This is a genomic window from Trichocoleus sp. AS-A1, from assembly GCF_039962015.1.
Lineage (GTDB): Bacteria > Cyanobacteriota > Cyanobacteriia > Cyanobacteriales > FACHB-T130 > FACHB-T130.
The window spans coordinates 1-57,671 of record NZ_JAMPKG010000024.1 but is presented as its reverse complement, the minus strand read 5'-3'; the positions used below and the strand labels follow the sequence as shown (position 1 = coordinate 57,671).

Here is a 57,671-nt window from a genome sequence, read left to right as displayed (position 1 = left end):
CCTACAATTGTTCCCACCGCTTCTCCCGTAACGGCGCGGTGGATATTGCCCCGCACCGAGAGGTCGAACACAACGATGGGGATGTTGTTGTCTTTGCACAGGGCGATCGCGGTACTATCCATCACCCGCAGATCGTGAGTGAGGACGTGTCCGTAGGTCAGGCTCTGATAGCGACGCGCCCCTGGGTTGAGATGGGGATCTGAATCATAGATCCCGTCTACTTTGGTTGCTTTAAAAATTACATTCGCATCAATTTCCGCCGCTCGCAAGGCAGCGGTCGTATCAGTGGTGAAGAAGGGGTTTCCCGATCCAGCCCCAAAAATTACGACCCGTCCTTTTTCTAAGTGGCGAATGGCGCGACGCCGGATGTAAGGCTCCGCTACTTCCTGCATGGCGATCGCTGTTTGGACTCGTGTCGGTACTCCGATTTGCTCCAAGGAGTCTTGCAAGGTCATCGCATTCATCACCGTTGCAATCATCCCGATGTAGTCGGCTGTCGCCCGATCCATGCCAGCCGAAGCTGCCTTGACACCGCGAAAGATATTGCCGCCACCGACGACAATTGCCATCTGAATGCCACTTGCCACGACATCTGCGACTTCCTGCGCGATTTCCTGAACCACCATTGGATCGATTCCATAGCCCAGGTTGCCCATTAAAGCTTCACCGCTCAGCTTTAGTAAAACCCGCCGATAAGTTATCTCCATGCCCAGACTATTGTCTCACTCAAAATACCTCCACCATAAGATAACAGTAGAGGAGTAAGTTTTGTGATATTATCCGCAAATTCAGTTACTAAAGTGTGGAAAGCCTTGAGACTACGTGTTAAGGACGCCAGTTTATCGGGGTGCCTACCGCCTCAGTTGAGGCGGTTGTAATCGCCGTTTTTCCTTGCAGTAAAGAAGCGATCGCATCCCGTAAATAATGCACCTTCACCGCTGCTGGATCTTGGGAATTATCATCAATTCGTCCCCTGTAGCGGAGTATCCCAGAATTATCTAATAAGAAAACCTCTGGCGTTGTCTGTCCCCCAAAGCAACGAGCGACATCCTGTGTGGTATCTCTCAGATAAGGAAAATTTAGACCGTGAGTTGCTACCAAATTTTGCATATTCTCGAAGCTGTCTTCAGGCGACTGAACCGCATCATTGGCGTTGATGCCAATCAGGGTAAATCCCTGGCTTTGGAACTCGCTTTGAATCTGGATTAGCCGACCCATATAGGACTGCACGTATGGGCAATGATTGCACATAAAAACAACGCCCACAGCTCGATACTTTTCTAAATACCGAGCCAGGTGGTGGACTTGATTATCGATTCCCGGTAATTCAAAATCTGGAGCATAACTACCAATAGGAGTGCCGGTCTTTTCCATTACACTCATTTACTTATCCCTGGGTAATTACAACAAAGTACGAGGGGGCTACAGTCGTAAAGAACAAAGCAATTACGGTCTCTATTTGCCTTGGGAGAACGCCTGATAACCGATTAGTTTGTAGACTAATTTTGCAGCAGTAAATTCTGATACTACGGAATCTACAATCGGTGCCAATTCCATAACATCACAACCAATCACTTCGTGATTTTGAAACACTTGCCGCAAAAAAGAGAGTAGGGAGTACCAATTTAATCCACCGGGTTCTGGGGTGCCGACGCCAGGTATCAGGGTGGGGTCAATCCCGTCGAGGTCAATGGTGAGGAAAACGCGTCTGGTGGGGATACTTGCGATCGCCCTTTCCATCCAATCCGGTTGCGTCGCAATTTCTCTCGCCCGGAACACCGTCAAATTTTTCTCTTTGATCAAGTCAGCTTCTTCTTTGCAAATGGCGCGGATGCCGATTTGCACAGTTGGCAATCCCATTTCCACAATCCGCCGCATCACGCAAGCATGGTTGTGAATCGAGCCTTCGTACTCATAGCGCAAATCGCCGTGAGCATCTATTTGCACGACCGTAAAGGGTTCATCGGGGTAGGCTTTTCGGTATGCCTCTACAAGACCAGTTGTAATGCTGTGTTCGCCACCCAGACCAATAACAAACTTGCCGTCAGCTATCATCTGAGATACCGTTTCGCGGGTAACTTGCAGCATTTCCTCGGATGAAACTGAACGACCGTTGCGGGTGTCTGCAATCGATTCAGCCGTATAAATTCCAATGTCTTTGCCAGTTTCCCAATCTAGCTCCTCATCATAATATTCCACCTGCCCAGAGGCTTCTAGAATCGCATCTGGCCCATTTTCGCAGCCATTTCGATACGTTGTCGTCGCCTCATAAGGAATCGGCAAAATCACCACTCGCGCGGCATCGTAGGTAGAAGCTAAATCAGGACCAAGGAATGGCAGAACAGAAGTAGGAGTTTGCACCGTAGTCATCACCAACTAAATTTCATGAGGGAGTCACCAATCTAGATACTGACATACTCCCCGCTTTGAGTGCTACGCACAGATGAAAAACTAAGGTTTTGAAATTGGAAATTGAAAATTGGAATTCTCCGTGTCACTTTCCGCTTCTTGTGAGAGTCTTCACCTGTGTACCAGGCTTATCTACACTTGGCATCAGAGTTTTTACGGGATTTTCGATTCAGTTGCTCAAAATTATTGGAATTAGTGTTTTCCAGAGTTGAAGAATTGTAAAATTAGGAAAGCATAAGTCTACCCGTGGCGTTGAGAGCGCATTCAAGGTGCGACGGGATAGAAATCAAAGAGATGCGATCGCTATCTATCCCATGACTCCATCTTCCTCCACCACTCCAACTGCACCTACGGCTGCCCATATCGTCACGAAAACTTGGACTTGGCAAGGTTTTCCCATCTGCTACCAGACTCAGGGAACTCAAGGGCCAGCGGTTGTTCTGGTACATGGATTTGGGGCATCTTGGGGACACTGGCGCAAAAACATTCCAGTTCTGGCTCAAAATTGCCGTGTCTATGCCATTGACTTAATTGGCTTTGGTGGTTCCGCGAAACCCACGCCAGGGGGCAAGATTTCCTACACCTTTGAAACTTGGGGACAGCAACTCGCTGATTTTTGCCGCGAGGTGGTAGGAAGCTCGGTTTTTTTAGTCGGAAATTCCATCGGCTGTATTGTGGCAATGCAAGCAGCAGTCGATCATCCAGATATTGTCTTGGGAACTGCCCTCATTAACTGTTCTCTGCGGCTGCTGCACGACCGCAAACGCGCCCAGTTGCCCTGGTATCGCAGTTTTGGCGCACCTATCGTTCAACGACTGCTGGCAGTTAAATGGATTGGCAAATTCTTCTTTAGCCAACTTGCCAAGCCGAAGGTGGTACGGAAGGTTCTCCTGCAAGCCTACAAGCATCCTGAAGCGGTGACAGACGAACTGGTGGATATGCTCATGGCACCGGCTTTTGATGAGGGAGCTGTGGACGTTTTTGTCGCCTTTACCCGCTATTCTCAAGGGCCGCTGCCGGAAGACCTGCTGCCCCTTTTGCCCTGCCCGACCATCATTCTCTGGGGAACGGAAGATCCTTGGGAACCGATAGAACTGGGGCGAGAGTTTGCCAATTACCCCAAAATTGAGAAGTTTATTCCCATCGAAGGTGTCGGGCATTGTCCCCAGGATGAAGCGCCTGAGTTAGTTAACCCAATTTTGCAGGATTGGATATTGCAGCATTCAGCCACATTAGCCACAGAATTGACTTCTCTTAAGGAGACTTGACAGAGAAAGACCAGCGATATGATTTCGTTTTGCCATCTAGAGTCCGAAAACGAACTTCAGCGTGATGAGTCCCTGACTCAGAGAAATTGGGAGTGTAACCTATTTCGAGGTGGCTAATAGGCCAGTCGCGGGTGTTGCCAATCCGAGACTGGCTTGTAACATCTACCCCATCAACAAACAACTGCACCGATCTAGGATCGGCCTGTTCCCCTAATTTAAAGCTCAATGCAGCGGCGACATACTGTACATAAGTCTGTGTTGACTCTTCGGGGGGAAACACCTGCAACAGCTGGGCAGGTCGAGGCGCTGAAGATGCCATCAACAGAAGACTCAATAAGGTTCCTGAAAGCTGATTCATCAGAAAACTACCTGGAACGACACAAGTCGAGGATGGCACAAAACTCTAAAAGTAGCCTTGTAAAAAGGGGCTGAAAAATTTACCGACCCGCAGACTCTAGAATCATCTGAAAATACTTAGAAGTGCTGGAATTGTGGCATCAGTGCTGCACCTTTATCAACTTAATAGTGCGCCCATATTTTTCGCAATGGACATCCCAGTGTTTGCTCTAGCAAGTGAAGCTGGCTCTTGTCAAGGTCAGTGTTAGGGTGGCGTGCTTCTAAGATAAAACGAGCGAAACCAGCGGGACACTCATACCGCAAGTCATTTAACGAACAGACAATACCGCAACAAGGCACGATAACCATCAGATCGTTGAATCTTGTGCCGTATGCGGTGTCCATAGCTTGTTGCCACCAGAGAGTTTCCAGGTGGGATAAACAGACAGGACATAAGATTTGTTCCAAGTTGCTGCCTGGGTCAACAAATTCCACGTCATCTGTGACTCTGAGATACACCCGATCTGCTTGCGGGACAAAAGACTTGAGCAATTGCAAGGTCATTTGTTGCGCTGCGGTATTGGGTACAAGCTGTGGAGCCGTTGGAATCAATCTCAGGAAGTCAACAGACATCTAAGCGATCGCCCTCGGCACTTCTAAGCAGCCACTAAATACTACAAAAATCCCCTGTTTGGGAATTGGTAGCTGAGAAAAAGTTTTAAGTTTTGAATTTTAAATTAAAGAACTCTCTTCAACTCAAAACTCAAAACTCTCATTACCAATCACCCATTTAAAAAGAGTCCCGACTAGCACTCCGCTTAAGCCAGTCCTGACCCAGCTGAATCGTCACATCCGAAACCAGGTTGCCAGTGCTTTCAACCCGCACTTCCCCGAATCCTAGCGAACGGTAGATGGCTTTGGCACTATTTCCATCTCCCTGTTGAGCCACTACGTGCGTTACCCGCAACGGTTCGGGCCACGGGTCGTCAACGTAGACATTCCGGTAGCCAGCATTCCTTAGCGTGTTGATTAAAGATTGGACAGCCTTCATATCACCTGTACTATCTTGAATCGCTACCCGGATATACGCTGGGTCAGTTGCTTCACCACCGTCCAATCCCTGGTCAAAATGCTGCGCCATCATCGTCTGGATGCGGCGGCGATTTGGCACCCAGTAACTCACCTCATGATGCCCACTGCCACTAAAGTCACCCGGTACCATTAACATTTGCACTTGGGAACGGTCGGTCTTGACACCATAGCCAACCAGGGCTAACAACTCCTCAACCGTCAAGTTGGTGTCAATATGCGACTGAATAACCGAAAGAATCTTCGGCATTCTCGCTAAAGTGGTTGGATTCAGTGCTTGCTCCATCAGTGCCCGCATTACCATTTGCTGCCGCTGAATCCGACCGATGTCGCCATACTTGTCATAGCGGAAGCGCAGCAATTGCAGCACTTGATTACCATTGAGATGTTGTTTTCCTGCTTTCAGGTTGATGTACAGGTGCTGGCTCTCATCTCGATATTTCATATCCCTGGGGACATAGACGGTAACGCCACCCAAGGCGTCCACCAGCTTTTCTACCCCCTGAACGTTTATTCGGATGTAGCGATCGATTCCCACGCCGCTGAGGAGTTCGCTGGTTGCCTTAGCACTGAGGGCTGGTCCCCCCTCAAGATTCGCTGCATTAATCTTGGTAACGCCGACGCCCTCAACAAAGGTGCGGGTATCCCGTGGGATTGATAAAGCCGCGATTTTTTGCGCCTCCGGGTCAAACCGCAGCAAGAGCATGGTATCTGATAGACCCTCGAAGGAGTTTACCAGCGCGTGGTATCCCAGATTTTTCGTTTCAGGAGGAGGGTTATCCAGGTCGGAGGAGATGACCTTGATTCCCATGACTAAGATATTTACCGGGCGGGTCAGTTCTGGCAATCGCATACTGGTGCGGGAAATGCGATCGCCATCAAACACCGCAGCTTCTTCCGGACTTAGCTGGCTTTGCAGCAACGGCGTACTGGAAAAAGACACGGCTAACAAAGCTCCCGCAGTTGCTGACAGCATTGCCACCCCAGTCAAGCCCAACCCAAGCCAAAGCCAGTTCACCTGGTTTCGTTTTTGAACAGGCCTTTTCTTGATGGGTTGATTGGATGTTTGCCCCCACGGGCGTTTTTCAGGAATTTTTCGGGCTGACACTGGCTTCCTCACACACGCAAAAAAGATAACACGAATTTGTGTTCAAGGTAGGGGCGCGGAATCTGGCAATCTGGAGCTGGGACGTTTATTTCTAACAAAATCCGTCCTTAAGAAGGATTGCACTAGAACACTCATAGCAGTTTTTCTACCGATTTACTGCAAAATCAGGCAAACACTGGCAAGAGTTTAACCTCATTTCGATAGAGATGCGTAGGCTAGAGGGAGAACCAGCTATCAAGTGCATAGGCTGAATCTTCATTCGACCTTCCCCATTCCTTACTTTTGTTCAAGGAAAGCATCCGGATACAAATGGGTTGCGCTCGTAACTCCGGTTGCTTTCTTTGAAAAAATACTGTGCGCCTACAACCTTTCTTGCCTCGTCCCAAGCTGAGGCGAACTAATACACGCTCGTTTAGGACAAGTGTTTGCGAACGGCTCCCTCCGCAAGCCCGCTAACACCCGGAATACGTACAGACTTCCGTTGCCACAGACGCACCATCAACCATAAGCTGACCAAAAAATAACCCGATGTCAATAGACCATTGATAAATAACAAACGCAAGGTTAAAGTTTCTGAAGCTTGTGCAACTCCAGCCCCCAATAAACCGTATGCCAACAGCCAACCGAGCGCCAGCGTTACCGATAGCCTACTCACAGTTTGTTGTTGCCGGTCGCTATCACGTCGGTATAACGTCCAGAGGGCTGGGAAAAAGCCAACTACAGGAATCAAATAGATAAACAGTTGGTAAAGTGGGGTTTCCAACCCGTCCCTCTTGATGTCTTGATTTTCAAACGGGTCAATGTCTTTCATTTTGGTTCCACAATAGACCCCATAAATAGAACGGTTCCAGTTTGATTATCTCGAATACAAGCGAAAAACGGGCGGTTAACAATCATCTCGAAGGGTTCCTCTGGGATCGGTGCAGATGTTGTCATTACTCCGACGGCAGTGACTGCGGCTGCTTCGGTTCCTGCTTCGTTCACTTCCACAAAGGTTTTGTGCTTGACTTGATTGAGCTGGAGTGGGATAGAACTCATCTGAGTAAAATTAGCATTTGAGTCGAAAGCTACTTCCATACCCAGCGCTTTGAGAGCGTCGTTGAGTTCTATGTCGTAGTCCATTTTGAAGCGAGGCATCTGGATGAATCCCGGTTTCGTTTTGAATTGAGTCATCCATTCCTCCCAGTTTTCAGTATTTAGCTGCTGGTAAAAATTTGTAAGTTTAAAATTTTCTTTTGGCAGAAAAACATATAAGCTAAGTTTTCCTTTTCCGTAGGGTAAGCTAATAGCTTGAAACTGGTCGTTTTCGTAGTATTTATATTTATCCCTTTGAGACATCATTGGGTGTTGTTTTTGAGTTCCATCGGAAAGATAAAATGGTTCAGTTGTTGTTTGCTTCTGGTCAAATTTCTTTTTCCAAGTTCCTTTGAAGTAAAGAGCGTTGATTAGAAATAACACTTGATCGGGTGGAATTTCGTTGACAATTGAATTGATTTTACCGCGAGTATTTTGTTTTACCCAATTATTGATTTCAGATGGAGCGTTTGGGTTTGTAAAGTCTAAATCTGCAATTTTCGCCTGATAAAATTGCCTATTTTTTTGAAGAAAATCTGGGTTAAAAGAGACGCCTTTCTTTGCCCAAAGAGAGTTGGCAATGGTGAGTTGCACTTGGGGGTCTGGATTTTCTAAGAGCGTTTTCAAGGCGTCATTGGATTGATTGACTTCCTGTAGATTTAATCCTTGCAATTCCAGGGTTTTTGCCATTGCTTGTTGAGTATCGCCGCTAGCACCGTTGTAGGTCATCGAGAGTGCGATCGCTACACTAGAAGGCGAGACAAAAATATTCTTGCCGCTGTCCTTTTTTAAAATTTCCTGGAATAGTTTGAACCCAAATTTTGTATTCGCCGCAACCAGTCTCGAATCCACGGTTTTCTTCTGGCGCTGACTGATGGTAGGAGAGGTTCCAGGCTGCCTGGGTTCGCCCATTGCAGCCTGCGGATTTTTGACCATCGACCATCCCAGTAAACCGAATAGGATGATACTGACTGATGCGATCGCTACCATTAAACTGAACATTGGTCGCTTCATATAGCTGTTTATATTGCCGTAACATTTCTTTTCTAGAATGACGGCTAACAGCCAGGGACGTTCCACTGGTTACGGTTTTGGCAACTGATACCAATTTACTATTTTGATGTCACATTTGCGATCGCCCCAACTCCCCTTCAAAAGGGGGGTAATAGACGTATTTGTGGCAGACATAAAGTGAAATGGTATGAACCGGATTGAAGAAGGTTTAAGGAGCGTGTCTATAGAAGGCGCGCTCTTTTGTTAAACGCACCTCTATATTCTTCAATCTCAAATCGCGATTCTATGTTTAATTTTTCCCTTTGAGTAGCTCTTTCGCCGGTACCGTCCACCAAGCTAAGGCATAAGCTTGAGTATTTTCATTGAATTTCTGACGATATTGAACGCGAATTTTGTAGCGACCCGTGGCAGGAATTTCCTGAAAAATGTGTTCTACACTATCAACATCGCTTTCCGAAGACCAGATACTCTTGCTGATATCATTATCTTCAGCTCGCATCAGGTAGATATCGAGATTGTTTAAGCCGCGATCGCTAAAACTTTCCCCGACATCAAACTGCTTGTTGTTATTTTGATCTTGTAACTCCACGCGCCTATCCCAGGCGAGCGTAATCGAGGCAAAACTCCCTTGCTGCAATGGTTGGTTCAAGACATAATCCTGAAATGCAGACTCCTTCACTGTGCGGTAATCCCAACCGACCAACGGCACCGGCTTTTCAGAATTCCACTGACCGGGACTAAATTGCTGGTAAGCCCGAAAAGTATTCATCTGTCCGGTACCCATTTGGAAGTCTAATGGGATTTTTCGGTCTTTGTAAGCATCGGAGGCTAACCAGTCGCGGTTATCTTTGGTCAAAATTGTGCGACTCATCGCTTGGCGCAGTCCATCACCAGTGTCTTTGATTTTTTCTGCGGAGTTCAGCAGCACAGCTTTCATAACTTCATGACGACGGGCGTCTGGAGTCCAGTTGGGCTGTTGTGTTCGCAGCTGGCGATCGCTATATTCTTGTAATAACGCGACAGATGCGGTGACATGGGGAGCCGCAAAACTCGTTCCCGTAACCCGACTTTCCTTACCCTTAATATCTAATACCTCGATCTGGCTACCGGGTGCTACTAAACTAATCGAGCGACGGGGGCCAACATTAATTTCCCGGTCAAGCAGACGCTTCGCAATGCCGATAGGCGCAGCGCTCAAGTTGGCAAAATCTACTTTCGTAAAAATTCCCTCGCGGCGCGTTGTATAAGCAACATTGACGCCATTATAGTTATCGGTGGGAATCGGAATCCCGCCAGTCCCTTGATTCCCCGCTACTACATAAAGCGAGTCGTGGACGCGAGCAGACCAGTCAATACACTGGGTTAACAGAGCGTTGCCATCCAGAATCGGGTTCGGTCGAGAATCTCGCTCCAGAGACTCTCCAAAACTAAAGTTAATTGCCCGAACATCGCCCCCATTTTGCATTGCCACATACTGCGTGGATAAGCACTCTTCCGGTTGACCTGTTTTTTGCGGTGCGCCAACCGCTGAAGCATAAAGTCGTGCCTGCGGTGCCACTCCGGGGAAACCTTTATCCGAGCTAATCATCACGCTTGCTACCATTGCTGCGTGCCCATCAACATTACTATCAGCTTTGGCTGGGGCATCTCGATAAAAGACTCGGATCAAGGAGAAGGCTCGATTTCGGGAAACCGCTTTATCCAAACCAAATTGTCCCGGTCTTCCAATCTCCACTTGACCGATAGCAATCTTACGACCCAATAAGTTATAAGGAGCAGCGTGTAGCCTTTGGGCATCAATGCCCGCTTCTCCCAGTGATGAGGTTTCGTTAGCCAGAGAGGAAGGAGCGGTTAACGCGGTAATTCCCAGCCCCCAAACAAGCCATGTTAGTTTTTTAAAAATCTGCTGGTGAGCCACGCAAGCTTCTCCACTGAAGTTTTGAAGGTTGAAGGTTGAAGGTTGAAAATCTTAGTTTCAAGGTTGAAGGTTAGAGATTGAAGGTTAAATTCACACTTCATCGTTCATACTTCATACTTTTTTAAGGCTTGCCACGTCTTTTGTTAAACTGAATACCAGACGAGGACGCAAGAGAGTATAAATAACCATGACCCAAACGCCATCCCAGAAGCCGATTGTTATCGCTCCATCAATCCTATCAGCTGACTTCAGTCGATTGGGAGAGGAAATTCAGGCGGTGGATGCCGCCGGTGCAGATTGGATTCACGTTGATGTGATGGATGGTCGCTTTGTTCCGAATATTACAATTGGTCCGCTGATTGTAGAAGCGATTCGTCCTGTTACCCAAAAGCCGCTGGATGTCCACTTGATGATTGTGGAACCAGAAAAGTATGTGGCAGATTTTGCGAAGGCGGGGGCAGATCATATCTACGTTCATGCGGAACACAATGCTTCACCGCATCTGCACCGGACTCTAGGACAAATCAAGGAACTGGGTAAAAAGGCGGGTGTTGTTCTCAATCCTTCTACTCCTTTGGATTTGATTGAGTATGTGCTGGAGATTTGCGATCTGGTATTAATTATGAGCGTTAACCCCGGTTTCGGCGGTCAAAGTTTTATCCCAGAGATGGTGCCGAAAATCCGGAAGTTGCGTCAAATGTGCGATGAACGCGGTCTTGACCCTTGGATTGAAGTGGATGGCGGACTAAAAGTAGATAATACCTGGCAGGTTTTGGAAGCAGGAGCGAATGCAATTGTTGCTGGTTCTGCTGTGTTTAAGGCGAAGGATTATGCACAGGCAATTGAAGGGATTCGCAATAGTAAGCGTCCTTCACCAGAATTAGCGACTGTGTAGAAAGAATTTAATAATTTGCCTGTAGAGACGCGATGAATCGCATCTCTACTAAATGAAAAAAGCCTGCGATCGCAGGCTTTTTTGTTGTTAGATGCACAAGGCGATCGCATTCTCTCCCTGTATGCCAAAAGGTATCTTGTAAGTTAAGACAGAGGTGATGACAATCAATCCCTGCTCATCGTAATTTTAGGTGAAGCTAATGCCACGCAGTGAAGACGAATTACCGGATTTCAAGGCTGCGGTCGAGAACCTTACACAACAGATTACTAATCCCCAAAGCTTTGTAGTTTCGTTACAGAGGGACAGTGCCGACATCAGCGAGTTCCACACCAAAATGGCTCATGTGGCTGATGCGCTTGAGAGTCGGTTGGGTAAGATGGAAATCAACATTCTAGGTGCAGCCCGTGACGAAATGGGTAATTGGGCTGATAGGCTTGAGAGTCGGCTGGATAATATGGAAAAAAATATCATCCGCGAGGTCGGCGATCTGCGTACCACAGTAACGGAAGTCAATAACAAACTTGATGAACTAATTGCCAAGTTAGACAAATGGCTGGAGCCGCCTAAAACTTGGCAATGCGTACAAATGCTCAGTCATTCCAATTCTGTTAATTTCGTCGCCTTTAGCCCGGACGGACAGATACTCGCTAGTACTAGTTGGGACTACGACAATCACACTATCAAACTGTGGCATCCAGGTACAGGGGAAGAAATCCGCACTCTCACAGCTCATTCCAGGCGGGTTCATCCCATCGCCTTTAGCCCGGATGGGCAGATACTTGCTAGTGGCAGTTGGGACAACACTATCAAAATTTGGCAACCGGGTACGGGCGAACAAATCTGTACTCTCACAGGTCATTCCAACGCGGTTAGTTCCGTCGCCTTTAGCCCGGATGGGCAGATTCTCGCTAGTGGCAGTGGGGACAACACTATCAAACTGTAGCAACTTAGTACGGGCAAAGAAATTTGCACCCTTACTAGTCATTCCATCGGGGTTAGTTCCGTCGCCTTTAGCCCGGATGGGCAGATTCTCGCTAGTGGCAATTGGGACAACACTATCAAAATTTGGCAACCGGGTACAGGGGAAGAAATTCGCACTCTTACAGCTCATTCCAAGGGTGTTAATTCCGTCGCCTTTAGCCCGGATGGGCAGATTCTCGCTAGTGGCAGTGAGGACAACACTATCAAACTGTGGCAACCTAGTACGGGCAAAGAAATTTGCACCCTCACTAGTCATTCCAACGGGGTTAGTTCCGTCGCCTTTAGCCCGGATGGGCAGATTCTCGCTAGTGGCAGTTGGGACAAAACTATCAAAATTTGGCAACCGGGTACGGGCAAACAAATCTCTACTCTCACAGGTCATTCCAACGGGGTTAGTTCCGTCGCCTTTAGCCCGGATGGGCAGCTACTTGCTAGTGGCAGTGGGGACAACACTATCAAAATTTGGCGGTTATCTTCTTAAAAAGGACAATTTAATTTATAGAATCTCAAGGAATTAACAAAAGTGAGCGTTAAGCTACATCCCCACGCTTAGGCAACATTAATTGAGCGCGGTGCAACAAAGGCAGAATTTATTGCCATTGTTGAAAGTGGTGCAACCTTTCCTGCCTAATAGGAGCGCACAGGATTTAGGCGTAACTTTCCCTTTAATGCTGAGTGGCGGGAAAAATTTTATATGAATGTAAAAGTCTAAGAATTGACCGTCCAGCTAACATCTAGTCAAAACCTTGAATTGCTTAAAGTGCTAAGTTTTCAAACTGAAAAAAGCGCTCCAATCAACTTGGAGCGCTTTTTTTCAAGTACCTCTTACTGTCTAACAGTAACGGGTTTTAGTGCCTGCGACCGCCGAGCCACTTAGCTGCCATGATGCCAAATACAGCGGCAACCACTGGATTGCTCAGAAACTTCATGATAGCTGGTTTGTCAGCTAATACATCTTGGAAGATGTCAGGATGAGTGTGATAGGTAAAGGTAGCCAGTTTGCTGACATCATCTGCACTCATGCGGCTGGGGTGATGCGTGGAGAGACTTAATTGTTGCTCCAACTGGCGGTCATTGAGTCCTCTTTCCTTTAACCGCTTGAAGAACTCCCGCGCCACATCATCCCGTTCGCTGGGTTGAATTTGCGCGATCGCTTTTTGGAGTTCTGGCTCCATCTGGCTGACGGGAATACTGTCTGGATGTAGAGACTTCCCAAACAGTTGACGGCGTTCGTCTCTAGAAGAACGTTGAGCAAAGTCATCAAAATTTTGATAATCGCTGCTAGGATCGCTTGGAGCGTCCTGCATCATTTCGGAGTCACCACCAGCCAAATCATTCATGATTTGACGCTTATATTGTTCGCTGCTGGTCATTTTCTTATCTCCTGATTCAAAAGCTGAAAGAAAAGATCGTAAATTCTGGGTAGAGACGGGATTCACCCTATCTCTACAAATACACCTTCTAAAGTAGTTAAAGCTAGATGAGCTGCCCCAGCTTTCACCGATTTCCTCTTAGTTAAACTAAGCGCCCTGATATTGAATTTGTTTTGACTGCTCATCATATTTGGCTGTCAAAATCAGTTTTTTATCTGGCGCGTACATCAAAATGGTTAAATCTTGGTTGGGGAAATTCTTGTGAAATCCTTGGGCTAAAGAGCTTGCTAAACTTTTGACTTCATTAGGACGGACTTGCGGCGTAATGACAACTCCCAATTTGTTGTTATCACGGACGTAGGCATCCTTGACTAATCCTTTCGCTGTCTGGACTACCCAGTTACCAAATTCTTGACCGGCGGCAGTGCTACCCCGTTCCAACTGTTGATATGCGACAATGCTGTTAGCACCGCTACTCGCACCCGGTAGAGCTTTCGGTTGAGTTGCTTGGCTGGCTCCACTACAAGCTGTAGCTGTAGAGAGGAACAGAACCAAGACTAAAGCCGTAAAAATTTTCCGAAATTGCTGAAGAAAATTCACCTCAGTCTCCTATTAAACTTGTCTTTACAAGACAGAATCAGGGTGTTGCCTGTCTGTGGTATTGGCTGCATTAAATAAGGGAGAAGGTCTAGATGAATCTTTTCAGTAGCTAGACCTCCAAAGTCAAGTATTAGGCGTTATCAACCAAATCTTTTGCCTTATCTTTCACATCTTCTTTGGTGTGACTTACTTGGGCTTCAGCTTGCTTGGCTTTTCCTTCAGCTTTATCTTCTGGATCGCCAGTTATATTGCCGAGCGCTTCTTGGGCTTTGCCTTCGATATTTTTGCCGGTTGCTTTAGCTCTATCTTCAACGCTCATTTTTTTCTCCTAATCTTTCAAACAGTTTTTATTTTAGAAGATGCGTTAAATTTGCTTTATTGCCGCAGTCTTCTTTTGCTTCTATGTATTCAATGTATCTAGTTTTGTTTACATAGCCTTCTGCCCCCAGACAGAAAAAATGGGGATCGCTATTATTACTCTTTACCTATGCTCAAAGAATGAGCATTTCCTACGGCTAAAGGTAGATGATAATTTAAAAAACTTCTTAATTTTTACAATAGGAAATCTTGTCACGGCTAAAAACGTGGGATTATTATCCCATTCATAAGTTCCCTTCAACAGCTCTCTCGAACCTTTGCAGTAAAAGCGCCCCTGCGCTAGAAACAAGCGGCTTCCCAAAGTTGCAGAGGGAGTGCTAATCAAGTAAATGGGGAGAAGTAATTTAGTCCCAAGTGCAACTAAAATGCGATCGCTAAAAACTTGGATGACACAATCTCATTTGCAAGCAATGTTGAAGCCGATAAACGAATCAGCGATCGCTTTACCGCTTGAATACAAAAAATAAGAATTGTCAATATTTATTAAAATAATTATGCTGTTGGCGATGAACGTGCATGGCAGTGACAAGTTAGGATTTATTTCTGGCGATCGCTTAGATGAGCAAGGCATAGAAGAGGGCAAATGGCTAGGATGAGAGAGAAGAGAGATGTGGTAATCTGCCGACCAAGCTCCAGGCACGAAAAACAATTTTCTTAAAGCTTCTTAAAACTGTATGACGCAATTTTGTCTGCAAGCTCCCTTTCAACCGACGGGCGATCAGCCGAATGCGATCGCGCAACTCACGAAAGGCGTAAAAAAAGGCGATCGCTTTCAAACCCTACTGGGAGCGACGGGAACGGGCAAGACATTCTCAGTAGCAGCCGTTATTGAGAATGTCGGCAGACCCACGCTGGTATTGGCGCACAACAAAACGCTCGCTGCTCAATTGTGTAACGAATTGCGGGAGTTCTTTCCCCCAAATGCGGTGGAGTATTTCGTCAGTTACTACGACTACTATCAGCCAGAAGCGTATATTCCCGTCACCGACACATATATCGAGAAAAGTGCTGCAATTAACGACGAAATTGATATGTTGCGACACTCCGCCACGCGATCGCTTTTTGAGCGGCGCGATGTCATTGTCGTGGCTTCCATTAGCTGTATTTATGGTTTGGGAATTCCCTCGGAATATCTCAAAGCCGCGATTCCCTTAAAGATGGGGCGAGAAGTGAATCAACGCGAGTTGCTACGAGATTTAGCTTCCGTGCAGTATAGCCGCAACGATGTAGAAATGGGGCGGGGAAAGTTCCGAGTTCGGGGCGATGTGCTGGAAATTGGCCCTGCTTATGAAGATCGGATTATTCGCGTAGAATTTTTTGGAGATGAAATTGACGCTATTCGTTACGTTGACCCCGTAACCGGCGAAATTCTTCAGAGTATGGACGCCGTAAATGTGTACCCAGCGCGTCACTTTGTCACCCCAGAAGATAGGCTAGAAGCAGCTTGCAACGACATTGAACAGGAACTCAAAGATCGGCTCGAAGAATTAGAAAAAGCCGGGAAATTACTAGAGGCGCAACGACTCGATCAGCGCACTCGCTACGATTTGGAAATGTTGCGGGAAGTCGGATATTGCAACGGCGTTGAGAACTACTCCCGACATCTAGCAGGACGGCGTGCGGGAGAACCTCCAGAGTCCCTGATTGATTATTTTCCTAAAGATTGGCTATTGGTGGTGGATGAATCTCACGTTAGCGTCCCGCAAATTCGGGGGATGTACAATGGCGACCAAGCACGAAAAAAAGTGCTGATCGAGCATGGTTTTCGCCTCCCCAGTGCTGCTGATAACCGTCCTCTGAAGTCAGAGGAGTTCTGGGAGAAGGTGAATCAGTGTATTTTTGTTTCTGCAACTCCCGGTAACTGGGAGATAGAACAGTCAGAGGAGCGAATTGTACAACAGGTGATCCGTCCGACTGGCGTACTCGATCCAGAAATTTTTGTACGTCCCACGGAAGGACAAATTGACGACTTGTTAGGTGAGATTAAAGACAGGATTGACAAGCGAGAACGGGTGCTAGTTACTACCTTAACTAAGCGCATGGCGGAGGATTTGACAGAATATTTACAAGAACGAGGAATTCGAGTCCGCTATCTGCACTCAGAGATTAACTCGATTGAGCGAATTGAAATCTTGCAAGAGTTGCGCGAGGGCAATTTCGATGTGCTAATTGGGGTTAACTTGCTGCGAGAAGGGTTGGATTTGCCGGAAGTTTCTCTGGTGGCGATTTTAGATGCAGATAAAGAGGGTTTCTTACGCGCAGAGCGATCGCTCATTCAAACCATTGGCCGCGCCGCTCGTCACATCCGGGGACAAGCGATCCTCTATGCTGATAATCTCACCGATAGCATGATCAAAGCGATTGACGAAACCGACCGGCGGCGGGGTATTCAGATGGCATATAACAAAATGCACAACATTACACCCCAGCCGATTATCAAAAAAGTCAATAACTCAATTTTGGCTTACCTAGATGTTTCGCGGCGGCTGAATTCTCAACAGTTGGAAGAAATTTACGAACAGGCGGACGATTTGCCTTTAGAGAATATTCCAGAGTTGATTACCCAACTGGAAGCGCAAATGAAGGAAGCAGCAAAGAATTTGCAGTTTGAAGAGGCTGCAAAATACCGCGATCGCATTAAGCATCTACGAGACAAATTACTCGGTCATTAAAAACGCTTAAGCGCCTCTCTTTTCTTACTTTGCGTCCTTCGCGTCTAAGCGCTTCGCGCAGGCTTCGCCAACGCGGTTCAAAAATTCAACAGCGATCGCACTTTGACTGGAAAAACAGGGTGAAGAGCGATCGCATCCATACACCAATCAGCCATCTGAAAGCCAAGTTGAGCAATCTTCATAATTGAGTTCACCGACTCAGGCATCACCCGTGCAGCCATCCTAAGCCATCACCAACGGCGTTGGCTTAGGATGGCTGATTGATCCCAAGACGAAGCAGATAGAAATTTACCGTTTAGGGCAAGATGTAGAGGTGTTGGAGTTTCCTTTAACTCTATCTGGCGAGGATGTGCTACCTGGATTTGAGTTGGATTTGAATGAGGTATGGTGAAAGCTGATTTTTGGTAAGCGATCGCATCCAACCCGAATGGGATTCACTGCTAGAACATTGCTACACAGATGCCAATTCTCGGTACGAGCGGCACCACCTCATTAGTTCCGCATATTCCGGAAGGGCGCTAGATAAGGCATACCAAGGATTTCTGGAAAATTTAGCAAGCGCAATTTTTTGTCATCCCAGCTAATCCCCTCATCCAGAAATCATGCTCTCAAGGAAAATAAACCTTACCCTAAATTTCTACCTTTTGATTGTGGTGAATGGTACTGGCGATATCCGTACAATGTTGGCGATCGCTGTCTGAAACTTCACTGCCGTCAATGCAGTTAAACTTTATAAGAGGCGACTCTTACTTTGTCGTGCCCATCTCATAACCCCAACGTTCAGGGTGCCACGAGAAAACCTAGCGTCCCTGGCGGCTCGTGGAGCGTCAATCTGGCTTTGAATCGTCAAATGTCGATTTTTCTCCGGCATCTACCCACAGCCGAGTCATCTCCCCGCGTCATCAGCGGCTGACGACGATCTTCCAGATTAGGCAGTGCTGAAACCAGAAAAATTAAATTTGCATCTGCATCTTCGATCTTGTTTGCAAAGGGCAGAGCTTCTCGATAATGTTGGCAATTCGCGCAGTCCTAATTATGTTCGTGGGGTTGCGATTTCAACCAGTACTTCTGGGCATACTAAGAGTATAGAAGAGCATCATTAAGCTTAGGAATGTAACATATGCTTAATTACGATCGCGTATCTGAAAAAACTGCTCTGAAACCGATGTCTGTTGATTTTACTGTAGCCATTCCGACTTATAACGGGGAAGACCGTTTACCTGATGTCTTAGAGCGACTGCGATCGCAAATTCATACCGAGCAATTTGTCTGGGAAGTTTTAGTTGTTGATAATAACAGCTCAGACAACACCGCCAAAGTTGTTCGAGAATACCAAGCAAACTGGCCTTTCGCTTATCCTTTAAGATATTGTTTTGAACCCCAACAAGGACTTGCCTTTTCCCGTCAACGTGCAGTCCAAGAAGCCAGAGGTAAGTTGATTGGATTTCTTGATGACGATAATTTACCAACATCTACGTGGGTTGCAGCAGCATACACATTTGGGCAAAATCATCCGAAAGTTGGCGGTTATGGGAGCCGCATTTATGGTGACTTGCAAGGGACTCCTCCCAAAAATTTTGAAGAAATCGCTTGTCTGCTCGCTATTGCAGACAGGGGAACAAATGCTCTATGCTACGAACCCCACAAAAAGGTTCTACCACCTGGAGCTGGATTAGTTGTGCGTCGCCAAGTCTGGCTGGAAAGCGTGCCGAAAAATTTTATTCTTCACGGGCGAATTGGCGACAATATGCTGGCAGGAGAAGATTTAGAAGCGCTATTACATATTCAACAAGCTGGATGGGAAATTTGGTACAACCCTGAAATGTGTATTTACCATCGAATTCCCCACTGGCGCTTAGAGAAAGACTATTTAATCAAATTATGTCGCGGCATTGGTTTGAGCCGCCATCGGACTCGGATGCTAAGTTTCAAACCTTGGCAGCGACCCGCCGTTTTTTTTATGTATATGGTTAACGATTTACGTAAAATATTATTTCATCTCATCAAGTATAAATTTTCCTTGAAAGATGATATTGTAGCTGCTTGCCAAATGGAGCTTTTTACTAATAGCCTGATTAGCCCTTTTTATATTTGGAAAACCCGACTACGTACTTATAACATAAAAATTGATTAAATTCTGTGTAGAGAATTTGCCGTTTATATTGTAAATATTCTCAATATAAAAGCTTTACTTTCTCTTCATACAGGGAGTATTCGTCTCGCTTAAACTGGTCTTTAGCTGGCTCAACAGTGAGAACTTTATGGAAGCGATCGCTCTAAAAGCCTAAGCTTTTCTTCCAATCAGTGCTGTTGATACCTCAAAAGGCATTCTCGTTGGCGATTCAAAAACCCTAGGAACTATCGGTAACTTTAATTCTCATACCGTATGAACAATATTACGACAGCAATTCCCTTTGTGGATCTTCAACTCCAACACCAGCCTCTTCAAACACAGATCGAGGAGGCAGTGCGGGGTACGATTCAACGAGGAGATTTTATATTAGGTCAGCCTGTAGCTGACTTTGAGGCGGCGTTTGCCAGTGCCTGTGGTGTAGCTTATGGCATTGGAGTCGCTTCGGGAACAGATGCGCTAGCGCTCGGATTAGAAGCCTGTGGTATTGGTGCCGGGGATGAGGTCATTTTACCCACCAATACCTTCATTGCCACTCTGATCGGCGTTGTCCACGCTGGTGCCACACCGATTTTAGTCGATTGCGATCCTCAAACTGCGCTAATTGACTTTACAGCCGCCGAAAAAGCAGTCACAGCCAAAACCAAAGCGATCGTTCCAGTGCATCTGTACGGGCAAATGGTTTCGCCCCGTCAACTTTTGGACTTTGCCAGTACCCACAACCTGATTGTATTTGAAGACGCGGCTCAGGCTCACCTAGCACAGCGAGAAGGTTATCGTGCCGGTTCGATTGGCAAAGCAGCAGCTTTTAGCTTCTATCCCAGTAAAAATTTGGGGGCAATAGGAGATGGAGGCATGGTCATCACCAATGATGAAGCAGTAGCGAAGAAAATGCGATCGCTCCGCAATTACGGGTGTTCCCGTAAGTATTATCACACCGAACCCGGTACCAATAGCCGACTTGATACCCTGCAAGCTGCTGTCCTCAACATCAAACTCCCTCATCTTGCCGACTGGAACCACTCACGTAACCAAGCAGCCCAGCAGTACGACGCCTTATGGAAGCCGCTAGCAAACTCAGGAATTTTCCCCATCCAAAACCAAAGTGGCAACGGTCACATTTATCACCTTTATGTTGTTCGTGTCACTGAAGCTTGTCCCCTCGACCGGCAGACGATTCAAGACAAACTAGCGGCTGTTGGTATTCAAACCGGCATCCACTACCCCATTCCCTGTCATCTTCAACCCGCCTTCGAGAATCTCGGCTATCAAGCCGGAGACTTCCCCCAAGCCGAAGCTCTCGCACTGGAAATTTTATCCTTACCGATGTATCCAGGCTTAAGCGATACCCAAGTCCATCAGGTCATTGATACTTTGCAAACCTTGTGTGTGAGAACCTGATAAATTTTCAACGTAAAAAACGCTAAGAATAATGATTCTAACTTTGCGCTTAGCATTAAGAAAGCTTAGAAAATTAAGGTCAAACTATGCATTTTGAGCGAAAGATTCCGATTGCCATTGAGCGTTACTTGCTGGAAGGAACCATTGTTGCTCTGCTGGTGATTCTGTACGCTCCACTGTTATGGCACTGGTACGATGGCTGGTTGAACAAAAATATCAGTATTGAACATGAATATTACAGCCACGGTTTAATTGGGCTGCCTTTTGCCGCCTATATAACCTGGTCAAATCGACAACAATGGCGTCAGTTACCAGATACAAGTCATCCACTAGGCGCAGCCTTGCTAGCCTTGGGCGGGGTATTTTATCTCAGCGGCATTACTGACCTGATAAATTTATCCTTTCCTGCTGTATTAGCTGGACTTTGTCTGTGGCTGAAAGGAGTTCCTGGCTTCAAACTTCAAGGCTTTCCCTTGTTACTCGTATTTTTGGCAACGCCGACCCAAATTCCTTACTTACTAGCTCCCTATACCTTGCCCCTCCAGCGATTCATTGCTGCAACAGCTGGTTTCATCCTGACTCAGTTCGGGATGAATGTTACTGTCAACCAGATTTACTTATTCGTAGGCGGACGAATTGTAGAAGTTGCGCCTTTCTGCGCTGGACTTAAGATGTTATTCACCAGTCTTTATGTAACCTTGATGTTGCTTTACTGGACGGGTGCTTGGGCATCTCGCACGAAGACGATTTTGTTAGTCGTCGGTGCAGTAGTCATTAGCGTTACTGGTAATATCGTCCGCAATACGCTGCTAACTTTCTTTCATGGTACTGGCCAAGAAAAAACTTTTGATTGGCTGCACGAAGGCTGGGGCGGTGATGTTTATTCTGCCTGTATGTTGGGGTTAATTGTGCTTCTACTCAATGCGATCGATCGATATATTTCAGATGAGCCTCAGAAGGATGAAGCATGAAACTGCCCAAGAAATTGCAGCGCTTTCAATTTTCTAAAGTCGTCTTACTGAGTTTTCTTGTCGGACTGATGGCAATTGGCGCAGTTCCTAGTTACTTGACAGGACGCTGGTCTTGGGCAAATCCCCCACGAGTGACCAACCTCCAACAACTCAAAAATATACGGCAGGCTGGTCTAGCGCTTCCCGGCTGGCAGACTCAACAACAGGATACCGTAACGATTGGCGGTCATAAATGGTCGATTCAGGAACTCCAGCAGGATGAAAAAACCCAGGTAACTTTGCTGCTTTTGCCTCAAGAAGATCGCAAGGCTCAACCAGAGGTTGAGTGGATGGATATTAATGGGTTTAAAGAGTGGCAGACCGATCAAGAGCAGCGGTTGCAGTTTAACGTTGAAACTCAAGCACAAACGGGAACCCAAAACACTACAGAATCTGGAACTTCTGCTACACGTCCGACATCTTCCGATGTTAAAGCTCGTTTCTTTCGCGGTTGGACTCGGCAGCAGACCTTCGCCGTGCTTCAGTGGTACGCTTGGCCTGGAGGAGGCAATCCGTCTCCTAGTGGTTGGTTCTGGGCGGATCAAATGGCTCAATTGCACCGTCGCCGCTTGCCTTGGGTTGCTGTTAGCATCTTGATACCGATGGAGCCTTTGGCTGAGGTTGAAACAGCTCTACCGCTGGCTAAATCGCTTGGTCAAACGGTTCAAGCTGCTTTGATGAAAGAGTTATGAGTTGAGAGTGGGAGGAGAAATTTGCTTGACTCGCTTGGATTCGAAGAATGAATTTACTGATAACTACACTCTGTGCAATCTGTGCAACTTTTCGAGATGTGCAACTTTTTGAGAATTGTCACCCTTGATGCAACCCGGTGGAGTTTAGAAGCCAAACGGTTTTCTAACGGGTAGAAGTTTATCGCATCTTGATCCAAGGATGTTGGAAGGGAACCTAAAGCTCCATAAGGGTTTTAGGATTTGCAATCGTGCCAGTCTAAAACATCACGGGATGAATTTCTGGGGAGGAACTTCAAGACGCGATCGCTTTGTTGAGAATGCAAAGAAAGTTGCACAGTGAGTTATAACTGATAAATTTGATGATCGGTTCCCTAAGGTCTTAGTGAATATACTTATGTCTCGCACTTCTGGAGGCCGGTTCCACCGCTTCGCCGCCTTCTTTCTCTTCACTCTCCACACCACTGTCTACACGTTGCCGAGTAGTGTCCTACTCTGGATGCTGCACTCAGGGACTTTTGCTGGTAGAGGGATGAGTCAAACTTTACCCACCTTACCCAACTCGGTTGCGCCTCCCCTCCCGCCTCCACCTCCTCTCCCTAACACCAACGAGAACATACAATCGCCGGTGGTGATTCCAGCAGCTCCTATCGATCCCACCAGTCCGCCGCCACCACTGGGTTATCCACCGCCTCAGCCGTTTGAGGGACAGCCGACCCAGTTTAATAATCGCTACCTGCTGGGAACGGGAGATACGATTTCGGCGTTGGTTGAGCGTTTTCCAGACTTGAGTTTTCAAAGCGTCATTGACGCGGAAGGAAACATCGTGGCACCCCTGTTAGGGAAAATATCTGTACTGGGTCTGACTCTGGAAGAAGCCCAGGAAAAAATTCGCTTGGGATTAAACCGCTTTGTCATCGATCCCGCTGTCACTGTAACGCTGGCAGGTCAACGTCCAGCCCAAGTTACTATCAGCGGCGAAGTCGTTAGACCTGGTTTTTACACCCTGTCTCCTGGCGCACAACTTTCTGCGGCATTGCTAGTCGCTGGTGGCAGCACTAATCTCGGAGATCTGCGATCGGTTTTGGTGCGTCGCGCCCGGATCGATGGCTCGACAATTGAGCAACGGGTTGATTTGTTTACGCCGCTGCTAAATGGACAGTCACTCCCCAATTTACGCTTACAAGATGGCGATGCAGTAGTCATCCCGAAGCTAGAAGTTGCCACGGAGCAAAACTACGATCGCTCGCTAGTTTCTCGTTCTACTGTGTCTCAGCAGCAGATCAACATCCGAGTTTTGAGCTACGCTGGTGGGGGAATTGGTAGTATTAGCTTGCCCAACGGTAGTACATTTGTTGATGCTTTAAGCGCGATTGGCCCTAGCCCAGATAATTCTAACCTGCGAAATATTGCCCTGATTCGATTCGATCCCGAACGCGGCAAAGCAGTGACTCAGAAAATAGACGGGAAAGCAGCGCTACTGGGAAACATTGCTCAAAATGTCCCCCTAAGGAATAACGATGTCATTGTAGTGGGCCGTAACTTGGTTGGTAAAATCACTTATGCCTTGAGTACTTTTACTCAACCTTTCCGGGATATTTTGGGATTTCTGCTATTTTTTGACCAGCTAAGAGAAAGTGCTACCGATCTGTTTGGTCCGACGACTGATAGTAACAATAACTCCGACTAGAGAAGCTGGTAATAAATGCTACCTGAAACCAAAAATATCTAAGAAAATAAATGTTAGAAAATATCGAGCCAAAGCAGCAAAATAAGAAAAATATTTAGCGTGAACTTTTGATTTCTACTTGTTTCTACTCCTGATTTCCTCATTAGCCCCTAGGCCCAAAAACGACCATGACTCCTCCCATTGTTAAGCGTTATCTGATCGCCCTGGATCAACATAAATGGATTGGATTAGCTGGTTTTACTATCATTGTCGGTGCGTCAGCCGTCATTGGTATACAACCATCACCAGCTCCTGTTTTCAAGGCCACAGGGGTGCTGGCTTATAACGGGCCGATTGCACCATTTTCAACGACGACGCAAGCGATTCAAAAGCAGGGTCAAGAGCTGAATGAGGATACGCTGCTAGCAGAAAATGTGGTCAAAGCAGCAGCAACGCGGGTGAAAGCAGACACAACACAAATTGCTAAAAATGTGAAAGTAAAGCTGCCGGAGGAGGACGAACCGAAGGTTATTCAAGTTTCTTACAGCGATAGCGACCCGAAGCGAGCGAGTGCAACCTTGGAAGCGCTAATGCAGGGAATGGTGGAACAGAGCCGTTTGATTAACAGCTCCCGGCTACGAGCGATTATTGACTCCATCAGTGCCCGGTTATCTCCTGCTGAGATGCAACTTAAAGAGGCGCAACAGAGACTAGAGCAGTATATTCGCCAGGAGGGACCCGCACTGGTTGCCGCTCAGGATGGGAGGACACTGGGTGCAATTTCTGGTAGCCAAGAGCAGCAACGTCAGCTTCAGATGACTTTGGAGGGAATTGATACCCAAATTCGCAGTCTGCAAAACAAGTTGGGTTTGACGGCGGCTGAAGCTTACACGTCTTCTGCCTTGAGTGCTGACCCAATTATTAACAGCTTGCGATCGCAAATTCATCAAACTGAAACCCAGCTGCAAATTCTCAGCCGGGATTTGCGGCAGGAGCATCCTCAAATCATTCAGCTGAAAAAACAGCTAACAGCCTACAATGAACTGCTATCGTCGCGAGCATCGGAGGTAATGGGTGGAGGCGGTGTAGCAGCACCCTTGCCCCCCAGCCAAATTCGCAGAGACAGTAGCCTCGACCCCACGCGGCAAGGTATGGCAAACACGCTGGTAGCTTTACAAACCCAGCGCGAAACGCTGCAACAGCAACTACAGGCTAGTCGCAAAACCGAGCAGCAACTCCGTGCTGAATATGTAAAAATCCCCAATAAACAGCTGGATCAAGCCCGACTACAACAGCAAGTTCAGCTCAAACAAGGTCTGTACGATAAGATGCAGGTGGCATTAGTCGATGCCAAGGCAGCAGAAGCCGAGACGGTTAGCAGTCTCACCATTGCCCAACCGCCACAAATTGCTGCTAGCGAGCAGAAGAGCCAGAGCTTACCGTTAACGGTAGCCGTGGGAGCTTTGGTCGGAGTATTAGTTGGCGGCGGATTGATTTTCCTGTTAGCGATGCTGGATGGCACGTTCTACACGGTCGAGGAAGTGCGGGCAGCACTACGACAACGGGATGTTCTGGTGCTGGGTGAAGTGCCTTTCGTTGTCCTCCAAGATCCGCAATTGGGCGAGACGCCGGTTCTGCTCCAGCAGGATTCTGTTTATCACGAGTATTACGAGCGCTTCCGCAGCAATCTGCGGCGAGCAAGCGATCAACCCTTGAAAGTTGTGTTATTGACCAGCACGATTAGCCAAGAGGGTAAGACAGTCAATGCTTATAACCTTGGAATCGCATCGGCTTGTGCTGGCAAGCGCACTCTAGTGATAGAAACTGATTTGCGATCGCCTTCTGAGTCCAAATTCCTGAAAGTCTCTCCCGATCCGGGTGCTAGTCTAGAACCCCTACGGTACTACACTCAGTTAAGTGAGTGTATCCGTTTAGTTCCAGATATTGAGAACCTATACGTGGTGCCTAGTCCCGGCCCGGTACGTAATGCTGCTGCCATTTTAGAATCCAGCGAACTCAGGCGGCTGATCGAAGATGCGCGAGGTCGTTTTGACTTGGTGATTCTCGATACCCCTGCCTTGAGCCGGTGCAACGATGCTCTCCTATTGGAACCCTACGCCGATGGTATCGTGCTGGTGACTCGACCCGGTTTCACCCAGGAGAGTATTTTGGTAGAGGCAGTCGATCAATTGACCGAAGCAGAACTACCACTGGTGGGAGCGCTCATCAATGCGGTAGACACGCCAGTACAGGTTCCCAGCGCGAACAATGAGGACATTGAAGCCGACATAGAAGAAGAAGAAGAAGAATTAGAACCTTCCCCTTCTCGGTCAGAAAAAGTGCCAAATGAGTACATTAAGCGCTAATCATCGCAAATCTGGGTTGGATATCCATCCCAAATGGAAACCGCTAATGACAAATGGCTAACCGCCCATTGTAGAAAGGTAATGAGCAGTTAGCCATTCGTAAAAAACCAAGCTGTAAAGCGTCTAAAAAAACCAGTTTAGATTCTTGGTTGTAGCACAGGAGAAGAAGTGACGGCTTTTCCTGTTTTCCTGATTTTCAAAATATGCAGTTCCGCCAAGAACCGCTTGCTAAAAAGTTTGCTGTTCTGGATGATTGTCCGAATTGGAAGAAAACAATCCCAACAGCGGTGCTAAGATTGCCCCGAAAACAAAGCCACCAGCGTGTGCCCAATAGGCAACTCCACCTTGCTCCATACCAATATTCACAGGCGCATTCAGACTCGCAACACCATAAAAAGCCTGCTGAACAAACCAAAAACCGAGGAAGAAAACAGCAGGAACGCGAATCGTGGTGAAGAAGATACCCAGAGGAATTAATGTTAGCACTTGTATATTAGGGAATCTGAGAATGTAGGCTCCTAAGACACCCGCGATCGCGCCACTGGCCCCCAAGGAAGGAATGCCAGAGTTCATTGAAAAATACCACTGAGTTAAAGCCGCTAGAATCCCGCAAGTCAGGTAAAAAATTAAGTACCTAACGTGACCCAGCTTGTCTTCAACGTTATTGCCAAAAATCCAGAGGAACAGCATATTACCGGCAAGGTGTAAAAACCCGCCGTGCAAGAATTGCGATGTCACCAGTGTCAGCCACTCCGGTACCGGCTGATTCACGGGTATGCCACTAAAGCTAGCAGATAACTCTCTAGGAACCACAGCGGCAAGGCGAAAAAAACCTTCCAGCTGTTGTGGAGCCAAAGTCAACTCATATATAAAAGCCAAAATATTCGCAGCAATCAGTCCATAAGTGACATACGGAGTGAGGCGTGTAGGATTATCATCACGTAAAGGAACCACAGGCGTCTTTCCTAACTATCCAAGCAAAAGCTGGAAACAACATAACTTAATTTCTTCCTAGCTGTCTTTTCACCTCTGGATAGATATCTAGTATGAGAGGCTCTCGGTGAGAAGGTAGAGGCAATAAATAAACCCCTCTAGGGACATTAGAGGGGTTTAATCATGGTGCATAAAGGAATTATTGTCAGACTACCAGCCCTGTGCAGCCTTTTCCATGACATAGGCAGCAACATCCTCAATTTGTTGTTTATTCAGACGTCCTTTGAAGGCTGGCATAGCATTTTTACCATTCATTACCTGGTTGACAATGGCATCCATCGAGTACATCCCATACTTGTCTAGGGCATCCTTCTTTAAAGTTTTATTAGCCATAATCACGTTACCGCCGCCCACATGGCAAGCAGCGCAGTTAGCGCTGAAAATTTTAGCACCACTGACTGTATCAGCTGCATTGGCTGGGCGAGTCAAGGCAACTGTCAACACCGCAATCGTCAACAGTAAAACCGATAACAGTTTCCTCAACTTGATTCTCCTCTTCTTAACAGGTACAGTCATAAAAAAAAGCCTTGCAGAACCATTCTAAGCTTCTTCAAGGCTTTTTCTATCACCAAAGAGGAGAAGAAATCTTAAACCTCAAGGGTGATTATGATTGAATTGCCAGTCTAAAGGAACGGTTCTATTAACCCTCGACGGTGATTTTACCAACCATCCCAGCGCCTCTGTGAGGTTGACAATAGTACGTATAGGTGCCTGGTGGTGTGTCAGCGGGGAAAGTCGTTTCGTAGGATTCTCCTGGAGAGTTTAGCAACTTGGTGTGAGACAGATCCTTAGCCAGCGCTTTATCTCCGTTTGGCACTCCCTTGTCATCAAAAACAGCATTATGGGGAGCTAGTTTATTATTGACAAATTTTACTGTGTCACCCGGCTTGATTGTGAGTTTAGCCGGTTCAAACTTCAACATCCCGGCATCTGTGCCCATTTTAATCGTATAGGTTTCTGCTGATGCAGGAGAAGCTGACAACACAAAGCTAGAGACTACTAGCAGAATTGTGCAAATTAGTAAACCTAAGCTTCGTGGAATTGCCATTCTCAATCTCATCGTTTCCTCCCAAAATTGTCAATTAATTTTGTTTAGTAGTATTTTAGCTTTAACGCTTACATTCTGTAGAAAATTAAAACATTTTTGCTTTCTATCAATCGGAGGCATTGGCAGATGCATCCTGAATCGGCACGAAGATCAGAAATCATTTGTACCCCATCCCGGTGCTACCTGCGCGGCTCTTAGAACAAAGGCTGCTATCGTTTCCACCTCCTGTCGCGGCATCCAACTTTCCGGTACTTGACGACACCAAAAGCTTTCTTCGCTCCCGTCGTAGGTCATCGGCTGTCGAAGGAAAGCCACAATGCTGTTGATGGTGTCGCGGGGTGGAGTGGCACCAGTCAAGTCCTTCAGAGACAAGGATACAGCGGGGTTAGGCAAGGTCGCACCGCCGACATGACAATTTAGACAGTGTTGTTCAAATAACTGCTTGCCTGCTGAGAAATCTTCCACAGAGAACTGGCGAGTCTGACCTTGACCATCTAAATCTAAAGAAATGGGTTCAGTAACTCGCAGGTACTGCCGAATGTAGGAGGTTGCGGCTTGAGCCGGTAAACTGACCATCCAGACGCCCCAGCAGATGCCCAAAATCAAAAATAAACGGCGAAGTGAGAAGAATTGACGCAGCATTGACCGTGTTACAGATTGACAAAATGTAAAAATTATGAGTTATGAATGCATTCAAAATTCATAACTCATAACTCATAATTTTACTTAGCGCACGGCTTTACCGCCTCCCCACTGTTCGCCGAGGATTTTCGGCTGTAGAAGGATATGACCGCCGATCTTAAACAGGTCATCATCTGTGAGATTTCTCATCACCGTATAAATATCGGAACTCTCTATGCTGGGGTGTACTTCAGAGATTGCAGTTTCCCCATCGTAGGTCGTGGGATGATGCATATAATCCACCAGAGCGGCAATGTTGTCGCGCGGTGGGGTTGCCCCAGCCAAATCGTCCGGGCCTAGACCGACGTTGAAATCAGTCTTGGTAACGCCCCCAGCATGGCACGAAGCGCAGGCATAGTTAAATAGGCGTTTGCCTTCGGCGACTTGTTTTAGGTTTAATGTCACCTGCTGTCCTCGATCGTTTAATTTTACAGTGCGAACTTCGTCAGTTAGTTCGACTGCCATTACCTGAGTGACAAGCAATCCGAAGGTGAAAATTACAGTGGCTAAAGCCAGACTTATGTATCGCTTAAGCATGGTTCTCCTTAAGAAATTTGGTGCGAGTTTTTGATCCACAACACAGCTGGACTCAATCTTAGTAAGCCGACCCCTAAGTTGCAGGCTTCTCAACCAATCATCTGGACAAAAAGAAGCAAGCCGATTGCCAAAAAGGAAAATCGACTGTTGGGACTCAGGATAGTTGGTCGGGATTAATTTTACCCTCCGTCCGTGCCCGATCCCTGCTTTTGAGACAGAATCTTAGAAATGATGGCCTTGGCATCCTCCAGAGCCAGACGGCTCTGTTGGGTTTTATAGGCGATTCCCAATTGTTCGCACAGCTTGAAAACCTCCTCTACTGGGAGGTTATAGTCTGCTGCGATTTCGGCAATGGACAGGTCTGCAAAACCCATGATGATTGAGAGAGATTGAACCGCTCTAATATCAATATCATCCCACTCTTGCGGTCGCTTTCCCTTCCCTGTCTAGTTGCTTGGGATCAATCTAGAAACTGGACGCTCGGAGTCGATCGTTTCTGACAGGGGAACGGGGGGCGGTGCAGGGGGGAGAAATTGGTGTAGCCGAATGAGTTGGGCTAGAGTTTTCTTTAACTGAGTGCGGGGCACAATAGCATCTACAAAACCGTGCTGGAGCAAATACTCAGAAGTTTGAAAATCATCGGGGAGCTTTTCTCGCAAGGTTTGTTCGATCACGCGACGCCCTGCAAAGCCAATTGTGGCTTTTGGCTCTGCGAGAATGATGTCTCCCAACATGGCAAAAGAAGCCGTGACGCCTCCCGTTGTAGGGTGAGTAAGAACCGGAATATACAGCAGTCTGGCTTCTTGATGACGCTCCAAGGCTCCGGAGATTTTCGCCATTTGCATCAGACTTAGCATTCCCTCCTGCATCCTGGCACCGCCGGAGGCACAGACAACCACGACCGGCTTTCTTTCCCAGGTAGCTCGTTCAATCAGGCGGGTAATTTTTTCTCCAACGACAGAACCCATGCTACCGCCCATGAAGCGGAAGTCCATGACACCGAGGGCGACAGGCAAGTTTTCCAATTGCCCCATTCCTGTCTGCACGGCGTCCACCAAGCCAGTTTTGTCTTGAGTTTCTCGCAAGCGATCGCAATATTGTTTGCGATCGCGGAACTTCAATGGATCGGTGGGAAACACCTGTTCATCCAACGGCATCCAGGTATTGGCATCAATCAGCTGGCGGATGCGTTCATCGCTGAACACCCGGTTGTGATGGTTGCACTCCAGGCAAACCATATTGTTTGAGCGGAGGTCTTTGGTATAAGCAAGGACACTACATGCCTCGCACTTTGTCCACAGCCCATCCGCAATCTCACGCTCTTGCCGCTGTTCACTAATTGGCTCTGATTTTCGTCGATTTGCAAACCAATCAAATAGAGACATGAAAACGGTTAATTCCTCTTATTAAAATGATTTTCCTACGCTTTAAGCTTGCTCTTCCTGAATCGGACTCAATAATAGCAGAGCGGCCCACCGATCCTGCGATCGCACCTGTAAGGCAGTAGGACTCCCCGCACCAAAATAAGGTGCCACACCGAGGTCGAGAATCCGACTAGGAATTTGATGAGCCGCTAGCATTTGCTGCATTAATTCAGCTTCCCAGCGAGCGCAATTTGTTTTTAGGGTAATCCAAGACACTGGAATATCTTACAATACGGCAGTATTGCGGTAAATCAGGGCAGGGGGAATGCGTTAATTGAGGGGGAAAAAGAGTTGCAGGTAAGCAGACCAAATCGCCTCACCCCAAAAAGCTGCCAAAAGCGCTCCCAGTGCTAGGAAGGGACCAAACGGCATGGGCCGGTGCCGGTCAAGCCAGCCAAGCGCGATTGCTCCCCCACCGGCAAAGGCTCCCAGTACACAAGCCAAAAACCCAGCCAGTAGCAAATTCTTCCAGCCCAACCAGGCTCCCATCATTGCCGCCAGTTTAGCATCTCCTCCACCCATTGCCGCTCGCCCAAAAGCGATCGCTCCCCCAAAAGCAATGATGTCAAACAACCAAATTCCGACTACACCACCCACAATGCCTGACATCAAATGATTTGCACTTTCTGCCCAACTTGCTGCTGGCATAAAACCGGCGATCGCCTGAAACACTAAACCCAAAATTAAGCCGGTTTGAGTAAGTGGATTGGGCAATGTCATTGTGTCTAAATCGATCAGCGATAGTGTTAACAACCAGCTAAAAAAAGCCCAATATCCTAGCGTTTGCACCGAAATGCCAAACGTCAAGAAAACTAGCAAAAACAACATCCCTGTTGCCGCTTCTACCAGTGGATAGCGCCCGGAAATCTTGCTTCTACAGTGGCGACAGCGCCCCTGTAACCGCAGCCAACCGACAATTGGGACATTTTCACCTTTACCCAGTCGATGCAGACATTGCGGGCAACGAGAAGGGGGCCAAAGAATCGACAAACCTGCTGGCAATCGATAAACTACCACATTGAGAAAACTGCCAATTGAGGCACCCAATGCGAAGACAATCGCAGCAGCAGGCAACGCCATCAAATCATCCATAGCAATTAGTTATTAGTCACGGGTCATGAGTCATGGGTCATTAGTAGTGGGTCATGACTCATCACTAAGGACAATTTAGACTAATCACTAATATATTTCCGACTCAATTTGACTAAAAGGCACAAAACATTCTTGCGGCAACAGAATCGGTTTGCCTGCAAAAATCAGCTTGCCCCGATAGGTATACCGATCGATTGCCACCCCTAGAGGGCGCTGCATACGGTCTGGATGGACTTCCGAGTAAGTCCGATAGATTTGTCGAGCTGCTCTGACGATGCTGGGGTCTAGCAACACGGGGATATCTATCCTTTCCGTCCGATTTTCTAACCGTTGCTGTGAAGCGTAAACCACTCATCTACCCCTGTTATTTGAGCTAGTCTATAATCTACCCGTGCAATTCCTGCAAACTGCAATAGGTATACCAATTTTTGTTGCAGTTGAGGATGAAATTTTCTTAAGGCTTTTCTAGTGCTTGGATTAATGCATTGCCCATTGCACTGCACCCTAAAAGATTCATCCCTTCAGACATAATGTCACCCGTGCGATCGCCGCGCTCCAGAACTTGCATCACCGCTTGCTCAATTCTGTCGGCAGCAGCAAGCTGGTCTAAGCCGTAGCGCAGCATCATCGCTGCACTCAGAACCTGCGCCAGCGGATTTGCTTTATCTTGCCCAGCGATATCGGGGGCAGAACCGTGGACGGGTTCAAAGACACCGGGGCCAGATGCACCTAAACTGGCAGAAGGTAACATTCCAATACTGCCAGTAAGCATAGCGGCAGCATCAGACAGGATATCACCAAATAGATTACCTGTCACAATTGTGTCGAATTGTTTAGGCCAGCGAAGAAGTTGCATAGCAGCGGCGTCTACATAGAGGTGAGACAATTCCACATCTGGATATTCTTTCGAGAGCGCAGTTATGCGATCGCGCCACAACTGCGACACTTCCAGCACATTTGATTTATCCACCGAACATAGCTTCCCACTGCGTTTTTGCGCTGTCTCAAAGGCTACTCGCCCAATCCGGTCAATCTCTGATTCCGTATAAGCCATTGTATTGACGCCGCGCTTCTCGCCTGTTTCCGTAGCAAAAATTCCCCTCGGTTCCCCAAAGTAGATACCACCAGTCAATTCGCGCACCACCATGATATCAACGCCCTCGACCACTTCCCGTTTCAAGGACGAAGCATCCACTAACTGGGGTAATATTTTGGCGGGACGCAAATTGGCGAATAACCCAAGACCAGCCCTGAGTCCTAGCAAACCCGTTTCCGGGCGTTGATGGCGAGGGAGGTTATCCCACTTATAACCGCCAATAGCAGCCAGTAAAACAGCATCGCTATTGCGGCATGTTTCCAACGTTTGGGCGGGTAGCGGTTCTCCCGTAGCGTCAATCGCCGCACCCCCCACAAGGGCTTCTTGAAATTCAAACTGAATCTCAAATTGTTTCCCGACAAGTTTCAACACGTCTACCGCTACTGCCATAATTTCAGGGCCAATGCCATCGCCGGGAAGTAGGGTAATACGGTAGTTCTGCTGTGTCATAGGTTGTTCAAAACTCTTGCGAGTTATTAATCATACAGGGGAAATGTACCTGAAAAACGTTCAGATTCAGTTACAATCTGCCCAGCTAGAGCTAAAGCCCAGCTAGACCTAAATAGGTGCGGGAATACCAGCAATTCCTCTGATTGCTAACTTTCTGCCAAAAAAGAAGGCGGTGAGGGCAGCCAGGAGCGGGATGTCTGAGAAGTTGGTTATAACACCATTCATAATGTAATGGGCAAAGCATTCAGTCAATGCTGCTAACAAGGAGAAATTGCCGCTCGAATCGCTTCGTCTCTATAAAATGCCAATACTATTTTTCAGCATTTTATCAGCTCGATATCGGATGATTTATGTGCCATTGTCGAAGTTGATTTAGGACTCGTGTCTTTTACTAACTGGCTTTTGAACCTCTTTTGAATTTATTAAATAGTTGCAAGTAAGAAAGTTCAAGATGAAAGAATAAAATATCTAAGGCTGATTCGCAAGCAAATTTATTAAATATTTTTTCAATAAATGATGTAATGTATTGGAGTTGTGAATGTCCAAAAAAACAGTAAGCTTTATTAAATAAAATTAATTAAAATGCTTGCAGAGAATTATTAAAGATTACAGGCGTGCTATTTGAGGATTGGAAGAACAGAGCATCCGAATATTAACGAACGGCATTGACACAGAGCCAAAAGTGCAATCGCTCTTGTAAGAGCCTTCTATGCTTGAAGGTGCTAGCTGAACCAAATAGTAAAATGTCTGATCCCCCTGAAATTATCCTAATTGGGACAAATTAAGGAATTACAAGGCTAATCGGTTCTGCAATCTTGTTTAAATTTCAGAAACGCTCGTGGCAAATGCTGTAGGTAAAGGCTACGCTAGCACTCAAGCAAGCCATCTTACAGTCAACCCTCAGCAGCTATGGCAAAAGAACTGGCAATTCAAACTTGTGGACTCACCAAGCAATTCGATCGACATATTGCAGTTAATGATATTGATTTACAGGTAAAAGCTGGTGAAGTCTATGGACTAATTGGACCGAATGGAGCCGGTAAAACAACGTTGCTGCGGATGTTGGCGGCGGCTGAAGAGCCAACGACAGGTGAAATTTATATTAATGGCGATCGCCTGCAACGCGATCACAGCAACCCTACCCTGAAGCGGCGACTCGGCTATCTACCCGATGACTTCCCCCTGTATGACGATTTGACAGTCTGGGACTACCTAGACTATTTTGGGCGTCTCTACCGCTTGCGAGAACCACACCGCAGCCAGCGCCTGCGGGAAGTTTTAGAACTGGTGCAGCTAACGGGTAAGCGCAATAGCATGATTGCCACGCTCTCGCGGGGGATGAAACAGCGCCTGAGTCTGGCGCGGACAATTATTCACGAACCGATTTTGCTGCTGTTGGATGAACCCGTTTCCGGATTAGATCCCCTTGCCAGGATGCAGTTTCGGGAAATCATCAAAGTATTGCAGGAAGCCGGGATGACGATTGTCATTTCGTCACACGTCCTTAGCGACTTAGAGGAACTTTGCACCTCAGTAGGCATCATGGAACTCGGCTTTCTCGTAGAAAGTTCGCCACTCAAGGAACTTCGCCGCCGCCTCAGCCGCCAGCAAATTTTCTTGTCTACGTTGGGTAAGCTAGAGTCACTTGTATCAAAGCTGAGAAACCATCCTTTAGTCGAAGAATTGGAGGTGATGGCGGGACAAGAGCGAGTGCGCCTTTACTTTTCTGGGGGTCAGGAAGATTGTGCTAAGTTGTTGCGATCGCTTGTTGAATCTGACATCCCTCTGACCGAATTTCATTGCACTCAGGAAGACTTGGAAACCATTTTCCTGAAGCTGGGACACCAGCAAGCATCATAAGACAAGATTGAGGACTGAGGACTGAGGACTGAAGGCTTTGGACTGAGTTATTAACAATGCTTACTCTTCACTCAGCACTGAATTTAATTCTGGAGATTTTTTAGTGATGAAAATTAATTGGGGCGACCGGCTGGGAGATTGGAATCCCCAGCTGTTACGAGAAATTAAAGGGCGTCTTAAACCCCGAAATGTATTAATTGCAGTAGCGATCGCGCTGATGGGTCAAATGCTACTGCTGATGAGTTTCGCAACTCAACTGCCAGTTGATACGGGTATGGGCGATATCTACAGTAGATATTGCCTAGACAATCGTCCTGGTTATGGGCAGAGGTGCCTTGTAGATGCCCTGGGCAATTTTGCCATTAACTGGCAGTTGTGGTGGCTAGATGTGTTCGTGTGGCTGAGTGTTATTGGCTTCATGACCGTCTTGGTGGCTGGCACCTATATGCTAATTAGCGACCTATCGCGGGAAGAAAATCGCGGCACACTGAATTTCATTCGCCTCAGCCCCCAGTCAACAACCAGTATTTTCAGCGGCAAGTTGCTGGGAGTGCCGATTTTACTTTATCTCCTAGCCGGTCTGGCGATTCCTTTGCATTTGTTGGCGGGTCTGTCGGCTGAAATTCCTTTAGTCCTCATTCTGGGCTTTTATGGTGTCGTGGTTGCCAGCGCTGCTTGTATCTATAGCGCTGCCTTACTTTATGGATTAGTCGCTGGTGGACTCGGTGGATTTCAATCTTGGATTGGCAGCGGCATCGTGCTGATGTTTCTGACCCTCATGACTGGCTTGAGCCTTAACAGCAGCACAATCATCCATAATTCCCCCCTAGATTGGCTGCATCTATTTTCTCCTTCAATTGTGCTGGCATACCTCATTAATGCCAGTTCTCAAGGAAGTGCCTATCAAGCATCATCGGGAATGGTGCAACTGGAAGCCTGGAAATGGTTTTACTTACCTCTAGGTACCAGCGTCTGGAATGTCATCGGCTTTAGCGTGCTGAACTATGCGGTGGGAACCTTATGGTTTTGGCAAGGGATGAAGCGTTGCTTTCACAACCCCAGTACGACTCTCCTCAGCAAACGGCAGAGTTATATAATGACGGCTTGCTTTGAAGTGGCTGTTCTGGGATTTGCTCTAACCTTACCCAAATGGCGCGCAGATAATCCAGAATCTATACCAGGCGGACTGTTTGATAATTTTGGTGGTTTGCTGTTGTTAAATTTGCCGCTGTTCTTGTGTCTGATGGCAGCGTTGTCGCCGCACCGCCAAGTTTTGCAGGATTGGGCGCGTTACCGACGGGAGAAAACATCTTCTCGCGTGAAAAACTTGGTGCAGGATTTGGTTTGGGGGGAAAAAAGCCCTTCAGTGGGAGCAGTGGCACTGAATTTACTGATTGCTTCAACTATCATGGTGCCTTGGATACTCCTTTGGCCTGCAAGTGCGTATAAAGCATCAGCGCTGGCGACCATCCTGCTGAGTGTCAATTTAATCTTGATTTACGCAGGCGTCGCTCAGCTAATGCTGTTCATGAAGACACCGAAGCGATCGCTCTGGGCAGCGAGTACAGTGGCTGGATTGATTATATTGCCGCCGATTGTGTTCGGCTTACTATCAATCTCTCCCGCTAAAATCCCTGGCGTATGGCTGTTTTCCGTCTTCGCCTGGGGTGCTGTAAAAGATGCTGCTGCGACTAGCCTGGGTCTGGCAGTGCTGGGTCAGTGGCTAATGTTCAGCTTGTTGAGTATTCAGACAGCGCGACAGTTACGGCAGGCGGGTGAGTCCGCGTCGAAATCGCTGATGTCCAATCGTCCCTCTTTACCCGCTAACGGCTTGTAGAGAAGCGATCGCTCGAATCGAATTCTCGGACACAAACGAATCTAGAAAAACCCGTTTTCTGCCTCGAAAACGGGTTTCTTCTCAAAATTTGCGATCAAGGAAAACAGAGATGAACCTACTTTGGATGGAGCGATTGGGCGATTGGAACCCTCAGTTTCTGCGCGAACTCAAAGGACAACTGAAAACTCGCAAGTTAGCGATCGCTATCGGTGTCTCTTTGATTAGTCAGTTTTTACTGGTCTTATATTTTTACGAACAACTAAATCTTGATGGAACCTACAGCAGCTTTTGTGTAAGAACCAGTAACTACAACTGCCGGTTGGATGCTGCCGGTCAGATTATCATCGAGTGGCAGCATTGGTGGCAGGCCATATTCAGCATTTTGAATTGGACTTTGCCTTTCATCTTATTACTCGCTGGGGTCTATATGATTATCAGCGACCTTGGCAAAGAAGAGCGTCGAGGCACCCTGAATTTCATTCGATTAAGTCCCCAATCCAGTCAAAGCATTTTGACGGGGAAAATCCTGGGAGTGCCTATCTTACTTTATCTGGGTGTAGCCCTAGCACTACCTTTGCATTGCTGGTCTGCGATTAGTGCCGGTGTACCTTTTCACTTTCTGGTGAGTTTTTATTTGCTCTCAGGTGCTAGTTACTATTTCTTCTATAGCGCTGCCTTACTTTATGGATTTTTGAGCGAATTTCAAGCTTCGTCAGCCAGTTTTTTAACCTTTGTATTTGCTTTGCCTTGGCTAAATGTAATTAATTGGTCTGTGTCCCTGGTTACACAGGCCAATTATGATTGGAGCGATTCAGTACTATACTATTGGCAATGGTTTTATATACCGCTCGGTAGTAACTTTTTGTTAGCTGAGACCTTTGCAATTCTAACTTTTAGTTTGTGGACTTACTGGATTTGGCAAGCCTTAAATCGGCGTTTTGCTAATGCCAACGCCACGCTTATCAGCAAAAAACAAAGTTACTGGATGGTCGCTTATTTTGAATTCCTGCTTCTAGGTTTTTGTCTACAAAAGAACCACTTAAATCCGGCACAATTTGCTGAATCTGGATTTCTGTGGGGATTGTTGGTCTTTATGGAAACCGTAAATCTGCTATGGTTCTTGGGTTTAATTGCTGCTTTATCCCCTCACCGTCAGGCATTACAGGATTGGGCGCGTTACCGCCGCGAAAAGGTTTCTAACCGTAAAGGTTTTTGGAAAAGCGGCTTAATGCAGGATTTGCTGTGGGGTGAAAAAAGCCCATCACTGGTGGCAGTAGCAGTAAATTTGGGCATTAAAACCGTAATTTGGGGTGCTTGGATTCTGTTTTGGCCTCAAAACAGTGCCAAGATTTCAGCTATTTTAGGTTTGATCTTGAGTCTAAACTGGATCTTGATATTGGCGGGTATCGCTCAGACGCTGCTATTTATGAAAACAGCAAAGCGATCGCTCTGGGCTGGCATAACTGTAATAGCCTTGATTGCATTTCCCCCAATCTTTTTCAGCGTGCTGTCGATGCCATTTTATCAAAGCTCTGGTGTGTGGCTGCTTACCGCCTTTCCCTGGATAGGGGTAAAAGAAGCCTCCACAATTCCCATTTTTCTGACAATCTTGGGACAGTGGAGCGTTACGACATTGTTAAGCTTACAATTGACGCGGCAGATGCAATTAGCAGGCGCATCTTCCTCCAAAGCAATCTTTGCCAATCGTCCATCAGAGCCCGTCCGCTAGAACACTTCAGAGAGGGAGAAATATCGCGACTGCTTCTCCCTCTCTTCCCGCTCTAACTCAATTTTCAACCCGACTTTTTGAGCGCCTTTTTCACCAAATCTGGAATTTGGGAAGGGCGCTCTGCTATTGGAATTTTCGCTTGCTTGAAAGCGGCAATTTTTCGGTTTTCAGGTGTCTGTTCGGCCGCAAGTTCAGCCTGTGGAGAAGCGAGCATCGCTTCCTGACGCCAAAAACCAAGTGCATTCCCTGGGCCTAAAAGTTTTTCTTGTGGAAGCAAGCGACCGACAAAATATACAATTACTGGCTTATCAAGTGTAGCAACGATGTATTCTGCTGCCGCCTGTTCATCACTAGAACTGGTATGGCTGATATGGCTGACTAAAACAATGACCTTCGTGTTTTTATCTGCTGCCAAAATTTCCAGCCATTGTACGACAGAAGATCCGACAAACGGCTCGCTGCCAATACTGACAGCAATCGACTGACCATAACCGGCTCGTGTCATTTCCCCGGCTACTTCGTAGGTGAGATTGCCGCTGCGGCTGAGCAGTCCCACCGATCCAGGGCTATAAAATTCAGGTTCATGAGTGCCTAGTAAAACCTTGCCTGGAACAATAATCCCAGCACTGCTGGGACCGACGATGAGAGTTTGAGTCGCCTCTGCCTTTCTGAGCAGCCGAACCATATCCAGGGGAGGTATCCCACCCGTAATCAGAATAATTTGTCGGATACCTGCTGCGATCGCTTCTAGCGCAGCATCAAGCGCCGCGTAAGGTCGTACAAAGATAATGCTAATGTCAACCGCTCCGACCGACTGTATCGCCTGCTCTACCAGGTCGAACACCGGAATGCCATCCAGCGTTTGCCCTCCCTGACCGGCACTGACCCCAGCTGCTACCTTCGTGCCGTAAGCTGTCATTCGGGCAGTGTAGGTTGACGCAAGTGGTTCTGCGATGCCTTGTATCAGGATTTTACTGTCTGGCGTTAACTTCATGATCCTTTACCAAAGTCTATTTTCCATGCAACGTTCGTGCGCGAACAGCACATGAGGTCTAATAACAAATGTCGGTATCTAACATCTCCCATACATCTATATCAGGTTGAGATGAGCGAGTCAGGTTGACAGGAGCAAGCCAACGTCCTGAATGTAACTTTAATGCCAACCAAAGCAGCATGAAAGCTCGACCGCTAAAACAACCTTGCCTCACGATTTGGTGCTGGGAGTCCCGGATCTACTTTTAGCTGCTGCTTTGGCTAGGGAAATCGCTTGCTCAACAGCGTCATCCAGATTATCGCTCCAGTGTACGGGCATCGTCGCTAGAGGCTCTTGGCTTTTGTCGAGTTCGCCACCTGCTAAGCGCACAACAAATTGGGGAAGCAGGGTGAGAAATTCTGGTCTGCGATCGCCAATCCGGGTGCGAGAGTCCTTGGGGCTGGGTGTACTAACCCGTCGAGTCATTCGCTGCGGATGCTCTGTCATTTCATTAACTTTTCGTTGCAGATATGAATCAATCACTGCAACGACTTCCTGACTCGCTGCGGTATTGCCCAAAATATTAACCAGCAATACTTTAATGTTTTTATTTTGAGTGAGACGGTCTAGCGCTTGTTCGAGCTGTTCTCTCCAAGATGCGGGTGTCAAATTTCCACTCGCCTCCTCACCCACAATTAGGCAAAGTCTCGGCTTACCGCCAGCGCTGTAAACCAAATCCACCATTGCCATCGCCAAGCTGGTGCCGTTACAGAGAATCCCAATATTACCATCTCGATTCAGCCAGTTCTGAATGGGTAGAAACTTACCGGGATCGATGTCTGTAGGCGTTTCCTTCGCGATATCGGACTGAGGCATTTTTGCCGCTAGAGAAGCCAAAGCGGGATGCCGTCTGAGAGCAGCATCATTGACTGTAATTTTGCCATCTAAAGCCATCAATTCGCCTGTAGGACTTACACCCAGGGGATTGATTTCCACTCCATCTAAATCGTTTTGGATAAACAGATGGTACATCTTTTCGATAACGGTGCTAACTGACTGGATCAAGGAACCTTGGAGTCCCATTTTCAGGGTCAGATGGCGGGCATAAAAGGAGGAAAATTCTTGGTCAACAACAACTTGCTGAAGAAGCTCCATCACCGCTTCCAAGTTCATGCCTCCTTGTGAGGAACCTAGCAGCACCGGGCGACGAAGGTCGTAGTCTAGGGTGACGGCTAGATAAAATTCACGAGTAGCATCGTATTTTGCTTCTGCTAGAAGCACTTGGGGATATTCACCCAGAATCGGCAAATTAAAAATCGTCCGTGCTGCCGCGATCGCATCGATGGTGTTTTCTGCAAATCGAATTCCACCCGCTCTACCCCGTCCACCAGCACGCACCTGCGATTTTAGGACAACCGGGTAAGGAATTTGCAAACCCTTGAGGTCTCTGGAATTATCAATTCGTTGAGAAGGCAAAACGGGAATGCCCATCTCCCGAAATAATTCTTTAGCTTGATATTCTAGTAAATCCATGAATGGCAATTTAAGGATGAGGGATGGGGAATGGGGAATGGTAATTGAGAAAAAAGGGATTCGTTATTCGGCAGTCGCAGCAAACCAAAGACGAATGGCTAACGATAATGACGAGTGACAATTACCCAATCCCGATTACCCCTGTTTCTGACGACTTTGCCAGTCTTTGGCGACTTTATCAATTCCATAGAAACGCTGCCAAAAGGCATCAACCGCCCTGGTAGGCAACACTTTGTTCATTAAAAACAGTAGAATATCTCCCCCAGTAGCAGCCACGTAGCGGGGACGAGGGTGACGGTCGGTGAGCGATCGCACAACCACTTTAGCAACCCGTTCGGAAGTCCAAGCTCGACTACTGGTTCGTTCCTCTAGTCCTTCTAGCCGCTCAAAAGCAGCCCGGTAAGGTGTATCTTGTGGAGTTGATATCGCTTGCTCAACCCGTTGCGCTGCTACCGCGAAAAACTCCGTACTGACTGGCCCTGGTTCAATCACGCTGACTTTGATATTGAATGGAGCCAGTTCCATCCGAAGTGCATCGCTAATTCCTTCCAAAGCAAATTTAGAGGAACTATATAACCCTCCAAAGGGAAACGCAAGCCGTCCGCCTAGAGAACTAATATTAACGATCCGTCCACCCCCTTGGTCCCGCATTCCTGGAATTAAAGCTTGAATTAAGGCAAGCGGGCCGAGTAAATTGACCTGAAACTGCCGCTGCACCGCCTCAAATGGAATCAACTCTACTGGTCCCATCTGTCCATATCCGGCATTATTGACCAAGGCATCCACGCGCCCAAAATGGTCGATCGTTTTAGTTGCCAAAGCTTTAGCCTGCTCAACTTGAGAGATATCGGTGGGAACAACCAGCACATCAGCACCCGCTTTGCGGCAGAAAGTTGCGACTTCCTCCAATTTTTCCTGGTTTCGAGCTGCTAAGACGAGCCGGATTCCCAACGACTGAGTCGCTAAAACTTGCGCCAGAGCAGCGCCAATCCCAGTAGAAGCTCCTGTAATTAGGATGACTTGTTCAGATAGCGGTGGAGTATCGATCTTCATAACTTGAGTTCAGTAGGCTAACACCTTAGCCGCGTGCCCGTACAGTTGTTAATGGTAAGCCCTAGCATTGCAAGCAATAGCCAATTCGCTGTAGCCAAGACAAATTTTTAGATTTTTGATTAGATTTTTTAATTATTGCAAGCACTACTGATGCGATTCCTCTGCTTGAAAGTAGAAAATTGAGCAAGCTTTTTAGCTGTCCTGCCTCAAAATGGAAGAAAGTGAAACGGAGGGTGTTGCTGGATGGAAACAGTAGCCCGCGAAAGCGAATTAGAGGTACTGGGGCGAATTCTACAAAATCGCCTTTACTCGGCATTACCGGAGAAGGTTCCCTTTCAAGTTCGGTGTGCCTTACCGCAGGAAGCGTTAATTATTTTGACGCAACACCCAGCGGATTTTCTGCCTGACCCGCAACGAACCTTTAGAACGTTAGAGCAAACGCTCAAAAGTCTGCAACCGGAATTTGCCCGTCAAGTCCAGCTGTATCTAAGAGTAGTCGGGCAAAAGCAACCCTATGCTTTCCATGCCTTCAGTGTCGATCCGCCTGTTGTGTCAACGTCAACTGTATCAACGTTAACGACTGCTCTCGCTGATGAGACATCTGTTATCGAGGAGACAATCCCAAATTCGACAGAAGTCAAAAATCCGCCCAAAAAATTGAGGCGCAAGGAGACAATTCCGGAAAATCTCCCCAGCGAGACACCAGCAGCGGCAGATGACAGCATTGGAGTGGATACCGATTCGGCAGAAATCGGCTCAGCACCGACAATTGATGAATCTTCCTCCCTTCCCGCCGATGAACTCAGTTTAGAGCCGGATGATTCGCCGGGGGAGGTTAAAACCGAAGCACCACCGACTTCACTGGTTGGTAAACTACAGCGATTGCCATTGCCGGTACTGTTGGCAAGCGCGGGAGTAAGTTTATTGACGTTTCTGCTCACTCTCTATGCCTTGACACGTCCCTGCGTCATCGGAACTTGTACGCCGCTACTCACGGCACAAGCGTTGAGCCAGGAGGCATCTGCAACCCTTCAAAGACCAAAATCTGGGCAAGAAATATTAGAAGCAAGAGAGAAACAACAAGAGGCAATCCGCCTTTTGAAGCTGATTCCATTCTGGTCTGGTTCTTATTCCGAAGCTCAGAAGCAATTAAACGACAATTCGCAGCAAGCCGAATTGCTCGATCAGCTGGTAATGGCTTTGAGTAAAGGTTCGGCGGCGGCTAGACAGAGCCAAAATCCTCCCCATTCAGCGACAGAATGGTTAGAAATTCAGAAGCTATGGCGAGAAGCGATCGCGCTTTTGGAACCCGTGCCCAAAAATAGCACGGTCTATCAACTGGCTCAGCAGAAAATTAAGGACTATCGAATAAATTTAGCCGCGATTAACGGGCGAGTGAATGCCGAACGACAGGCGCTTAAAAACCTCGACGCTGCAAAAGAAGGGCTTCAGGTAGCAGAAGCCCGTGAAGGAGTGGCTAATTCGATCGCCACTTGGCGACTGGCTGAAATGAACTGGGAGATGGCAATCAATCGGCTCAAGGCAATTCCTGTCGGCACGACTTCCCGTCCGGAGGCGCAGCAACTGCTGGCGACGAATCTGCCCAAATTGTCAGCAGCACGCGATCGCAAAAATAAAGAACAAATTGCCGCTAACGCCTACAATTTCGCTCAAACCCTCGCACGCAAGGCTAAAAATTACGAACAGCGCAACCAATGGACATTAGCGGTGCTGAACTGGCGCAATGCAATCGTTAACATTCAAAAAATTCCCAGAGGCACTTTTTTTTACAATCAAGGCGATTCGCTAATGAGTTCTTATAAAGCCGAACTCAGGCAAGCAGAAATCCAACTAGGGTATGCCAGCCTGCTACAAAAAGCGAGTACCGATCTTATTAAAACCTGCGCTGGAACGCCGAAAGTCTGTGAATACACTGTCACCAGTCAGCTAATCAGAGTTCAGTTGACACCCGCTTATATGCAGATGGTGACGCAAACCGTAAACGCCGCACAATTGAGGGGAGATGCTAATGCTCAAGCTGGGATAGCTGCTCATTTGCGAACCCTAGGAGATGCACTGGAAGCGATTAGCGATAACGCCCGTATTCCTCTTGAACTCTATACTCCAGATGGGTCTTTGTTGAACAAGTATCCCAAGGTTAGCTAGGAATAAAAGTCTCACATTAGGGTCGGTTATGTTTTCTGTCCCAACCCACCAAATCCTGAGGTTGGGTTAGCTTTTGCTGTTGCTACTTATACCATTTCACTTTTGTGCTGCTACACTTACTGCTTCGTCTTCCTTCCCAGTTGAGCGGATCAAATGTGTAGCATCATCAAGGGAAATTAGGATTACATCTTGCATTTGTCAAACCAATAAACAACAGATGCAAAGTCGTAATAAAACTGGGCAAGATTTGAGTTAAACTCCCTAGGATTTTTTTTAAGAAAACTCGTTTTTTATTTTTAATGATTCTTGAGTTGGGCTTCGCTAGTAAAAAACTGGCGGCAAAGCCCTTGAGTGACTAATAAAGTTGTCACTAAGTTGGTAAAAGCAAGCATAAACATAATTAAAATTTGGTAGGATGCAGCATTCAGCGGGTCAACACCACTCAATAATTGACCTGTGATAATTCCTGGTAGTGTCACGACTCCAACAACCATCATTTGGTTCAGAGTGGGAATCAAACCGGCGCGGATGGAATCTTTGCGGTACTGTGCAACCGCCTGTTGTGGCGTTGCACCTAAGCTCAGGTGGGTTTCAATTTCGGCGCGACTAGCGTTGACGGTGCTGCTCAAACGTTCGCCTGCGATCGCTGCTCCATTCATCGCATTTCCGAGTACAATTCCCGCTAAGGGAATCAGGTACTGGGGTTCATACCAAATGGGCGGTTGAAGGATCAACAAAGTGGTGTAACTCAATGTCAGGGCGCTACTCACCAAAATCGACCCCCACACCACGGGCAATACTTGGGGAATTTTTTTGCCGATGCGATTGCGAGCAACAATTGCGGCAATGCTCAGCATCACCATCAAAAGTGCCAAAACTGCCCAAGGATTTTTCCAGGCGAAGACGAAGGCTAATACATATCCAACGCCCAACAGCTGGATAATAGTGCGACCAGTGGCGATCGCCAATTGCCCTTCTAATCCGAGTTGTTGAATCCTGGATAAACCAATGGCAACTGCCATCATGCCCAACGCCAAGACAAGGTCTGTAAAGTTCAGTGCAATTAAAGAATCCACAGTTCAAAATGAGGTCTTGCTTTCTCCCTAATTCTGCCAGGATTGAGGAAGTTTTGATTGCGGAGGGCGGAGGACTGAGGACTGAGGGCGGAGTGCTGAGGACTGAGTGCTGAGGACTGAGTGCTGAGGAGTTAGGAGTTAGGAGTTAGGAGTTAGGAGTGAGTGAAAATAGGAATGCTCCCCTTGTCCTCTGTGGGTCTGCCTCGTTTTCCTGTTATCGTCCCTCTATCTGCCAAATTCTGCGAAACAATTTTGTAAGTTCGGCATTCTGAATCAAAAAGGATGGTGAGGCGTGGATTCCCTTTCTGAGCAAAATTTGGTTCTATGTAGATAAAAATTTGTGGTGTCAACGAGTGAATAATATTCCCCCCCTAGACCTGTCGCGGCAGTACAAAATTATCAGTGAAGAAGTGAATGCAGCCGTTCTAGGCATCTTGGCTTCTGGTCGTTATATTGGTGGTCCTTCGGTTGCAGGCTTCGAGCAACAGTTTGCAGCTTACACAGGCGTTTCAGAGTGTGTAGCGTGTAACTCTGGTACAGATGCCCTCTATCTAGCTCTCAGGGCTTTACAGATTGGGCCGGGGGATGAGGTAATTACGACGCCGTTCACCTTTATTGCCACTGCTGAAGTAATTAGCGTGGTGGGGGCGACGCCGGTTTTTGTTGATATTGATGCCCAAACGTTTAATTTCAATATCGACCAGCTGCAAAAGGCGATTACCGCTAAAACTCGCGCCATTATCCCAGTTCACCTGTTTGGGCAGCCGGTAGATATGACGACAGTGATGGACGTAGCACAGGCTCATAATCTAGCGGTGATTGAAGACTGTGCCCAAGCTACAGGCGCTGAGTGGGCAGGATCTAGAGTTGGCAGCATCGGGCATATTGGCTGCTTTAGTTTCTTTCCGACTAAGAATCTGGGTGCTTGTGGAGATGGCGGTGCGGTGACGACGAACGATCCAGCGATCGCTTCTGCTATACGGATGCTGCGGGAGCATGGAATGCGCGATCGCTACCATCATGAAGCAACTGGCATTAATAGCCGCTTGGATGCTCTACAAGCCGCCATTCTGCAAATTAAACTGCGTTATCTGGATACGTGGAATGACCTGCGTCGCTCGGTTGCACAGCAGTACCACCGATTGTTAGAGCCGGTGCCTGGGGTGGTGAAGCCGCAAGAAACGCCAGGAGGTCGCTGTGTTTGGAATCAATACACGATTCGCCTCACCCAATCCAGTAACGGCAGCTATCGGGATGAGGTTCGCAATCAGCTACAGCAGCAAGGCGTTAGTTCGATGGTTTACTATCCCCTGCCTTTACACCTACAGCCGGTCTACAAGAATTTAGGCTATAAATCTGGGGACTTCCCTGTGGTGGAGCAAGTCTGTCACGAGGTTTTGGCCTTGCCCATGTTTCCAGAACTTTCTCTGGCGGAACAGGAGCAAGTGGTTTACAGCTTGAAAGATTGCTTGGGATAAGTTTTGAGTTTTGAATTTTGAGTTTTGAGGGTTGATTGATTAACCTCGATTTCTGGCGTAGGGGCATGGCGCTGCCATGTCCCTACAGAACGTGCATCAGTGTAATGTTTTTTAATCCACGTTCCTTAGCCAAGATTTATTCAAAATTCAAAACTCATCACTCATCACTCCGACCGCTTAGGGATTACGCATGAATGCGTTCGCGGCTGACAGTGGATAGTGCTTCCACCAAGCTACGAACAGCCGCTACCATCGCGACTTCACTGTTGAGTTGGTTGATGGCAGAACCGACGCCGACACCCGCAGCACCGGCAGCGATCGCCATCGGTGCGGTAACGCTGGAAATCCCGGAAGCACACAGGACTGGAACGGAAACAGCGCGGGAAATTTCGTAAGCTGCTGCTAAGGTAGGAGCCGCTTTTTCAATCAGTCCCAGCGTACCGGCATGAGTCGGGGTTGAGGAAGTGCCTCCTTCGGTTTGGATAATATCGGCACCGGCTTTTACCAATGCTTCTGCGAGTTGAACTTGCCGATCTAGCTCCAGAATATGGGGCACGGTGACAGACAAGGTAATATTTGGCAGCAGCGATCGCGTTGCTTGCGTCAGCGCCAACACTTCTTCTGCTTCAAATCGCCGTCCCTGCGCGTAAAAACTATCAAAGTTGCCGATTTCAATCAAATCCGCTCCAGCTTCCACTGCGATCGCAAACAGTTCTGGTTCTACTGCTGATACGCAAATTGGCAGGCTTGTCAACTGACGAGCCAACCGCACCAAATTGGGTTCTGCGGCAATATCGACGAAAGTAGCACCGCCTAAGTCGGCTGCCTTAACGGTGGCAGCAACTCGCTCCGGATTGAAGTTATTCAATCCGGTAATAATTTTTAAAGCACGACCTTGGTCAAAGACACGCTGTAGTGTAGTATTCATGGTCATAAGCCCGATTTGGCTCGCAAATTTTGCATCTTAATTGTACAGACCGAATCATCCGGTCTCTACATTCAGAACGATCTACCTGGGAATATTACTGCGGAAGGTTGTGCATCCCCGCTGATTGCCATACCATCAGGAAATAAAAATTACGCTCTGCTTTTTATCACAACTGGGATCTAGACTAGGAGCATAGCGCAGATCCTGCACCCCTCCTGCCCTCCTCCTGCCAGTGACGGTCATGAATTTTCCACCCACAAATCTGTCAACTTTTCACTCAGATGTTTTACAGCAAACTGAACTAGGGCAGCTGTGTGGTACCGAGCAGTTGTTCCGCGATCGCTATGAGATCCTGCGAATGTTGGGAAGAGGTGGCTTTGGTATCACCTTTTTAGCCAGAGATGCCAACTTGCCAGGCGATCCTTTGTGCGTGATTAAGCAGCTGTGTCCCAAGTTTAGCGATCCGATTGGACTGCAAACAGCGCGGAAACGCTTCGAGCAAGAAGCAAGAACCCTCAGTAAGTTGGGCAGCCATTCCCAAATTCCCATGCTGCTAGATTACTTTGTAAACGAGGGAGAATTCTATTTAGTTCAAGAATATGTACGAGGGTATACCCTCGCACGCTTGGTGCGGCGCGGAGGTCCCTTATCGGAAGAAGGCGTTAAATATTTCCTTCGTCAAATCCTGCCATTGTTGCAGTACATCCACGGCAATAATGTAATTCACCGCGATATTAAGCCCCAGAACATCATCCGTTGCCAGGACGATGGGAGGCTGGTGCTGATTGACTTTGGAGCTGTCAAAGAGGAGATGGTTCCTTTAAGCGATACAGGAGGTCAGAAGCAAACCACCCAGTTTATCGGCACGGTTGGATTTGCACCGCCGGAACAATTTTCACTGCGTCCTGTTTATGCCAGCGATATTTATTCGTTAGGCGTAACGTGTCTTTACTTGTTGAGTGGGAAAGCGCCGCTAGAATTTGATAGCGATCGCTCTACGGGTGAGATTCAGTGGCAGGATACGATATCAGTCAGTAAAGACTTTGGCAAAATTCTCAACAGAATGCTGAAAATCTCTTTACGCGAACGTTATCAATCTGCAACAGCGATTATGCAGGCATTTGGCTGGGAATCGCCTCAAGACAATTTAGCGCAGTTTATGACAACTCAGCGTCCTTCAGGGAAAGATTCAGATAAGAAAAAATCAGAAGCAAATTCACCAAATTATGTTTCTCCTACCGCCAGAACAGCGATCGCGCTTCGAGACTGGAAAGCTAGGTGGCAGGCAAAGCAACGAGATCATAAGAAAAGATCCCGTCATAGCATCATTAGCAGTTCTGGTAACTCAGGACTTTAGAAATTGGTAGTGGAAAAATTATAGTTGGTTATTACACCATTGCTCGACAAAGGCTTTCGCTTTTGGGCAGAAGTTTCTTATTGGGTGCAGCAGTTTATTTCCTGAGAGTGAAAGCCCAAACAAGATGCCAATATTCCTTTCAGAGATATTCTAAAAAATTCTTTCCCTAAAGATAGAAAAAAGGGGAACGGTTGCTTATATAGCAATCCCATTTAAGTGGCGAACCAGCGGTTCATATTCTCGAATTCTCTAAGAATTCGAGAATATCACCTTCATGAATCGTTTAGGCTCACTGCCTTATCTGGGTCTATTATTAATTGATAAAATATAAAAAGTCGTTTTAGATTTCTCAAACTTACAGATGGAAACATTTAGATCGCTCAAGCGTCTAATTTAGTAAAAAGTTTGAGAGCAAGCTGATATCAATTCACTTGTTTAAGCGCTAAACTTCAGTTTCTTATTATCTCTCTTTCTTCTAGCGTAGCCGCACTCCCACCTCAGGGGGTGAGGTATCTGATGTGTATCACCAAAGACCCAAGAAAAATCTTATGAAAATAATTTGTTTTAGATCATAGTCATTAACCATAGAAAAGCCAATGAGGTTGTGAAAGTTATTTAAAATGGCACTCAATCAAAAAAGCTTTAGTCACGAAAATAACTTAGAAATCATGTGGCAGCTTAACAAACTGGCATCCCCTTGATGAAGCTTGCTACTTAGAAAGCTCAAAATCAGTTTTATAAGTTATTTCCTCGTCAAAAAATGATTGGTGAGGGTATTTCTATGAGTAAAAAAATGGGAATCAATACCCAACCGCTTTAGCAAGTTAATCCTGAAAGCAGTAAAAGCAAACAAGCAGGATTTGCACTGGTTCCGGCAAAGATAAGGCATTGAAAACGTAGGAACTTGGAATATCGAACAGGAGGGGAGAATGAAACCTTATCAAATTTTAATAATATGCGCGATCGCTATAGGAGCGATTGCAGGTTCCACTTTAGCAACGATTAGCTACCGCAACAGCCAAGCACCACAACCCACAACTGAAGTTCCATCTCCTCCAGCGACAACGGAGACACTAGAACCGAAAATACCCCCGTCTGTGGCGGTATCGCCCCCACCGTATACGCCGCCGACTCCAAAACCAACTGGGACTCAAACAACTCCGCCAGACAAAAGTTCGTTTTCTCAGTTTCGCGTGCGTCTTTTAGATGCCATTAGTCGGCGGGATGCTAATTTTATTCGCACGCTTGTCACCTCAGAAACTGAATGGAACTATGGCGGTACGCTCAATTTGGACAGCTACAACATTGATGACAAAAATTCTAAATTTTGGGCATATATGGATAAGGCACTTAGTTTAGGTTGTGCTACCGACAATCAGGCAAAAGTGGCGAACAAAGAACCGGGATCTGATGTTTGGGTGTGTCCAGATATCGCAAAAGCACTGGAGTCGATTCGTCCAGATAAACCGAATGTTGGACAACTGGCAATCTTAGGACAAAATGTGAATGTCCGTGCAAACCCTGGGGCAGGTAGCAAAGTTGTGGGGGTTGTGTCTTACGATTTTGTAGCGTTTGATGGCAACACCTTTAATAGCCTACCAGAGCAGATGCAGAAAGCGGTGAAGGAAAAGGTTATCGATGGTTGGACGCCAGTGAAACTCCGGACTGGTAAAAAAGGTTGGGTTCTCAACCGCTATGTGTACGATTCAGAAACCGATTACCGTGTCAGTTTTGTTCGGACTCGCGGACAATGGCGGCTACGTTACTTCTTGCCAGGAAATGGGAATTAAGCGATCGCAATTTCTGAAATCAACAGGTTAATCCACAGCCAAAGTCTTCGTCAAATTTCTGGGGCGGTCAACATCCAATCCCCGATGAACAGCCGCGTAATAGGCTAAGAGTTGCAGCGGAATAACTGTCAGGATCGGAGAAAGTAATTCGTCCACCTCCGGGACAGTCAATACCCGATCAAAGATGCCTGTAATTTCTGGATTGTTTGTGGATGTCACCCCAATGAGCTGAACCCCCCTTGCTTTTGCTTTTTGGGCATTAGCAAGGATTTTTTCATAAACAACTCCGGGCATTGCGATCGCTACTACAGTCACAGAAGAATCTAGCATCGCAATTGGGCCGTGCAAAAACTCTCCAGCATGATAACCTGTTGCGTGGATATAGCTGGTTTCTTTCAGTTTTAGTGCTGCTTCTAGAGTGATAGGAAAATTAATCCCGCGCCCTAAAATAATGCAGTTTTGGGTATGGGTAAAATCTTTGGCTAGCTGCTCGATGACGTGCTTTTGGCTTTGTAAAATTAAATCAATTTGCTCGGGGATTCGGTGCAATTCCGTGAGAATTTGATGCAGGCGATCGCTCGATAGATTTTGACGGCAGTATGCTACATCAAGCGCCCAACAGTAGAACGCTATCAACTGAGCGACAAAGGTTTTGGTGGCAGCGATCGCTACTTCACTTCCTGCCAAAGTATGAATTGTACGATCTACCAGCTTTTCTAAGGAACTTCCCGCCTGATTGGTAATTCCTAAAAATCGAGTTTCACCAGAACAATGCTGTTTTTCTATTTCTAAGGCAGCGAGAGTATCTGCGGTTTCTCCAGATTGGGTAACGCCAACAATGAGAGTATTCGGAGTTGCAGGCGATGGTGCATCCCGAAATTCTGAGGCATAGTGTACGCTTGTTGGCACTTTAGCCACTTGCTCTAATAGATATTTACCTACTAAGCTGGCATGAAGACTACTGCCACAAGCAAGAATTTTAATCTGGTCTATACCATCGTAAAAGTTGGATGATAAACCTAAGTTTAGAGGTTGTTGAGTCAATTCAAGTCGTGGCTGTTGATCGTTGAAACGAATTTCTGAGAAAGCCTCTAAACAAGTTCGGACAACTTCTGATTGCTCATGGATTTCCTTGAGCATGAAGTGGGAAAATACCTTTTCTTTAGGAGAATTCACGCTGCACTAGAAATGTTAATTGGATTGGCTGCTGCCGATAGGAGCTAGAGCCTCCTATCAGCAGTATTCCCGGACTTAGTTGGGGAAGAAGGAAAAATAACCTACCCTTAAAAGGAAATTGCTCCCTGTTCTAGGTTCCTATGCCCTACTACGAACAGTTTAGCGATGGGGAAATAACTTCGGCTCTGTCGCTGAATTTGTAGCTGCCTGGTTAGAGGTAGGTGGTGAAGCCGATGAAGTTGAGCGCAACTCTTGATAGAAACCAAGAACTTTTTCTGTATAAGGGCCGGTTTCGTTGCTGTTATAGCGGGTCGGATCGCCCGTCATCCACCAGGAAGCCGCCCGTTGTACCGCTACCACCTCATTGTTGCCACTCGCCTGAAACTCGTCCCGCAACACGTCGCGCATGACACACACCAGAATGCTTCGTGCGGTTACGGGACTGCTTTCAAATTGCGCTGGTGTTAGTTCCCGATTGATACATTGTTGTGACCAGCCGGGTATATTGTCTGGTTTAACTTGCCACTCGCTGTACAGTCCATCATCAGCGGTGCCAGTTTGCGGTGCTGCCCGTCGTAACGCTTCCACCAGTGCCCCTACATGGGTATCAGAAATCTTTGCTGAATTGGTAGCCGCCGCCGTTGTGACAGGGGGTTTTGCGGGTGGCTGGTTTGAGGTGGGTGATGGTGATGGCGTGGGAGTTGGAGTTGGTTTAGCCGCTGGTTGGGTAGCAGGTTTGGGTGGGGTTGAGGCAGGCGGTACTGCGGATGAAGTTGAGCGCGACTGCTGGTAAAAACCAGAAACTTTTTGGATGTAGGAAGCGATGTCTTTACTGTTATAGCGGGTGGGATCGCCTGTCATCCACCAAGCAGCCGCCCGTTGTACCGCTACGGATTCATTGTTACCCGCCGCTTGATACTGTTGGCGAAGAATATTGCCCATGATGCACTCTACAACTTTCCGTGCGGTGGCGGGATTTGCTTCAAATTCCGCTGTGCTTAGGGAACGTCCGGTACATTGTTTTGACCAGGGGGAAATGTTGTTTGGTTTGATTTGCCAGTCGCTGTAGAGTCCATCGTCCTGTTTTCCGGTTTGGGGTGCTGCCTTCCTGAGCGCTTCTGCGAATGCCGCTACTTTAGCATCTGTTATCTGTGCTTGAGCGGGCAGTGCTGACAGCCCAACGCTGAGGATTGCTCCCCACAGTAACCACTGTAATCGCATGGCTTGCGTCCTACGAACTTAAAACTCTTTTTTATCCTAAGTGCTATTCAATGATGCGCGATCACTCTTGGCGCTGAGAATGCGATCTCGGCCCTTGCTTCAAAATGAGAGGATATCTTGGGATAATCGGTGGTCGAAAAATCCTCAACCAACATGAGCAAACGACGCAAAATTTCCTGGAAGCGATCGCTCAGTGCCATTACCCTTAGTCTGGTCCTGTTGTCTCTGGGACTCTATGGTGTCTTCTATGGCGTTTCGTGTCTAAGACGTCCACCCCGCACCGACGTTCAGCAACCGCTATTTCAAGGTATCGTTTATCGGCGCATTCCCCGCTCAACACCGCGCCCCCTAACGATCCACGTTGTCACTATCGACCTAAAAGCACCAGGAATTGGGGTGTTAGTAACGCCAGGAAAACCCACCCAAGGAAAAGAAACTGTAGCACAAACGACCAGTGACTTTTTGCGGGAATTTAACTTGCAATTGGCAATCAATGGTAGCTTTTTTTACCCATTCCAAGAGCAATGGCTGTTATATTATCCCCACAGTGGCGAACCCGTGAACGTATTGGGGCAGGCGATTTCTAACGGCGTCACCTACTCTGCGTTTGAGCGAGGCTGGCCTGTTTTGTGTTTTTCTCAGGATAATCGTGCCCAAATCAGCATGGCGAGTTGTCCTGCGGATACGGCTCAAGCTTTGGCAGGCGGCGAAATCATCATCGAACGCGGCAACTTAGTGGTGATGAAAGATAACCGCGATCAAAAAAAGTTATTTCCGCGCACAGTGGTTGCGACTGATGAAAGCGGCGAGAAATTGTGGTTAATTCTGGTTGATGGTCGCCAGCGTTTCTATAGTGAGGGCGTCAGTATAATTGAGCTGCAAAATATTCTTGCCGAGTTGGGTGTTTATCGGGCGCTAAACTTGGATGGCGGCGGTTCGACAACGCTGGTGGTAGCGCGTCGTGGAGGGAAGCCTAACGAAGAGTTAGGAGCATCGCTCAATTCACCGATTCATACTCGAATCCCCATGCGACAGCGCCCAGTGGCGAACCATCTGGGCTTTTATGCGCGACCGATAAGAATTAAAAATTAAAAATAAACAATTTTAATTTTTAATTTTGCATTTTTTAATTTACCTGCACAATCATCCCTTCACGGGCAAGGAACGAACCCGGCGAGACTTCTTGAACTTGTGTCTCAATTTGATCGAGAAAGTCATCGCTGTGGTTCGGTTCGTGGTGAAAGATTGCCAACCGCTTGACACCTGCTGCCTGCGCTACTTTCACCCCTTCCTGCCAAGTAGAGTGCCCCCAGCCGACTTTGGGAGATTTGGGGTTGTTATACTCCTCATCGGTGTACATGGCATCGTAAATCAAGACATCGGCTTCGCGGGCTAAGTGCAGCACATTTTCATCTGGGCGATCCGGCAAATGTTCCGTATCCGTACAGTAGAACACGGTGTGACCTTGCCACGTCACCCGATATCCCATCGCGCCGTTAGGATGATTCAGCGGGCCGGTTTCAATGGTGATATCATCCACCTGAAAGGTATCGCCACAAATTAGCTCGTAAAATTTCAAGTCAGCTTCCATACCTTGCAGTGGCACTGGAGAATTTGAGTGCATCACGCGATCGCAGAAATGCTGTTTCATGGAGTCTGCATCCGGTGGCACTGCCCCATAAATGTGGAAGCAATTGCCCTCCATAAAAGCTGGCTTAAAAAACGGCACTCCTTGAATATGATCCCAGTGGTAGTGAGTAAAAAACATATAAGCTTCTACTGACTGCTGCTGGTTTATCAAATCCTTAGATAGAAGTCGCAAGCCGGTGCCGCCATCAAATATCAGGCGTTTTCCACCGATTTGCATCTCTATACAAGAAGTATTACCACCGTAGCGAACGGTATCTTTTCCAGGGGAGGGGATACTGCCTCGCACACCCCAAAACTGAAGCAAAAACTCGGAAGAAGGGCTGGTTTCCATTTCACTCTCAAGGCTTTAAAGTACCGCACTGACCCTGATGGCGTAGCAAATGATCGCAAAGCACCAAAGCCACCATTGCCTCTACCATAGGCACCGCTCTGGGCAAAACGCAAGGGTCGTGACGCCCCTTAGCTGCCAGTATAGTCTCTTCACCCTCGCGGGTCACGGTGCGCTGTTCTTTGCGAATGGTGGCTGTTGGTTTAAAGGCCACCCGAAGAATAATATTTTCTCCGTTGGAGATGCCCCCCTGAATCCCGCCGGAACGGTTCGTTTTGGTGCGAATTTCGCCACTTTCGTCAATCGAGAATTCGTCATTATGCTCGCTGCCCGATAGCAAAGTACCGGCAAAACCAGAGCCAATTTCAAATCCTTTACTTGCTGGTAGAGACATGACACCTTTAGCCAGGTCTGCTTCCAGCTTATCAAATACTGGCGAACCTAGCCCTTTGGGTAGATGACGGGCAACACATTCTACAACTCCGCCGATAGAGTCGCCTTCTCGCCCTACCTGCTCAATTTTTTCAATCATCCGCTCTGCACATTCGGCGTCCGGACAGCGGACAATATTACTTTCTACTTGTTCTAAAGTGACAGTGTTGGGATCGACAACGCCTTCTAAGTCTTTGATGCGCTTGACATAGGCGATGATTTCAACTCCAGCAACTTGGTGAAGAATTTTTTTAGCGATCGCGCCTGCGGCTACTCGTCCAATTGTCTCCCGCGCTGAGGATCTGCCGCCACCTTGCCAGTTGCGAATTCCATATTTAGCATCGTAAGTCGCATCAGCATGAGAAGGGCGATATTTCTGCGCCATCTCATCATAATCTTGGGGGCGAGTGTCCTTGTTTCGCACCAAAATTGCGATTGGCGTTCCCAGGGTTTTGCCTTCAAATACGCCCGAAAGAATTTCGCAGGTGTCAGCTTCTTTGCGGGGTGTGACGATTTTACTTTGTCCCGGACGCCGCCGATCGAGTTCTACCTGAATTTCTTCGGCAGAAATTTCCAATTGCGGTGGACACCCATCGATAATCACCCCGACGCCACCGCCGTGGGACTCGCCAAATGTAGTGATGCGAAATAGATGCCCGAAGGTATTGCCCATAATACTTAAGGAGGATGCATAGCGATTTGTATCTTAACAGCGATCGCGATTGAGATGGGGAGCGATCGCGCTTCTCGCTGCAACTGTTTTTATTTAAACGAACCGCCAAGGACGCAAAGGGCGCAGAGGTAAGAGGAGAGAGAGCTTATATTTTTTTAATTTTCCTATCTACTTATCAGCAGCCACACGTACTCCAGCACGCTTGCTCACCTTATCAAGCAAAGTTTTATAATCGGTTGCGATCGCTTCTTGTACGTCCTTTGCTTTCTCTATTTCCCCAAACAAAAAACGCCCCCCTTGCGGAGAGCGTTTTTATTTAGCTAAGTTTTAGCAATTAGCCATTGATGCTGGGAGCCATCAGAGCCACTGGAGTAGACTCACCTGCTGCCAAGTCGAGGGGGAAGTTGTGAGCGTTGCGCTCGTGCATCACTTCCATACCCAGGTTGGCGCGGTTGATGACATCTGCCCAAGTGTTGATGACCCGACCTTGGCTGTCAATCACTGACTGGTTGAAGTTGAAACCATTCAGGTTGAATGCCATCGTGCTGATTCCCAAAGAGGTGAACCAGATGCCGACGACGGGCCATGCACCCAATAAGAAGTGCAAGGAACGGCTGTTGTTGAAGGAAGCGTATTGGAAGATTAACCGACCGAAGTAGCCGTGGGCTGCCACGATGTTGTAGGTTTCTTCTTCTTGTCCGAATTTGTA

Annotated in this window: 51 protein-coding genes and 3 pseudogenes (1 of these 54 running past the window's edge); 20 read left to right on the top strand and 34 right to left on the bottom strand. The window is 47.3% G+C overall.

Annotation, left to right across the window (positions count from 1 at the left end; translation table 11 throughout):
- The 3 genes from pyrH to speB all read right to left on the bottom strand — a co-directional run.
- Window positions 1-707 carry the 5' portion of a UMP kinase gene (gene pyrH, locus NC994_RS18280; protein ID WP_190435891.1) on the bottom strand. The gene continues 22 nt to the left of window position 1, outside the view, so the window shows 707 of its 729 coding nt (coding positions 1-707); the start codon lies at window positions 705-707; its stop codon lies beyond the left edge, outside the window.
- 118 nt (window positions 708-825) lie between these two features.
- On the bottom strand, window positions 826-1,383 hold the full coding sequence (locus NC994_RS18275; RefSeq protein ID WP_190411995.1) for a thioredoxin family protein: 558 nt from the start codon (window positions 1,381-1,383) through the stop codon (window positions 826-828).
- A 72-nt stretch (window positions 1,384-1,455) separates the two neighbouring features.
- A complete protein-coding gene (speB, locus tag NC994_RS18270) occupies window positions 1,456-2,370 on the bottom strand; it encodes an agmatinase (RefSeq protein WP_190435888.1) in 915 nt (304 codons plus the stop codon).
- Between the two features lie 353 nt (window positions 2,371-2,723).
- Here speB and NC994_RS18265 point away from each other — a divergent pair, with 353 nt between their 5' ends.
- The gene (locus tag NC994_RS18265; protein WP_190435984.1) at window positions 2,724-3,677 is read left to right on the top strand and encodes an alpha/beta fold hydrolase; all 954 of its coding nucleotides are present in this window, start codon (window positions 2,724-2,726) and stop codon (window positions 3,675-3,677) included.
- Here NC994_RS18265 and NC994_RS18260 read toward each other — a convergent pair.
- The 6 genes from NC994_RS18260 to NC994_RS18235 all read right to left on the bottom strand — a co-directional run bounded on the left by NC994_RS18260 (window position 3,664) and on the right by NC994_RS18235 (window position 10,201).
- Window positions 3,664-4,035, bottom strand: coding sequence for a hypothetical protein (locus NC994_RS18260; RefSeq protein WP_190435886.1), 372 nt, complete (start codon window positions 4,033-4,035; stop codon window positions 3,664-3,666). The genes NC994_RS18265 and NC994_RS18260 overlap by 14 nt on opposite strands.
- A gap of 161 nt (window positions 4,036-4,196) precedes the next feature.
- A complete protein-coding gene (locus tag NC994_RS18255; RefSeq protein ID WP_190429409.1) occupies window positions 4,197-4,646 on the bottom strand; it encodes a hypothetical protein in 450 nt (149 codons plus the stop codon).
- A 157-nt stretch (window positions 4,647-4,803) separates the two neighbouring features.
- On the bottom strand, window positions 4,804-6,210 hold the full coding sequence (locus NC994_RS18250) for an LCP family protein (protein WP_190435883.1): 1,407 nt from the start codon (window positions 6,208-6,210) through the stop codon (window positions 4,804-4,806).
- A gap of 412 nt (window positions 6,211-6,622) precedes the next feature.
- Entirely contained in the window at window positions 6,623-7,021 is a 399-nt protein-coding gene (locus tag NC994_RS18245) for a hypothetical protein (protein ID WP_190435880.1), read from the bottom strand.
- Window positions 7,018-8,298 carry a serpin family protein gene (locus NC994_RS18240; protein ID WP_190435982.1) on the bottom strand — a complete coding sequence of 427 codons (1,281 nt, stop codon included), beginning with the start codon at window positions 8,296-8,298 and terminating at the stop codon, window positions 7,018-7,020. Before NC994_RS18240 ends, NC994_RS18245 begins: the two co-directional genes overlap by 4 nt.
- A 289-nt stretch (window positions 8,299-8,587) precedes the next feature.
- On the bottom strand, window positions 8,588-10,201 hold the full coding sequence (locus NC994_RS18235; RefSeq protein ID WP_190435979.1) for a S8 family serine peptidase: 1,614 nt from the start codon (window positions 10,199-10,201) through the stop codon (window positions 8,588-8,590).
- A gap of 202 nt (window positions 10,202-10,403) precedes the next feature.
- Here NC994_RS18235 and rpe point away from each other — a divergent pair, with 202 nt between their 5' ends.
- Together rpe and NC994_RS18225 are read left to right on the top strand one after the other, a co-directional pair.
- Window positions 10,404-11,111, top strand: coding sequence for a ribulose-phosphate 3-epimerase (gene rpe, locus NC994_RS18230; RefSeq protein ID WP_190414261.1), 708 nt, complete (start codon window positions 10,404-10,406; stop codon window positions 11,109-11,111).
- A 571-nt stretch (window positions 11,112-11,682) separates the two neighbouring features.
- A pseudogene (locus tag NC994_RS18225) lies at window positions 11,683-12,573 on the top strand (WD40 repeat domain-containing protein); the annotation flags it as partial.
- A 367-nt stretch (window positions 12,574-12,940) separates the two neighbouring features.
- On the opposite strand, the gene NC994_RS18220 reads toward NC994_RS18225, so the two are convergent.
- The 3 genes from NC994_RS18220 to NC994_RS18210 all read right to left on the bottom strand — a co-directional run bounded on the left by NC994_RS18220 (window position 12,941) and on the right by NC994_RS18210 (window position 14,384).
- Window positions 12,941-13,465, bottom strand: a complete 525-nt coding sequence (locus NC994_RS18220; RefSeq protein WP_190414265.1) for a hypothetical protein — start codon at window positions 13,463-13,465, stop codon at window positions 12,941-12,943.
- Between the two features lie 147 nt (window positions 13,466-13,612).
- Window positions 13,613-14,065, bottom strand: a complete 453-nt coding sequence (locus NC994_RS18215; RefSeq protein WP_190414267.1) for a hypothetical protein — start codon at window positions 14,063-14,065, stop codon at window positions 13,613-13,615.
- 130 nt (window positions 14,066-14,195) lie between these two features.
- On the bottom strand, window positions 14,196-14,384 hold the full coding sequence (locus NC994_RS18210; RefSeq protein WP_190414269.1) for a CsbD family protein: 189 nt from the start codon (window positions 14,382-14,384) through the stop codon (window positions 14,196-14,198).
- A gap of 733 nt (window positions 14,385-15,117) precedes the next feature.
- Between NC994_RS18210 and uvrB the strand changes: the two genes are divergently transcribed.
- A complete protein-coding gene (uvrB, locus tag NC994_RS18205) occupies window positions 15,118-17,115 on the top strand; it encodes an excinuclease ABC subunit UvrB (protein ID WP_190435877.1) in 1,998 nt (665 codons plus the stop codon).
- 77 nt (window positions 17,116-17,192) lie between these two features.
- Here uvrB and NC994_RS18200 read toward each other — a convergent pair whose 3' ends face one another.
- Window positions 17,193-17,336 (bottom strand): hypothetical protein, encoded by a 144-nt coding sequence (locus NC994_RS18200; protein ID WP_190435874.1) that lies wholly within the window; start codon window positions 17,334-17,336, stop codon window positions 17,193-17,195.
- Window positions 17,337-17,344: 8 nt separating this feature from the next.
- Between NC994_RS18200 and NC994_RS18195 the strand changes: the two are divergent.
- The 8 genes and pseudogenes from NC994_RS18195 to NC994_RS18160 form a co-directional block, all read left to right on the top strand.
- A pseudogene (locus tag NC994_RS18195) lies at window positions 17,345-17,506 on the top strand (Uma2 family endonuclease); the annotation flags it as partial.
- A gap of 360 nt (window positions 17,507-17,866) precedes the next feature.
- The gene (locus NC994_RS18190; protein ID WP_190428899.1) at window positions 17,867-18,028 is read left to right on the top strand and encodes a hypothetical protein; all 162 of its coding nucleotides are present in this window, start codon (window positions 17,867-17,869) and stop codon (window positions 18,026-18,028) included.
- A gap of 252 nt (window positions 18,029-18,280) precedes the next feature.
- Complete coding sequence (hpsE, locus tag NC994_RS18185; protein WP_190435872.1) at window positions 18,281-19,249, top strand: hormogonium polysaccharide biosynthesis glycosyltransferase HpsE; 969 nt, start codon at window positions 18,281-18,283, stop codon at window positions 19,247-19,249.
- A gap of 252 nt (window positions 19,250-19,501) precedes the next feature.
- Window positions 19,502-20,647, top strand: coding sequence for a DegT/DnrJ/EryC1/StrS family aminotransferase (locus tag NC994_RS18180; RefSeq protein ID WP_190435870.1), 1,146 nt, complete (start codon window positions 19,502-19,504; stop codon window positions 20,645-20,647).
- Between the two features lie 86 nt (window positions 20,648-20,733).
- Window positions 20,734-21,618 (top strand): cyanoexosortase B, encoded by an 885-nt coding sequence (crtB, locus tag NC994_RS18175; protein WP_190414275.1) that lies wholly within the window; start codon window positions 20,734-20,736, stop codon window positions 21,616-21,618.
- Complete coding sequence (locus NC994_RS18170; RefSeq protein ID WP_190435867.1) at window positions 21,615-22,349, top strand: cyanoexosortase B system-associated protein; 735 nt, start codon at window positions 21,615-21,617, stop codon at window positions 22,347-22,349. Before crtB ends, NC994_RS18170 begins: the two co-directional genes overlap by 4 nt.
- Window positions 22,350-22,743: 394 nt before the next feature.
- Window positions 22,744-24,036: a polysaccharide biosynthesis/export family protein gene (locus NC994_RS18165; RefSeq protein ID WP_199299626.1), complete on the top strand. Its 1,293-nt coding sequence runs from the start codon at window positions 22,744-22,746 to the stop codon at window positions 24,034-24,036.
- Window positions 24,037-24,203: 167 nt separating this feature from the next.
- On the top strand, window positions 24,204-26,381 hold the full coding sequence (locus NC994_RS18160) for a tyrosine-protein kinase domain-containing protein (RefSeq protein ID WP_190435865.1): 2,178 nt from the start codon (window positions 24,204-24,206) through the stop codon (window positions 26,379-26,381).
- A 228-nt stretch (window positions 26,382-26,609) separates the two neighbouring features.
- Here the strand turns inward: NC994_RS18160 and NC994_RS18155 are convergent, their stop codons facing one another.
- The 11 genes from NC994_RS18155 to leuB all read right to left on the bottom strand — a co-directional run bounded on the left by NC994_RS18155 (window position 26,610) and on the right by leuB (window position 33,702).
- Complete coding sequence (locus NC994_RS18155) at window positions 26,610-27,335, bottom strand: rhomboid family intramembrane serine protease (protein ID WP_190435862.1); 726 nt, start codon at window positions 27,333-27,335, stop codon at window positions 26,610-26,612.
- A 189-nt stretch (window positions 27,336-27,524) separates the two neighbouring features.
- Window positions 27,525-27,857, bottom strand: coding sequence for a cytochrome c6 PetJ (petJ, locus tag NC994_RS18150; RefSeq protein ID WP_190435860.1), 333 nt, complete (start codon window positions 27,855-27,857; stop codon window positions 27,525-27,527).
- A 157-nt stretch (window positions 27,858-28,014) separates the two neighbouring features.
- Window positions 28,015-28,434 carry a plastocyanin gene (gene petE, locus NC994_RS18145; protein WP_190414285.1) on the bottom strand — a complete coding sequence of 140 codons (420 nt, stop codon included), beginning with the start codon at window positions 28,432-28,434 and terminating at the stop codon, window positions 28,015-28,017.
- A 138-nt stretch (window positions 28,435-28,572) separates the two neighbouring features.
- Window positions 28,573-29,064 (bottom strand): photosystem II cytochrome PsbV2, encoded by a 492-nt coding sequence (gene psbV2, locus NC994_RS18140; protein ID WP_190435857.1) that lies wholly within the window; start codon window positions 29,062-29,064, stop codon window positions 28,573-28,575.
- A gap of 84 nt (window positions 29,065-29,148) precedes the next feature.
- Entirely contained in the window at window positions 29,149-29,640 is a 492-nt protein-coding gene (psbV, locus tag NC994_RS18135; protein ID WP_190414289.1) for a photosystem II cytochrome c-550, read from the bottom strand.
- 179 nt (window positions 29,641-29,819) lie between these two features.
- Window positions 29,820-30,014: a translation initiation factor IF-2 N-terminal domain-containing protein gene (locus NC994_RS18130; RefSeq protein WP_190414291.1), complete on the bottom strand. Its 195-nt coding sequence runs from the start codon at window positions 30,012-30,014 to the stop codon at window positions 29,820-29,822.
- Between the two features lie 72 nt (window positions 30,015-30,086).
- Complete coding sequence (accD, locus tag NC994_RS18125) at window positions 30,087-31,025, bottom strand: acetyl-CoA carboxylase, carboxyltransferase subunit beta (RefSeq protein ID WP_190414293.1); 939 nt, start codon at window positions 31,023-31,025, stop codon at window positions 30,087-30,089.
- A gap of 42 nt (window positions 31,026-31,067) precedes the next feature.
- Window positions 31,068-31,280 carry a hypothetical protein gene (locus NC994_RS18120; RefSeq protein WP_190414294.1) on the bottom strand — a complete coding sequence of 71 codons (213 nt, stop codon included), beginning with the start codon at window positions 31,278-31,280 and terminating at the stop codon, window positions 31,068-31,070.
- 54 nt (window positions 31,281-31,334) lie between these two features.
- Window positions 31,335-32,156 carry an A24 family peptidase gene (locus NC994_RS18115; RefSeq protein WP_190435854.1) on the bottom strand — a complete coding sequence of 274 codons (822 nt, stop codon included), beginning with the start codon at window positions 32,154-32,156 and terminating at the stop codon, window positions 31,335-31,337.
- Between the two features lie 87 nt (window positions 32,157-32,243).
- Window positions 32,244-32,507 (bottom strand): hypothetical protein, encoded by a 264-nt coding sequence (locus tag NC994_RS18110; protein WP_190414298.1) that lies wholly within the window; start codon window positions 32,505-32,507, stop codon window positions 32,244-32,246.
- Between the two features lie 103 nt (window positions 32,508-32,610).
- Window positions 32,611-33,702 carry a 3-isopropylmalate dehydrogenase gene (gene leuB / locus NC994_RS18105; protein WP_190435851.1) on the bottom strand — a complete coding sequence of 364 codons (1,092 nt, stop codon included), beginning with the start codon at window positions 33,700-33,702 and terminating at the stop codon, window positions 32,611-32,613.
- 909 nt (window positions 33,703-34,611) lie between these two features.
- On the opposite strand from leuB, the gene NC994_RS18100 reads away from it, so the two are divergent.
- The 3 genes from NC994_RS18100 to NC994_RS18090 all read left to right on the top strand — a co-directional run bounded on the left by NC994_RS18100 (window position 34,612) and on the right by NC994_RS18090 (window position 39,128).
- A complete protein-coding gene (locus NC994_RS18100) occupies window positions 34,612-35,562 on the top strand; it encodes an ABC transporter ATP-binding protein (RefSeq protein ID WP_190414301.1) in 951 nt (316 codons plus the stop codon).
- A gap of 106 nt (window positions 35,563-35,668) precedes the next feature.
- Complete coding sequence (locus NC994_RS18095) at window positions 35,669-37,399, top strand: ABC transporter permease (RefSeq protein WP_190435848.1); 1,731 nt, start codon at window positions 35,669-35,671, stop codon at window positions 37,397-37,399.
- 109 nt (window positions 37,400-37,508) lie between these two features.
- On the top strand, window positions 37,509-39,128 hold the full coding sequence (locus NC994_RS18090; RefSeq protein WP_190435845.1) for a hypothetical protein: 1,620 nt from the start codon (window positions 37,509-37,511) through the stop codon (window positions 39,126-39,128).
- 64 nt (window positions 39,129-39,192) lie between these two features.
- Here NC994_RS18090 and NC994_RS18085 read toward each other — a convergent pair whose 3' ends face one another.
- The 3 genes from NC994_RS18085 to NC994_RS18075 all read right to left on the bottom strand — a co-directional run bounded on the left by NC994_RS18085 (window position 39,193) and on the right by NC994_RS18075 (window position 42,687).
- Entirely contained in the window at window positions 39,193-40,122 is a 930-nt protein-coding gene (locus tag NC994_RS18085; protein ID WP_190435843.1) for a CoA-binding protein, read from the bottom strand.
- A gap of 210 nt (window positions 40,123-40,332) precedes the next feature.
- On the bottom strand, window positions 40,333-41,634 hold the full coding sequence (locus NC994_RS18080; protein ID WP_190435840.1) for an ATP-grasp domain-containing protein: 1,302 nt from the start codon (window positions 41,632-41,634) through the stop codon (window positions 40,333-40,335).
- Window positions 41,635-41,769: 135 nt separating this feature from the next.
- Window positions 41,770-42,687, bottom strand: a complete 918-nt coding sequence (locus NC994_RS18075; RefSeq protein WP_190427258.1) for an SDR family oxidoreductase — start codon at window positions 42,685-42,687, stop codon at window positions 41,770-41,772.
- A gap of 243 nt (window positions 42,688-42,930) precedes the next feature.
- Between NC994_RS18075 and NC994_RS18070 the strand changes: the two genes are divergently transcribed.
- Window positions 42,931-44,853: a hypothetical protein gene (locus NC994_RS18070; RefSeq protein WP_190435835.1), complete on the top strand. Its 1,923-nt coding sequence runs from the start codon at window positions 42,931-42,933 to the stop codon at window positions 44,851-44,853.
- A 296-nt stretch (window positions 44,854-45,149) separates the two neighbouring features.
- Here the strand turns inward: NC994_RS18070 and fetB are convergent, their stop codons facing one another.
- On the bottom strand, window positions 45,150-45,929 hold the full coding sequence (gene fetB / locus NC994_RS18065; protein WP_190414315.1) for an iron export ABC transporter permease subunit FetB: 780 nt from the start codon (window positions 45,927-45,929) through the stop codon (window positions 45,150-45,152).
- A gap of 353 nt (window positions 45,930-46,282) precedes the next feature.
- On the opposite strand from fetB, the gene NC994_RS18060 reads away from it, so the two are divergent.
- Window positions 46,283-47,407 carry an aminotransferase class I/II-fold pyridoxal phosphate-dependent enzyme gene (locus tag NC994_RS18060; RefSeq protein WP_190435831.1) on the top strand — a complete coding sequence of 375 codons (1,125 nt, stop codon included), beginning with the start codon at window positions 46,283-46,285 and terminating at the stop codon, window positions 47,405-47,407.
- A gap of 184 nt (window positions 47,408-47,591) precedes the next feature.
- On the opposite strand, the gene NC994_RS18055 is transcribed toward NC994_RS18060, so the two are convergent.
- Window positions 47,592-48,341, bottom strand: a complete 750-nt coding sequence (locus NC994_RS18055; RefSeq protein ID WP_190414319.1) for a DUF561 domain-containing protein — start codon at window positions 48,339-48,341, stop codon at window positions 47,592-47,594.
- A 235-nt stretch (window positions 48,342-48,576) separates the two neighbouring features.
- On the opposite strand from NC994_RS18055, the gene NC994_RS18050 reads away from it, so the two are divergent.
- Window positions 48,577-49,692 (top strand): serine/threonine-protein kinase, encoded by a 1,116-nt coding sequence (locus tag NC994_RS18050; protein WP_190435828.1) that lies wholly within the window; start codon window positions 48,577-48,579, stop codon window positions 49,690-49,692.
- A 929-nt stretch (window positions 49,693-50,621) separates the two neighbouring features.
- Window positions 50,622-51,482, top strand: coding sequence for an SH3 domain-containing protein (locus NC994_RS18045; protein WP_190435825.1), 861 nt, complete (start codon window positions 50,622-50,624; stop codon window positions 51,480-51,482).
- 27 nt (window positions 51,483-51,509) lie between these two features.
- On the opposite strand, the gene NC994_RS18040 is transcribed toward NC994_RS18045, so the two are convergent.
- Both NC994_RS18040 and NC994_RS18035 read right to left on the bottom strand, forming a co-directional pair.
- Window positions 51,510-52,658, bottom strand: a complete 1,149-nt coding sequence (locus tag NC994_RS18040; RefSeq protein WP_347276573.1) for an isomerizing glutamine--fructose-6-phosphate transaminase — start codon at window positions 52,656-52,658, stop codon at window positions 51,510-51,512.
- Between the two features lie 159 nt (window positions 52,659-52,817).
- A complete protein-coding gene (locus NC994_RS18035) occupies window positions 52,818-53,879 on the bottom strand; it encodes a hypothetical protein (RefSeq protein WP_242030484.1) in 1,062 nt (353 codons plus the stop codon).
- Between the two features lie 153 nt (window positions 53,880-54,032).
- On the opposite strand from NC994_RS18035, the gene NC994_RS18030 reads away from it, so the two are divergent.
- Entirely contained in the window at window positions 54,033-54,971 is a 939-nt protein-coding gene (locus NC994_RS18030; RefSeq protein WP_190435822.1) for a phosphodiester glycosidase family protein, read from the top strand.
- Between the two features lie 34 nt (window positions 54,972-55,005).
- On the opposite strand, the gene NC994_RS18025 is transcribed toward NC994_RS18030, so the two are convergent.
- The 3 genes and pseudogenes from NC994_RS18025 to NC994_RS18015 form a co-directional block, all read right to left on the bottom strand.
- Window positions 55,006-55,860 (bottom strand): MBL fold metallo-hydrolase, encoded by an 855-nt coding sequence (locus NC994_RS18025; protein WP_190414328.1) that lies wholly within the window; start codon window positions 55,858-55,860, stop codon window positions 55,006-55,008.
- A 7-nt stretch (window positions 55,861-55,867) separates the two neighbouring features.
- Window positions 55,868-56,962, bottom strand: coding sequence for a chorismate synthase (gene aroC, locus NC994_RS18020; protein ID WP_190435821.1), 1,095 nt, complete (start codon window positions 56,960-56,962; stop codon window positions 55,868-55,870).
- Window positions 56,963-57,296: 334 nt separating this feature from the next.
- Window positions 57,297-57,671, bottom strand: a pseudogene (locus NC994_RS18015) (photosystem II q(b) protein); the annotation flags it as partial.

Bases quoted from the DNA above. Each gene is read 5' to 3' on its own strand.
- NC994_RS18275 (WP_190411995.1), bottom strand. From the start codon at position 1,383: ATGAGTGTAATGGAAAAGACCGGCACTCCTATTGGTAGTTATGCTCCA.
- speB (WP_190435888.1), bottom strand. From the start codon at position 2,370: ATGACTACGGTGCAAACTCCTACTTCTGTTCTGCCATTCCTTGGTCCT.
- NC994_RS18265 (WP_190435984.1), top strand. From the start codon at position 2,724: ATGACTCCATCTTCCTCCACCACTCCAACTGCACCTACGGCTGCCCAT.
- NC994_RS18260 (WP_190435886.1), bottom strand. From the start codon at position 4,035: ATGAATCAGCTTTCAGGAACCTTATTGAGTCTTCTGTTGATGGCATCT.
- NC994_RS18255 (WP_190429409.1), bottom strand. From the start codon at position 4,646: ATGTCTGTTGACTTCCTGAGATTGATTCCAACGGCTCCACAGCTTGTA.
- NC994_RS18245 (WP_190435880.1), bottom strand. From the start codon at position 7,021: ATGAAAGACATTGACCCGTTTGAAAATCAAGACATCAAGAGGGACGGG.
- NC994_RS18240 (WP_190435982.1), bottom strand. From the start codon at position 8,298: ATGAAGCGACCAATGTTCAGTTTAATGGTAGCGATCGCATCAGTCAGT.
- rpe (WP_190414261.1), top strand. From the start codon at position 10,404: ATGACCCAAACGCCATCCCAGAAGCCGATTGTTATCGCTCCATCAATC.
- NC994_RS18220 (WP_190414265.1), bottom strand. From the start codon at position 13,465: ATGACCAGCAGCGAACAATATAAGCGTCAAATCATGAATGATTTGGCT.
- NC994_RS18210 (WP_190414269.1), bottom strand. From the start codon at position 14,384: ATGAGCGTTGAAGATAGAGCTAAAGCAACCGGCAAAAATATCGAAGGC.
- uvrB (WP_190435877.1), top strand. From the start codon at position 15,118: ATGACGCAATTTTGTCTGCAAGCTCCCTTTCAACCGACGGGCGATCAG.
- NC994_RS18200 (WP_190435874.1), bottom strand. From the start codon at position 17,336: ATGGCTGCACGGGTGATGCCTGAGTCGGTGAACTCAATTATGAAGATT.
- hpsE (WP_190435872.1), top strand. From the start codon at position 18,281: ATGTCTGTTGATTTTACTGTAGCCATTCCGACTTATAACGGGGAAGAC.
- NC994_RS18180 (WP_190435870.1), top strand. From the start codon at position 19,502: ATGAACAATATTACGACAGCAATTCCCTTTGTGGATCTTCAACTCCAA.
- crtB (WP_190414275.1), top strand. From the start codon at position 20,734: ATGCATTTTGAGCGAAAGATTCCGATTGCCATTGAGCGTTACTTGCTG.
- NC994_RS18170 (WP_190435867.1), top strand. From the start codon at position 21,615: ATGAAACTGCCCAAGAAATTGCAGCGCTTTCAATTTTCTAAAGTCGTC.
- NC994_RS18165 (WP_199299626.1), top strand. From the start codon at position 22,744: ATGTCTCGCACTTCTGGAGGCCGGTTCCACCGCTTCGCCGCCTTCTTT.
- NC994_RS18160 (WP_190435865.1), top strand. From the start codon at position 24,204: ATGACTCCTCCCATTGTTAAGCGTTATCTGATCGCCCTGGATCAACAT.
- petE (WP_190414285.1), bottom strand. From the start codon at position 28,434: ATGAGATTGAGAATGGCAATTCCACGAAGCTTAGGTTTACTAATTTGC.
- psbV2 (WP_190435857.1), bottom strand. From the start codon at position 29,064: ATGCTGCGTCAATTCTTCTCACTTCGCCGTTTATTTTTGATTTTGGGC.
- psbV (WP_190414289.1), bottom strand. From the start codon at position 29,640: ATGCTTAAGCGATACATAAGTCTGGCTTTAGCCACTGTAATTTTCACC.
- NC994_RS18130 (WP_190414291.1), bottom strand. From the start codon at position 30,014: ATGGGTTTTGCAGACCTGTCCATTGCCGAAATCGCAGCAGACTATAAC.
- accD (WP_190414293.1), bottom strand. From the start codon at position 31,025: ATGTCTCTATTTGATTGGTTTGCAAATCGACGAAAATCAGAGCCAATT.
- NC994_RS18115 (WP_190435854.1), bottom strand. From the start codon at position 32,156: ATGGATGATTTGATGGCGTTGCCTGCTGCTGCGATTGTCTTCGCATTG.
- leuB (WP_190435851.1), bottom strand. From the start codon at position 33,702: ATGACACAGCAGAACTACCGTATTACCCTACTTCCCGGCGATGGCATT.
- NC994_RS18100 (WP_190414301.1), top strand. From the start codon at position 34,612: ATGGCAAAAGAACTGGCAATTCAAACTTGTGGACTCACCAAGCAATTC.
- NC994_RS18095 (WP_190435848.1), top strand. From the start codon at position 35,669: ATGAAAATTAATTGGGGCGACCGGCTGGGAGATTGGAATCCCCAGCTG.
- NC994_RS18090 (WP_190435845.1), top strand. From the start codon at position 37,509: ATGAACCTACTTTGGATGGAGCGATTGGGCGATTGGAACCCTCAGTTT.
- NC994_RS18085 (WP_190435843.1), bottom strand. From the start codon at position 40,122: ATGAAGTTAACGCCAGACAGTAAAATCCTGATACAAGGCATCGCAGAA.
- NC994_RS18080 (WP_190435840.1), bottom strand. From the start codon at position 41,634: ATGGATTTACTAGAATATCAAGCTAAAGAATTATTTCGGGAGATGGGC.
- NC994_RS18075 (WP_190427258.1), bottom strand. From the start codon at position 42,687: ATGAAGATCGATACTCCACCGCTATCTGAACAAGTCATCCTAATTACA.
- NC994_RS18070 (WP_190435835.1), top strand. From the start codon at position 42,931: ATGGAAACAGTAGCCCGCGAAAGCGAATTAGAGGTACTGGGGCGAATT.
- NC994_RS18055 (WP_190414319.1), bottom strand. From the start codon at position 48,341: ATGACCATGAATACTACACTACAGCGTGTCTTTGACCAAGGTCGTGCT.
- NC994_RS18050 (WP_190435828.1), top strand. From the start codon at position 48,577: ATGAATTTTCCACCCACAAATCTGTCAACTTTTCACTCAGATGTTTTA.
- NC994_RS18045 (WP_190435825.1), top strand. From the start codon at position 50,622: ATGAAACCTTATCAAATTTTAATAATATGCGCGATCGCTATAGGAGCG.
- NC994_RS18035 (WP_242030484.1), bottom strand. From the start codon at position 53,879: ATGCGATTACAGTGGTTACTGTGGGGAGCAATCCTCAGCGTTGGGCTG.
- NC994_RS18030 (WP_190435822.1), top strand. From the start codon at position 54,033: ATGAGCAAACGACGCAAAATTTCCTGGAAGCGATCGCTCAGTGCCATT.
- NC994_RS18025 (WP_190414328.1), bottom strand. From the start codon at position 55,860: ATGGAAACCAGCCCTTCTTCCGAGTTTTTGCTTCAGTTTTGGGGTGTG.
- aroC (WP_190435821.1), bottom strand. From the start codon at position 56,962: ATGGGCAATACCTTCGGGCATCTATTTCGCATCACTACATTTGGCGAG.